Annotated in this window: 59 protein-coding genes (1 of these 59 only partly in view); 33 read left to right on the top strand and 26 right to left on the bottom strand. The window is 63.8% G+C overall.

The window, feature by feature from the left end; genetic code table 11:
* A partial coding sequence (locus AYB31_RS18960; protein ID WP_153020747.1) for a serine hydrolase occupies positions 1-350 on the bottom strand: 350 nt, incomplete at its 3' end.
* A gap of 324 nt (positions 351-674) precedes the next feature.
* Between AYB31_RS18960 and rimO the strand changes: the two genes are divergently transcribed.
* Positions 675-1,997 carry a 30S ribosomal protein S12 methylthiotransferase RimO gene (gene rimO / locus AYB31_RS18965; RefSeq protein WP_068830580.1) on the top strand — a complete coding sequence of 441 codons (1,323 nt, stop codon included), beginning with the start codon at positions 675-677 and terminating at the stop codon, positions 1,995-1,997.
* A 170-nt stretch (positions 1,998-2,167) separates the two neighbouring features.
* Here rimO and AYB31_RS18970 read toward each other — a convergent pair whose 3' ends face one another.
* Positions 2,168-2,530, bottom strand: a complete 363-nt coding sequence (locus AYB31_RS18970; protein WP_082805363.1) for a phage integrase N-terminal SAM-like domain-containing protein — start codon at positions 2,528-2,530, stop codon at positions 2,168-2,170.
* A gap of 156 nt (positions 2,531-2,686) precedes the next feature.
* On the opposite strand from AYB31_RS18970, the gene AYB31_RS21550 reads away from it, so the two are divergent.
* The 7 genes from AYB31_RS21550 to AYB31_RS19000 all read left to right on the top strand — a co-directional run bounded on the left by AYB31_RS21550 (position 2,687) and on the right by AYB31_RS19000 (position 7,630).
* Positions 2,687-3,595 carry a hypothetical protein gene (locus AYB31_RS21550; RefSeq protein ID WP_153020748.1) on the top strand — a complete coding sequence of 303 codons (909 nt, stop codon included), beginning with the start codon at positions 2,687-2,689 and terminating at the stop codon, positions 3,593-3,595.
* Positions 3,596-4,182: 587 nt separating this feature from the next.
* Positions 4,183-4,545, top strand: coding sequence for a hypothetical protein (locus AYB31_RS22080; RefSeq protein WP_236715584.1), 363 nt, complete (start codon positions 4,183-4,185; stop codon positions 4,543-4,545).
* A 145-nt stretch (positions 4,546-4,690) separates the two neighbouring features.
* Positions 4,691-5,113: a VOC family protein gene (locus AYB31_RS21240; RefSeq protein WP_082805364.1), complete on the top strand. Its 423-nt coding sequence runs from the start codon at positions 4,691-4,693 to the stop codon at positions 5,111-5,113.
* A gap of 98 nt (positions 5,114-5,211) precedes the next feature.
* Entirely contained in the window at positions 5,212-6,000 is a 789-nt protein-coding gene (locus tag AYB31_RS18985) for a helix-turn-helix domain-containing protein (protein WP_082805365.1), read from the top strand.
* A 20-nt stretch (positions 6,001-6,020) separates the two neighbouring features.
* Entirely contained in the window at positions 6,021-6,476 is a 456-nt protein-coding gene (locus AYB31_RS18990) for a VOC family protein (RefSeq protein WP_068830583.1), read from the top strand.
* Positions 6,477-6,639: 163 nt separating this feature from the next.
* Positions 6,640-7,044, top strand: coding sequence for a VOC family protein (locus tag AYB31_RS18995; protein ID WP_068830584.1), 405 nt, complete (start codon positions 6,640-6,642; stop codon positions 7,042-7,044).
* Positions 7,045-7,078: 34 nt separating this feature from the next.
* Positions 7,079-7,630 carry a YdeI/OmpD-associated family protein gene (locus AYB31_RS19000; protein ID WP_068830585.1) on the top strand — a complete coding sequence of 184 codons (552 nt, stop codon included), beginning with the start codon at positions 7,079-7,081 and terminating at the stop codon, positions 7,628-7,630.
* A gap of 13 nt (positions 7,631-7,643) precedes the next feature.
* On the opposite strand, the gene AYB31_RS19005 is transcribed toward AYB31_RS19000, so the two are convergent.
* Both AYB31_RS19005 and AYB31_RS19010 read right to left on the bottom strand, forming a co-directional pair.
* Positions 7,644-10,004 (bottom strand): DNA polymerase II, encoded by a 2,361-nt coding sequence (locus tag AYB31_RS19005; RefSeq protein WP_068830586.1) that lies wholly within the window; start codon positions 10,002-10,004, stop codon positions 7,644-7,646.
* A gap of 33 nt (positions 10,005-10,037) precedes the next feature.
* Positions 10,038-10,469: a MerR family transcriptional regulator gene (locus AYB31_RS19010; RefSeq protein ID WP_068830587.1), complete on the bottom strand. Its 432-nt coding sequence runs from the start codon at positions 10,467-10,469 to the stop codon at positions 10,038-10,040.
* Positions 10,470-10,572: 103 nt separating this feature from the next.
* On the opposite strand from AYB31_RS19010, the gene AYB31_RS19015 reads away from it, so the two are divergent.
* On the top strand, positions 10,573-11,802 hold the full coding sequence (locus tag AYB31_RS19015) for an NADH:flavin oxidoreductase/NADH oxidase family protein (RefSeq protein ID WP_068830588.1): 1,230 nt from the start codon (positions 10,573-10,575) through the stop codon (positions 11,800-11,802).
* Here AYB31_RS19015 and AYB31_RS19020 read toward each other — a convergent pair.
* The 3 genes from AYB31_RS19020 to AYB31_RS19030 are packed head-to-tail and all read right to left on the bottom strand — an operon-like array spanning position 11,799 to position 13,568.
* Positions 11,799-12,455, bottom strand: a complete 657-nt coding sequence (locus AYB31_RS19020; RefSeq protein ID WP_068830589.1) for a cupin domain-containing protein — start codon at positions 12,453-12,455, stop codon at positions 11,799-11,801. The genes AYB31_RS19015 and AYB31_RS19020 overlap by 4 nt on opposite strands.
* A 6-nt stretch (positions 12,456-12,461) precedes the next feature.
* Complete coding sequence (locus AYB31_RS19025; RefSeq protein WP_068830590.1) at positions 12,462-12,881, bottom strand: VOC family protein; 420 nt, start codon at positions 12,879-12,881, stop codon at positions 12,462-12,464.
* A gap of 3 nt (positions 12,882-12,884) precedes the next feature.
* A complete protein-coding gene (locus AYB31_RS19030) occupies positions 12,885-13,568 on the bottom strand; it encodes a type 1 glutamine amidotransferase domain-containing protein (RefSeq protein WP_068830591.1) in 684 nt (227 codons plus the stop codon).
* Positions 13,569-13,673: 105 nt separating this feature from the next.
* On the opposite strand from AYB31_RS19030, the gene AYB31_RS19035 reads away from it, so the two are divergent.
* Positions 13,674-14,597, top strand: coding sequence for a LysR family transcriptional regulator (locus tag AYB31_RS19035; protein WP_068830592.1), 924 nt, complete (start codon positions 13,674-13,676; stop codon positions 14,595-14,597).
* Here AYB31_RS19035 and AYB31_RS19040 read toward each other — a convergent pair.
* The gene (locus AYB31_RS19040) at positions 14,587-15,501 is read right to left on the bottom strand and encodes a LysR family transcriptional regulator (protein ID WP_068830646.1); all 915 of its coding nucleotides are present in this window, start codon (positions 15,499-15,501) and stop codon (positions 14,587-14,589) included. The two genes, AYB31_RS19035 and AYB31_RS19040, sit on opposite strands and share 11 nt — an antisense overlap.
* 113 nt (positions 15,502-15,614) lie before the next feature.
* Here AYB31_RS19040 and AYB31_RS19045 point away from each other — a divergent pair, with 113 nt between their 5' ends.
* The 3 genes from AYB31_RS19045 (at position 15,615) to AYB31_RS19055 (ending at position 17,039) form a co-directional block, all read left to right on the top strand.
* A complete protein-coding gene (locus AYB31_RS19045; protein ID WP_068830593.1) occupies positions 15,615-16,214 on the top strand; it encodes a short chain dehydrogenase in 600 nt (199 codons plus the stop codon).
* A gap of 70 nt (positions 16,215-16,284) precedes the next feature.
* Complete coding sequence (locus AYB31_RS19050) at positions 16,285-16,587, top strand: I78 family peptidase inhibitor (RefSeq protein WP_068830594.1); 303 nt, start codon at positions 16,285-16,287, stop codon at positions 16,585-16,587.
* A complete protein-coding gene (locus AYB31_RS19055; protein WP_068830595.1) occupies positions 16,587-17,039 on the top strand; it encodes a hypothetical protein in 453 nt (150 codons plus the stop codon). Before AYB31_RS19050 ends, AYB31_RS19055 begins: the two co-directional genes overlap by 1 nt.
* Here AYB31_RS19055 and AYB31_RS19060 read toward each other — a convergent pair.
* Entirely contained in the window at positions 17,015-17,323 is a 309-nt protein-coding gene (locus AYB31_RS19060) for a putative quinol monooxygenase (protein ID WP_068830596.1), read from the bottom strand. The genes AYB31_RS19055 and AYB31_RS19060 overlap by 25 nt on opposite strands.
* A gap of 310 nt (positions 17,324-17,633) precedes the next feature.
* Between AYB31_RS19060 and AYB31_RS19065 the strand changes: the two genes are divergently transcribed.
* The gene (locus AYB31_RS19065; protein ID WP_068830597.1) at positions 17,634-18,374 is read left to right on the top strand and encodes a substrate-binding periplasmic protein; all 741 of its coding nucleotides are present in this window, start codon (positions 17,634-17,636) and stop codon (positions 18,372-18,374) included.
* A gap of 112 nt (positions 18,375-18,486) precedes the next feature.
* Entirely contained in the window at positions 18,487-19,401 is a 915-nt protein-coding gene (locus tag AYB31_RS19070) for an AraC family transcriptional regulator (RefSeq protein WP_082805367.1), read from the top strand.
* On the opposite strand, the gene AYB31_RS19075 is transcribed toward AYB31_RS19070, so the two are convergent.
* Complete coding sequence (locus AYB31_RS19075; protein WP_068830599.1) at positions 19,402-20,286, bottom strand: pseudouridine synthase; 885 nt, start codon at positions 20,284-20,286, stop codon at positions 19,402-19,404.
* A gap of 167 nt (positions 20,287-20,453) precedes the next feature.
* Between AYB31_RS19075 and AYB31_RS19080 the strand changes: the two genes are divergently transcribed.
* Positions 20,454-21,146, top strand: a complete 693-nt coding sequence (locus AYB31_RS19080; RefSeq protein WP_068830600.1) for an aspartate/glutamate racemase family protein — start codon at positions 20,454-20,456, stop codon at positions 21,144-21,146.
* A 56-nt stretch (positions 21,147-21,202) separates the two neighbouring features.
* Here AYB31_RS19080 and AYB31_RS19085 read toward each other — a convergent pair whose 3' ends face one another.
* Both AYB31_RS19085 and chrA read right to left on the bottom strand, forming a co-directional pair.
* Positions 21,203-22,792 (bottom strand): sensor domain-containing diguanylate cyclase, encoded by a 1,590-nt coding sequence (locus AYB31_RS19085; protein WP_161489392.1) that lies wholly within the window; start codon positions 22,790-22,792, stop codon positions 21,203-21,205.
* A gap of 36 nt (positions 22,793-22,828) precedes the next feature.
* Complete coding sequence (gene chrA, locus AYB31_RS19090) at positions 22,829-24,190, bottom strand: chromate efflux transporter (RefSeq protein WP_068830601.1); 1,362 nt, start codon at positions 24,188-24,190, stop codon at positions 22,829-22,831.
* 133 nt (positions 24,191-24,323) lie between these two features.
* Here chrA and AYB31_RS19095 point away from each other — a divergent pair, with 133 nt between their 5' ends.
* Entirely contained in the window at positions 24,324-25,577 is a 1,254-nt protein-coding gene (locus AYB31_RS19095) for an NAD(P)/FAD-dependent oxidoreductase (RefSeq protein WP_068830602.1), read from the top strand.
* A 53-nt stretch (positions 25,578-25,630) separates the two neighbouring features.
* Here AYB31_RS19095 and AYB31_RS19100 read toward each other — a convergent pair whose 3' ends face one another.
* Positions 25,631-25,795: a rubredoxin gene (locus AYB31_RS19100; RefSeq protein ID WP_068830603.1), complete on the bottom strand. Its 165-nt coding sequence runs from the start codon at positions 25,793-25,795 to the stop codon at positions 25,631-25,633.
* A gap of 238 nt (positions 25,796-26,033) precedes the next feature.
* On the opposite strand from AYB31_RS19100, the gene AYB31_RS19105 reads away from it, so the two are divergent.
* Positions 26,034-26,228: a hypothetical protein gene (locus AYB31_RS19105; RefSeq protein ID WP_068830604.1), complete on the top strand. Its 195-nt coding sequence runs from the start codon at positions 26,034-26,036 to the stop codon at positions 26,226-26,228.
* A 9-nt stretch (positions 26,229-26,237) separates the two neighbouring features.
* On the opposite strand, the gene AYB31_RS19110 is transcribed toward AYB31_RS19105, so the two are convergent.
* Positions 26,238-27,722 carry a helicase HerA-like domain-containing protein gene (locus AYB31_RS19110; RefSeq protein ID WP_068830605.1) on the bottom strand — a complete coding sequence of 495 codons (1,485 nt, stop codon included), beginning with the start codon at positions 27,720-27,722 and terminating at the stop codon, positions 26,238-26,240.
* Between the two features lie 134 nt (positions 27,723-27,856).
* Here AYB31_RS19110 and AYB31_RS19115 point away from each other — a divergent pair, with 134 nt between their 5' ends.
* Entirely contained in the window at positions 27,857-29,734 is a 1,878-nt protein-coding gene (locus tag AYB31_RS19115; RefSeq protein ID WP_068830606.1) for a methyl-accepting chemotaxis protein, read from the top strand.
* Positions 29,735-29,740: 6 nt separating this feature from the next.
* Here AYB31_RS19115 and AYB31_RS19120 read toward each other — a convergent pair whose 3' ends face one another.
* Genes AYB31_RS19120 through purU form a run of 3 tightly spaced genes read right to left on the bottom strand, consistent with a single transcriptional unit; the run spans position 29,741 to position 31,226 of the window.
* Positions 29,741-29,920, bottom strand: coding sequence for a hypothetical protein (locus AYB31_RS19120; protein ID WP_068830607.1), 180 nt, complete (start codon positions 29,918-29,920; stop codon positions 29,741-29,743).
* Positions 29,921-29,922: 2 nt separating this feature from the next.
* Positions 29,923-30,348, bottom strand: a complete 426-nt coding sequence (locus tag AYB31_RS19125) for a CBS domain-containing protein (RefSeq protein WP_068830608.1) — start codon at positions 30,346-30,348, stop codon at positions 29,923-29,925.
* A gap of 26 nt (positions 30,349-30,374) precedes the next feature.
* The gene (purU, locus tag AYB31_RS19130; protein ID WP_068830609.1) at positions 30,375-31,226 is read right to left on the bottom strand and encodes a formyltetrahydrofolate deformylase; all 852 of its coding nucleotides are present in this window, start codon (positions 31,224-31,226) and stop codon (positions 30,375-30,377) included.
* A 294-nt stretch (positions 31,227-31,520) separates the two neighbouring features.
* Between purU and mvaT the strand changes: the two genes are divergently transcribed.
* Entirely contained in the window at positions 31,521-31,898 is a 378-nt protein-coding gene (gene mvaT, locus AYB31_RS19135; RefSeq protein WP_068830610.1) for a histone-like nucleoid-structuring protein MvaT, read from the top strand.
* Between the two features lie 69 nt (positions 31,899-31,967).
* Here mvaT and sbcB read toward each other — a convergent pair whose 3' ends face one another.
* Positions 31,968-33,401, bottom strand: a complete 1,434-nt coding sequence (sbcB, locus tag AYB31_RS19140; RefSeq protein ID WP_068830611.1) for an exodeoxyribonuclease I — start codon at positions 33,399-33,401, stop codon at positions 31,968-31,970.
* A 161-nt stretch (positions 33,402-33,562) separates the two neighbouring features.
* On the opposite strand from sbcB, the gene AYB31_RS19145 reads away from it, so the two are divergent.
* From AYB31_RS19145 to AYB31_RS19175, 7 genes are all read left to right on the top strand, one after another.
* A complete protein-coding gene (locus AYB31_RS19145; RefSeq protein ID WP_068830612.1) occupies positions 33,563-34,324 on the top strand; it encodes a hypothetical protein in 762 nt (253 codons plus the stop codon).
* 94 nt (positions 34,325-34,418) lie between these two features.
* Positions 34,419-35,144: an RDD family protein gene (locus AYB31_RS19150; RefSeq protein WP_068830613.1), complete on the top strand. Its 726-nt coding sequence runs from the start codon at positions 34,419-34,421 to the stop codon at positions 35,142-35,144.
* Positions 35,141-36,121, top strand: a complete 981-nt coding sequence (locus AYB31_RS19155) for a stage II sporulation protein M (RefSeq protein WP_068830648.1) — start codon at positions 35,141-35,143, stop codon at positions 36,119-36,121. The genes AYB31_RS19150 and AYB31_RS19155 overlap by 4 nt, the downstream gene beginning before the upstream one ends.
* Positions 36,108-37,694 (top strand): DUF4129 domain-containing protein, encoded by a 1,587-nt coding sequence (locus tag AYB31_RS19160; RefSeq protein WP_068830614.1) that lies wholly within the window; start codon positions 36,108-36,110, stop codon positions 37,692-37,694. The genes AYB31_RS19155 and AYB31_RS19160 overlap by 14 nt, the downstream gene beginning before the upstream one ends.
* Positions 37,691-38,944, top strand: a complete 1,254-nt coding sequence (locus AYB31_RS19165; RefSeq protein WP_068830615.1) for a DUF4350 domain-containing protein — start codon at positions 37,691-37,693, stop codon at positions 38,942-38,944. Before AYB31_RS19160 ends, AYB31_RS19165 begins: the two co-directional genes overlap by 4 nt.
* Positions 38,941-40,005, top strand: coding sequence for an AAA family ATPase (locus AYB31_RS19170; RefSeq protein ID WP_068830616.1), 1,065 nt, complete (start codon positions 38,941-38,943; stop codon positions 40,003-40,005). The genes AYB31_RS19165 and AYB31_RS19170 overlap by 4 nt, the downstream gene beginning before the upstream one ends.
* A gap of 16 nt (positions 40,006-40,021) precedes the next feature.
* A complete protein-coding gene (locus AYB31_RS19175) occupies positions 40,022-41,353 on the top strand; it encodes a DUF58 domain-containing protein (RefSeq protein WP_068830649.1) in 1,332 nt (443 codons plus the stop codon).
* Positions 41,354-41,383: 30 nt separating this feature from the next.
* Here the strand turns inward: AYB31_RS19175 and AYB31_RS19180 are convergent, their stop codons facing one another.
* Complete coding sequence (locus AYB31_RS19180; protein WP_177332314.1) at positions 41,384-41,755, bottom strand: diacylglycerol kinase; 372 nt, start codon at positions 41,753-41,755, stop codon at positions 41,384-41,386.
* A 64-nt stretch (positions 41,756-41,819) separates the two neighbouring features.
* Positions 41,820-42,470 (bottom strand): response regulator transcription factor ErdR, encoded by a 651-nt coding sequence (erdR, locus tag AYB31_RS19185; RefSeq protein ID WP_068830618.1) that lies wholly within the window; start codon positions 42,468-42,470, stop codon positions 41,820-41,822.
* Positions 42,471-42,594: 124 nt separating this feature from the next.
* Here erdR and AYB31_RS19190 point away from each other — a divergent pair, with 124 nt between their 5' ends.
* A complete protein-coding gene (locus AYB31_RS19190) occupies positions 42,595-43,476 on the top strand; it encodes a DMT family transporter (RefSeq protein ID WP_068830619.1) in 882 nt (293 codons plus the stop codon).
* Here AYB31_RS19190 and AYB31_RS19195 read toward each other — a convergent pair whose 3' ends face one another.
* Positions 43,477-44,190: a tRNA-uridine aminocarboxypropyltransferase gene (locus AYB31_RS19195; protein WP_068830620.1), complete on the bottom strand. Its 714-nt coding sequence runs from the start codon at positions 44,188-44,190 to the stop codon at positions 43,477-43,479.
* A 123-nt stretch (positions 44,191-44,313) separates the two neighbouring features.
* On the opposite strand from AYB31_RS19195, the gene AYB31_RS19200 reads away from it, so the two are divergent.
* Positions 44,314-44,715, top strand: a complete 402-nt coding sequence (locus AYB31_RS19200) for a quorum-sensing-regulated virulence factor family protein (RefSeq protein ID WP_068830621.1) — start codon at positions 44,314-44,316, stop codon at positions 44,713-44,715.
* A gap of 3 nt (positions 44,716-44,718) precedes the next feature.
* Here AYB31_RS19200 and AYB31_RS19205 read toward each other — a convergent pair whose 3' ends face one another.
* Entirely contained in the window at positions 44,719-44,913 is a 195-nt protein-coding gene (locus AYB31_RS19205) for a hypothetical protein (protein ID WP_068830622.1), read from the bottom strand.
* 227 nt (positions 44,914-45,140) lie between these two features.
* Between AYB31_RS19205 and AYB31_RS19210 the strand changes: the two genes are divergently transcribed.
* Both AYB31_RS19210 and AYB31_RS19215 read left to right on the top strand, forming a co-directional pair.
* On the top strand, positions 45,141-46,544 hold the full coding sequence (locus AYB31_RS19210; RefSeq protein ID WP_068830623.1) for an MBL fold metallo-hydrolase RNA specificity domain-containing protein: 1,404 nt from the start codon (positions 45,141-45,143) through the stop codon (positions 46,542-46,544).
* A 125-nt stretch (positions 46,545-46,669) separates the two neighbouring features.
* A complete protein-coding gene (locus AYB31_RS19215; RefSeq protein WP_068830624.1) occupies positions 46,670-47,749 on the top strand; it encodes an LOG family protein in 1,080 nt (359 codons plus the stop codon).
* Between the two features lie 99 nt (positions 47,750-47,848).
* Here AYB31_RS19215 and recX read toward each other — a convergent pair whose 3' ends face one another.
* The 3 genes from recX to AYB31_RS19230 form a co-directional block, all read right to left on the bottom strand.
* Positions 47,849-48,313 (bottom strand): recombination regulator RecX, encoded by a 465-nt coding sequence (gene recX, locus AYB31_RS19220; protein ID WP_068830625.1) that lies wholly within the window; start codon positions 48,311-48,313, stop codon positions 47,849-47,851.
* Positions 48,314-48,331: 18 nt separating this feature from the next.
* Positions 48,332-49,378 carry a recombinase RecA gene (gene recA / locus AYB31_RS19225; protein ID WP_068830626.1) on the bottom strand — a complete coding sequence of 349 codons (1,047 nt, stop codon included), beginning with the start codon at positions 49,376-49,378 and terminating at the stop codon, positions 48,332-48,334.
* 87 nt (positions 49,379-49,465) lie between these two features.
* On the bottom strand, positions 49,466-49,966 hold the full coding sequence (locus tag AYB31_RS19230; protein ID WP_068830627.1) for a CinA family protein: 501 nt from the start codon (positions 49,964-49,966) through the stop codon (positions 49,466-49,468).
* A gap of 76 nt (positions 49,967-50,042) precedes the next feature.
* On the opposite strand from AYB31_RS19230, the gene mutS reads away from it, so the two are divergent.
* Together mutS and fdxA are read left to right on the top strand one after the other, a co-directional pair.
* Positions 50,043-52,610, top strand: a complete 2,568-nt coding sequence (mutS, locus tag AYB31_RS19235; protein ID WP_082805369.1) for a DNA mismatch repair protein MutS — start codon at positions 50,043-50,045, stop codon at positions 52,608-52,610.
* 137 nt (positions 52,611-52,747) lie between these two features.
* Positions 52,748-53,071 (top strand): ferredoxin FdxA, encoded by a 324-nt coding sequence (gene fdxA / locus AYB31_RS19240; RefSeq protein WP_068830629.1) that lies wholly within the window; start codon positions 52,748-52,750, stop codon positions 53,069-53,071.
* Positions 53,072-53,501: 430 nt separating this feature from the next.
* Here the strand turns inward: fdxA and rpoS are convergent, their stop codons facing one another.
* Positions 53,502-54,426, bottom strand: the 3' portion of a protein-coding gene (gene rpoS / locus AYB31_RS19245; RefSeq protein WP_068830630.1) for an RNA polymerase sigma factor RpoS. 80 nt of this gene lie beyond the right edge of the window; the window shows 925 of its 1,005 coding nt (coding positions 81-1,005); its start codon lies beyond the right edge, outside the window; it ends in the stop codon at positions 53,502-53,504.

Here is a 54,426-nt window from a genome sequence, read left to right on the forward strand (position 1 = left end):
AGATAGCCCACATTGGAATAGCACCAGCCTTCGCCCGGCGGGTAGCGCAGCCGGGTGGCGTCGAGGCGCCGCAGCATCTCGTCGGCCGGCCAGGGCGCCGCGCCGGCGGCCACGGCGGCGTGGTACTCGGCCAGTTCGGCGTAGTCCGCCAGCCCGGCCTGGTGGCGCAGCAACTGCCGCAGGGTAAAGGGCCCCTCCGCCACCTCATCGTCGAGGCGAACCAAGCCATCGCGCACCAGCGTCAGCGCGGTGGCCGCCAGCACGGTCTTGGTGAAGCTCCACCAGGGCACCATTTCCTCGGCGTGCTCGGCTGCGGCCTGGACACCATCGACGGAAAGAAAGAAGGACATGGGAAAAACCGACTGGCAGACCAAAGCACGCAGCCTAGGCTTTCATTACCCCGCAGAACAACCCGGCAGCGGCTCGGCCAATCCGCTGCGCCGCCGGCAAAGGCAATGCCTGGTGCCGTCAGTGCAACTCTGCTTGAGGGGGAACGGTTGGGCGGCACCTCGCAGGAATAGGCCCGTCCCAAGGGCTTTTCGCGGCTAAAGCCGCTCCCACGGGGCGCGTCGTACACATCAACATCTACCGCTGGAAAAGCCCCGCAAGCGCCGCTAGAATTGCGCACTTTTTGATCAGAGGCGCCTCGTGAGCGCCCTTCGAGGTTAGCCGCCATGTCCACCGCCACACCGAAAGTCGGGTTCGTCTCCCTGGGTTGCCCCAAGGCCACCGTCGACTCCGAACGCATCCTCACCCAGCTGCGCATGGAGGGCTACGAAATCGTGCCCACCTATGAGGACGCCGACGTGGTGGTGGTCAACACCTGCGGCTTCATCGACAGCGCCAAGGCCGAGTCGCTGGACACCATCGGCGAAGCCATCGCCGAGAACGGCAAGGTGATCGTCACCGGCTGCATGGGCGTCTCCGAGAACGCCATCCGCGACGTGCACCCGAGTGTGCTGGCCGTCACCGGCCCGCAGCAGTACGAACAGGTGGTCAACGCCGTGCACGAGGTGATCCCGCCCAAGGCCGACCACAACCCCTATGTCGACCTGGTACCGCCGCAGGGCATCAAGCTCACCCCGCGCCACTACGCGTACCTGAAGATTTCCGAGGGCTGCAACCACAGCTGCGCCTTCTGCATCATCCCGTCCATGCGCGGCAAGCTGGTCAGCCGCCCGGTCGGTGACGTGCTCTCCGAGGCCCAGCGCCTGGTCAAGGCCGGCGTAAAAGAACTGCTGGTGATCAGCCAGGACACCAGCGCCTACGGTGTCGACCTCAAGTACAAGACCGACTTCTGGGAAGGCCAGCCGGTCAAGACACGCATGAAGGAACTGTGCGAAGCCCTCTCCAGCATGGGCGTGTGGGTGCGCCTGCACTACGTCTACCCCTACCCGAACGTGGACGACGTGATCCCGCTGATGGCCGCCGGCAAGCTGCTGCCCTACCTGGACATCCCCTTCCAGCACGCCAGCCCGAAAGTGCTCAAGGCCATGAAGCGCCCCGCCTTCGAGGATAAGACCCTGGCCCGTATCAAGTCCTGGCGCGAGATCTGCCCGGAGCTGACCATCCGCTCCACCTTCATCGTCGGCTTCCCCGGCGAGACCGAGGAAGACTTCCAGTACCTGCTCGACTGGCTGACCGAGGCCCAGCTCGACCGCGTCGGCTGCTTCCAATACAGCCCGGTGGACGGCGCCCCGGCCAACGACCTCGGCCTGGAGCCGGTGCCGGACGACGTGAAACAGGATCGCTGGGACCGCTTCATGGCCCACCAGCAAGCCATCAGCGCCGCGCGCCTGCAGCGCAAGGTCGGCACCGAGATCGAAGTGCTGGTCGATGAAGTCGACCACGAAGGCGCCGTCGCCCGCTCCTGGGCCGACGCCCCGGAAATCGACGGCAGCGTGTTCATCGACTCCACCGCCGTACAGCCCGGCGACAAGGTGCGCGTGCGCATCGTCGACGCCGACGAGTACGACCTCTGGGCCGAACTGGTCTAACCGCCGTCTTATATAAAGAAGCCCCGCACTTGCGGGGCTTTTTCATGCTGCAGCCAAACGTGAACACCACGCGTTCTTCGGGAGAATCACGCGCGCTCTCCGTAGGAGGGGCCTTGGCCGCGACAGCAATGCCCTGGGAACACCACCCCAACTAATCCCCACCGCCGGTCTTAGCCCCTACCCGGCACCCTGTGGGAGTAGTCCCGTGTCAGCACCACCAGTAAACGCTGCGGAAGGCGCGCCCTAATCACCCCGTCCATCCACGGCAGTTCGATCTGCAACACCTGCTTGTAGAGAAACAGAATCGCCGAAAGCGCCTGACTCTGCGTCGATGCCGCAACATCCCGCCGCACCGCCAAATGACTCAGGAAAGCCTCAACTTCCGCGGCCCCCATCTCCTGCGGATGGCGATACTTGTGGAAACGGATAAAGCGCTTCACCCACTCCAGATAGACAGTTTCGGTACGAATCGAATAGTGTCGAAGACGAATTTGCTCGCGCCCCCGATCGAGCAGCTTGGGCTTGTCATCCATGTCGCTATTGCTCCCTGACTGTTGTCGCATCTCCTGATGCGATTTGCAGGCTAGACAAGGACTTGCCGGACGACAAGGAACGTTATGCGACACAAGTGGCGTAATGAATTACGCCACTTGTGTCGTCTACTTATAGTTAGACTCACTTGGATACTTATGTCTCAGATTGAAAGAATTAACTTTTACAACACCTGGCCAAATGCTCAGCGCTTTGCTGCTGAGCAGCAGTTTGAAGAGCACTTGAAATCAGTAAGCGGCAATTTTTTTATTCCGATTGCATTGAACAACAGCCTAAGTGCTACTGGACACATATCTCTCTCTTACACCCTGGATTCTCTAGATAGTCTCCCCATGCGCCCCGATCATGCCTTTGACTGGATCTGGAAAGCATTCGAACATCTAACAAAAGCAGCAGCTCCAAATCTAAATATCACAGACTCTCTGCGCTCATTCGCAACACCAACAATCTGCAGCGTACTGGCGAATTATCCGCAAGCGTCTGCCAATTTTAACCAACTAGCTGAAAATATTCCCTTGCAGACCGCAAGGTTTCTCCTTAAGAAAATCATTGCATCTGGTCCTTACACAAATCCAACGACATCGTTCGCGAAGCGAATGCTTTATACGAACGGGAACGGCCCGATTACATCCCTCCCCCTCCAGGCTCTCTTGGATAAATTGTCTGGGTACAATTACGCAAACCCTCAAGATAGACGCGACGGAGCTTCATTAATTAGAAAAGCAATGTCCGGGCAATCACTTTCATATCCACTTGGCCAGCACTCGCTGACTCAAAACGATATTGTATTTTTCCTACTTAGCGGCCTCGGATATGGATTCCGAAATGATCGAGCCCACGCAAGTTCGATTTCGCCCTTCACAAGCAGCAAAGCTAGAATCAAAACATATTCCCACTGTTGGTTTAGCTTCTTAATAATTTATTACTTTCTTACCACTCTATGGGAGGCTAGCGGATTCATCGCAACGCCACAATCCATCGACCAAAACTACGCAGCTAACAACGGTGCTTTTTTCACCTTATTTTCAAGCGTCCTTAATAAGTAAGTCTAACAAGTGGTTCAAGCCGTTCGCTTCGCTCACTCGGGACCGGCTAAAGCCGGCCCCTTAACCAAACGTTAGGCAAATAATATGACAAGCGCCGACGAAGACTGTATTTCCTACTTCATCGTCGTGGATGGAATAGAGGAAAAGGCAAAAAGCCTTATACGAGAGTACTTTCCAAATGTAAGGAGCGGTGTTAGGCCTGACACCTTAACATCCTATCGCTCCATACCATGTGAGATAAACGAAATTGAAAAAACCTTAGTGTGGATCACCAAGAATCTAACGAATGCTCACTCGGAAACCTGTCTTATAATTAGCATTCAATCATTACGAAACTGGGCAAACTTCTACGTACCACATCGACTAATAGAGCTAGTTCAAAAATACCAAATCGATCTTAAAATTGCGTTTCTTTCGCCAGCGCAAAAGAGAAACAGCGATAGTCCGGGCTAGGCCTAACAAATGGTTCAAATCGATCGCTGCGCTCACTGGGACGGGCTAAAGCCCGCCCCTTAACCAAACGCTAGGTGAGTTATGGCCTTAAAAAGACATCATCCATAGGCCGCAAAACATGATGGAGCATACCTATGCTGGAAAAAATGCCGGATGGAACATGGGGAATATACTGCGACGAATGCGGAGCCTACCTCTCGGATCTATCAGAAGTAGAGGATGAAGATGAAGCGGAGGAAGAGGTCATTTGTCAGGAATGCTTGAACAAAGATGAAGACGATATTCCTGAAATTAGTGACTGGCGTCAGAAAGTAGCTAACTCCTTAGAGGACACATATGGGCCATGCCCATACGGCAGAAAGAAACTAATCCAGTGGATTGATGATGAGGTAATGCGCTTGAAGGGGCGCGGTGTACCTGCCGGTGAAGCAGCCACAATGGAAATGGCACTGAGTTACTGGGGATGGATTGGTGACGAATCGGTTGATCCTTTTTGATAATCGGTGTTGGCATCGGATCTAGTGTACGGCTTGGCAACCTAACAACTGGCTCAAGTCGTTCGCTTCGCTCACTCGGGACGTCCGCAAGCGGCCGCCCCTTAGCCAAACGTTAGGCGCTACACAGCCACCACAGGGAGCCCTCATGTATTCGCATGTATTTTTAGGTGTCAGTGACTTTGAGCGTGCTTTAATTTTCTATAACTCTTTAATGTCTTGCCTGGGTCTAGAAACTCGCTTCTGTGATCGAAATAGGCCTTGGGCCGGCTGGCATAGCGCTGGCGGCACTCAACCCCTCTTCCTCATAGGAAAACCATACAATGAACAACCGCATAGTTGTGGCAACGGCAGCATGGTGGCTTTTCAAGCAAAAAGCCGTGCAATAGTTGATGCCGCCCATAAAACAGCGCTAATCAACGGAGGTATTTGCGAGGGTAAGCCAGGCTTGCGCCCTGAGTATCATGAAAATTATTACGGCGCATACTTCAGAGATCCTGATGGCAACAAAATTTGCATTGCTTGTCACGCACCTGAAGGCGCAGCTAATGTCCTCGTAAACAGCGTCTAACAAGTGGCTCAACTGTCGCTCCCTCCGTTCGCAGAACAGGTAAAAGCTATGCTTTTGCCTGCCCCTTGGCTTGACCACCAGACCGCCGACCTCGCCACATGTACCTCTCCCATCCACCCGTTCTTGCTTCCCTGCCTGCAGCGCCCTTGCTGCCGTACATCAGTCAGTACTGGTTAAGTCGGGATAACAGGGATGAGCGCTACTCGATCACACCAGATGGTTCGGTAGATGTCGTTTTCGCGGTTGGTGCCGCCGCCTTCAGGACGGAGGCGTTTGGGACGACAACGAGAAGGGTCGACGTACAACTCGACGTGGGCCACCACTATTTCGGTATTCGTTTCAGGCCCGGACAAAGTCGCCACTTTGTGGATGCCAAAGCTGCCGAACTGACCAACACGGTGTGCTCTGTCGAGGGCGTCTTCTCGCTGAGCGCGTCTGTACTCGTCGAGTTTCTGTTTGACGATTCGTTGTTCACTCGCGTGGATGCCGCATTGCTGCAGCATCTCCAGCGGCGGCCTCCCCGTCACTCGCGGATCGATGATGTGCTGCGGCATATCGAAACTGCCCCTAGCGCATCACCTGTCTGCGATCTGGCGAGCATCTTCTGCAAGAGCCGGCGGCAGTTCGAGCGCGCCTTTGTCGAGGCCGTTGGCCTACCGCCCAAGCTGTTTACCGAGATCGTCCGCTTTCAGCGTGCCTCGGCGCTGCTGGCCAATCCCGCACTGTCGCTGACCAGCATCGCCGCTGCCCTGGGATATGCGGACCAGAGCCACTTCACCCACGAGTTCGTGCGTTTCCACGGCCAGCCGCCCTCGAAGGCTCGCCAACATGGCGCATTCTTACAAGCTCAGGATCTTCCTACCCGGAACAATGCCGGCTTCCTCTAGCGCAACAGCGGAGATTGCCGATGAAGATCAATAGCCTCTATCCGGTCCTGATGACCAAGAACGTAAGCGCGTCCAAAGCGTTCTGGACCACGCACTTCCCCTTCCAGGTGGTGTTCGATTCCGACTGGTATGTGAGCCTGCAGGCGCTGCAGCAGCCAGCCTTCGAGCTGGCGCTGTTGCAGCCCGATCACCCGACCGTACCCGACGCCTTTCGCAACACGTTGAATGGCGGGCTGATCATCAACCTCGAGGTAGACGACGTGGACGCCGAGTACGAACGCCTACTGCAAGCGGGGTTGCCGATGCATGTGCCGCTCCGCTCAGAGGACTTCGGCCAGCGGCACTTCATCACCTCCGATCCGAACGGTGTGCTTATCGACGTGATCAAGGTGATCCCGCCCTCGCAGGAATATGCCTCCCAATACAGTGAGGGGGCCTTGGGCGCAGTGGCTGACGCACCCGACGGCAAGCTCTGACTCGGCACTGTGCGGCCACAACGGACGCCCGCTGCCGCGCAGTGGGCCATGCTGTTGTTCGGCGCCGGCATCAAGCATCGCCCAGTCGACGGCTGACGCCACGACCAGCAGCCGTGCTACCGGTCTAACCTGTTGCCAGCACAGCAGCGCAGGAAACCCAGCCATGCAATTGCTCGTGAATATCGACGTGGACGATCTGGAGCGCGCCATCCACTTCTACACCTCAGCGTTCGACCTCGTGTGCCAACGCCGGCTGTTCGCGGGTTCGGTGGCGGAACTGGTCGGTGCCGGCTGCAGCCTCCACCTTCTGGCCAAACCTGCCGGCACGGCGGGCGCCCACGGCATAACCCAGGTTCGCCAGTACAACCGCCACTGGACACCGGTGCACCTGGATTTCACCGTGCCGGACATCGCCGCGGCGGTGCAGCGCGCTGTCGCGGCTGGCGCCGTGCTGGAGACGCAGATTCAGTCGTGCGACTGGGGGCGGCACGCGCAGCTGAGTGATCCGTTCGGCCACGGTTTCTGCCTGGTCGAGTTCAGCCCACAGGGCTATGCTGCGGCACCATGAACGCGTCGCCCCACCCATGGATGATGGAAAGGCCATGTCAGCTCAACCACCCCGCTCCACCTTCAGCGCCACACTGCGCCGCCCCGCCAGGACGGGCGATGGCGAGGCCTGGTACTTTGTCGTTCTGCCCAGGGAGGTGAGCGATACCCTGCCCAGGCGCGGCCGCACCTCGGTGGAGGGCCTGCTTAACGGTCAGCCGTTCCAGGCGACTCTTGAGCCAGACGGCCAGCTCAGCCATTGGCTGCCCTTGGGCGAGGCGCTCTGCGCGGCCGCAGGCGCACAAGCCGGTACCAGGGTGGTGCTGGAAATTGCCCCCGTACCGACGGAGCCTGAACCCGAGGTACCTGCCGACCTGCGCGAGGCGTTGCAGGCGGCGCCTGCAGCGCGCGCCACCTGGGAGGCGACCACCACCATCGCGCGACTGGACTGGATTCACTGGATCGAGTCGGCCAAGCAAGCCAAGACCCGCAGCAAAAGGGTCGGCGATGCCTGCGACATGCTGGCGTCGGGCAAGAAGCGGGTGTGCTGCTTTGATCCGTCCGGTTTCTACAGCAAGGCCTTGCGCGCGCCGGAGGCGGCCGACTGAGCCGCGCCAGGCGCTAGAACAACCCCAGCTGCCGATCCACCAGCGCGGCGAAGTCATCGCCCACGAACGGCAGGATCGCGTCTGCAATCGGCTGCAGCTGGCGGGTCAGGTAGTGCTCGTAGTCGATACGGGCGCTGCGGGTTTCCAGCGGTTCCGGGCCGGCGGTGGTGATGAGGTAGCTGATCCAGCCGCCGTTCTGGTACTGGCGAGGGCGACCCAGGCGCTGGTTGTGCTCGTCAGCCAGGCGCGCAGCGCGCACGTGCGGCGGTACGTTGCGTTCGTAGTCGCCGAGCTGGCGGCGCAGGCGCTTGCGGTACACCAGCAGCTCGTCCAGTTCACCGGCCAGGGTGCGACGCACGTAGTCGCGCACGTAGTCCTGGTGGGGCTGGCGATTGAAGATGCGTTCGTAGAGTTCCTGCTGGAAGCGTTGCGCCAGCGGCGACCAGTCGGTACGCACGGTTTCCAGGCCCTTGAAAACCATGTCGCGCCTGCCATCGGCGCGCTGCACCAGGCCGGCGTAGCGCTTCTTGCTGCCCTCCTCCGCGCCGCGGATGGTCGGCATCAGGAAGCGGCTGTAGTGGGTTTCGTACTGCAGTTCCAGGGCGCTGGTCAGGCCGTATTCGGTCTGCAGGTGTTCGCGCCACCAGTGGTTGACCTGCTGCACCAGCGTGCGGCCGATACGTGCCGCCTCTTCCTCGCCATGCGCGCTGTTGAGCCAGACGAAGGTGGAGTCGGTGTCGCCGTAGATCACCTGGTAGCCCTCGGCCTCGATCAGCTCGCGGGTGCGGCGCATGATGGCGTGGCCGCGCAGGGTGATGGATGAGGCCAGGCGCGTGTCGAAGAAGCGGCAGCCGCTGGAGCCGAGCACGCCGTAGAAGGCGTTCATGATGATCTTCAGCGCCTGCGACAGCGCCGCGTTGCCCTCGCGCTTGGCCGCCTCGCGGCCCTGCCACACGCGCTCGACGATGGCCGGCAGGCAGTGCTGGCTGCGCGAGAAGCGCGCCTCGCGAAAGCCTTCCACCGAGTGCTCGTCGTCCGGCTGCGCCAGCCCTTCGATCAGGCCCACCGGGTCGATCAGGAAGGTGCGGATGATCGACGGATAGAGGCTCTTGTAGTCCAGCACCAGCACCGACTCATACAGGCCCGGGCGCGAGCTCATGACAAAGCCGCCGGGGCTGGCCTGGGGCATCTTCTCGCCCAGATTGGGCGCGACATAGCCCATGCGATGCATGGGCGGCAGGTACAGGTGGGTGAAGGCCGCGACCGAACCGCCGCTGCGGTCGGCCGGCAGGCCGGTGGTGGCGGCGCGCTCCAGCAGGAAGTCGATCAGCCGGGTGTGCGCGAAAATGCGCGTGACCAGCTCGCAGTCCTTGAGGTTGTAGCGCGCCAGGGCGGGCTGATCCTCGGCGAACATGCGGTTGATCTCGTCCATGCGCTGGTACGGCGTGTCGATGGCCTTGCCTTCGCCGAGCAGGCTCTGCGCCACGCTCTCCAGGCTGAACGAGGGGAAGCTCCAGGTGGCCGAGCGCAGCGCTTCGATGCCGTCGATGATCAGGCGCCCGGCGGCAGCGGCGAAGAAGTGCTTCTGGCTGGCGTGCTCGCGCCACTCCATCGGCTCGCCATCGCGGCCCAGGCGCAGCGGCACCTGCAGCTGGCGGGCATGTTCGTGCAGCACGCGCAGGTCGAACTGCACCAGGTTCCAGCCGATGATGGCGTCCGGATCGTGCTCGGCCAGCCAGGCGTTGAGGCAGTGCAGCAACTCGGCGCGAGTGGCGCAGTAATGCAGATCGAAATCCACTTCGGCGGGCGCCTGCGGCGGCGTGCCGAGCATATACACCTGGCGCTGGCCACAACCCTCCAGGGCGATGGAATAGAGTTCGCCGCGCTCGCTGGTCTCGATATCGAGGGAAGCCAGGCGCAGCCGTGGGCGGTAGTCGGGGTCGGGTTTGAGCTGGGCATCGAGGAGTACGCCATCAGCATCCGCCGTGCCGGTGAACTTCACCGGCGCGGTGATGAAGCGCTCCATCAGGTAGCGCTCGGGTGGACGGATATCGGCCTCGTAGACGTCCACGCCGTTGCGCCGCAGGTGCTTGTCCAGCTTGATCAACTGGCGGTGCGAGCGGCAGTACAGGCCCAGCACCGGGCGCCGGCGAAAGTCGCGCAGCCCCAGCGGGCGTAGCTCCACCCCACGCTCGCCGTGCAGCAGGGCTTCGGCGCGCTCGCGCTGTACCTCGGGAATGAAGGCGACCGATGGCTGCAGCGGCAAGCGCACGCGTTGCGGGCCGCTATCCGTGGCCAGCCAGAATTCGACCTCGGTGCCCGCCGGCGTGTCGCGCCAGTGGCGGGTCAGGACGAAACCCCGTTGTAGATTCACCGCAGCATCCAGAGCCGAAAACAGCCGGCGATTCTAGCGACTACGCAACAGTGCGGCAGCCGGTTCATCCTGCAACGACGCCAGTACCCGTTCGGCATTGGCGCTACAGGCCATGCCCTCGGGCTTGCTCTCCACGCCCTCGATGATGGCCAGCAGGTGCGCCTTGCTCTGCGCCAGGCGTTGCTGCATGGCGTCTATGTCGGCGACCTTGCGCTTGAGGCTGTCCAGCAGCTCGTCGTGGCGCCAGCTCTGCGCCTTGGGGTCCGGCAGCAGGCTGCGGATCTCGTCCAAGCTGAAGCCAGCCTGCTGCGAGCAGATGATGATGCCCAGGGTCTGCAGGGTCTGCTCCGTGTACTCGCGATAGCCGTTGGCCTGGCGCTGCGCGCTGATCAGGCCGCTGGCCTCGTAGAAGCGGATGCGCGAGGCCGCCAGGCCGGAGCGCTTGGCCAGTTCACCGATTTTCATGCTCACTCCTCCCACAAAGCGGAAATATCTAATGAAACCCTATTGACCTTAAAGTTGACTTCAACATTAGGCTTATCCCACCTTCTACCGGGAGAACCGCCTCATGTCACCCTTCCAGCCCCTGCAACTGCCCAACGGCGCCACCCTTCCCAACCGCATCGGCAAGGCCTCGATGGAGGAAAACCTGGCCGATGCCAGCCAGGGCCCCTCGACCGAATTGCTGCGCCTGTACCGCGCATGGGCGGAGGGTGGCGCCGGATTGCTGCTGAGCGGCAACGTGATGATCGACCGCCGCGCCATGACCGGCCCCGGCGGCGTGGTGCTGGAAGACGACACGCAACTGGACAAGTTTCGCGAGTGGGCGCGCATCGGCCGGGCCAAGGGCGCGCAGTTCTGGCTGCAGATCAACCATCCCGGCCGGCAGATGCAGGCCAACCTCGGCCAGCCGACCGTGGCGCCCTCGGCCGTAGCCCTGGACATGGGCGGCCTGTCCAAGCTGTTCCCGATGCCCAAGGCGCTGGACGACGAAGAGATCGGCGCGCTGATCCAGCGCTTCGCCCGCACCGCCGAGCTGGCCGAGCAGGCCGGCTTCACCGGCGTGCAGATCCACGCGGCACACGGCTACCTGCTCAGCCAGTTCCTCTCGCCGCTGACCAACAAGCGTACGGACAGCTGGGGCGGCCCGCTGGAAAACCGTGCCCGCTTCCTGCTGGAAACGGTCAAGGCCGTGCGCGCCCGCGTCTCGCCGGGCTTCTGCGTGGCGGTGAAGATCAACTCGGCGGACTTCCAGCGCGGCGGCTTCGACGCTGCCGACGCCAAGCGTGTGGTCGAGATGCTCAACGCGCTGCCGGTCGACCTGGTCGAGCTGTCTGGCGGCAGCTACGAGGCACCGGCCATGCAGGGCGATGCCCGCGACGGTCGCACCCTGGCACGCGAAGCCTACTTCCTCGAATTCGCCGGGGAAATCGCCGCCGTGGCCAAGATGCCGCTGATGGTCACCGGCGGCATCCGTCGTCTACCGGTGGTCGAGCAGGTGCTGGACAGCGGCGTGGCCGTGGCCGGCATCGCCACCGCCCTGGCCATCGAACCGGCCCTGCCGCAGCGCTGGCAGGCTGGCGAGCAGCAGCTGAGCGCCGAGCTGCCGCCAATCACCTGGAAGAACAAGGGTCTGGCCGCGCTGGCCTACATGGCGGCGGTGAAATTCCAGATGCGCCGCCTGAGCCAGGGCCGCACGCCCAAACCGGACGTGTCGCCGCTGCGCGCCGTTATCTCCGAGCAACTGAAAACGGCGCGCCGCACGCGACTGTACAAGCGCCTGATGGCAGCCAGCTAAGCGGGCAGATGCCCGCTCTTCAACCAGACCCGGCAACCTTCTGCACTGAACGGGGTGTGCGCGAATCCCGGCGGGCAGCGCAGCCAGCTGCCGGCCGGATACTCGCCACGCTCGTCCTGCAAACTGCCCTCCAGCACCAGCCATTCAGCCCCACCGGGATATTGCTGGAGCGAACCCTGAGTGCCCGGCTGCCAGTGCTGCATCAGCACACGCTCGCTGCCGTGCTGGTGCAAGGCCAGCTCGCGCAGGCCGGATAGCTGCGCCGGCGGCCAGACGGCGGCACACGTGTCGATCACCACCTGCGCCTGATCCTGCGCAGCGAACTGCATCAGCTTGACGAAGATGGTGCAGCCCTCACGGCTGAACGGCGTATGGCGGCTGCCGATGGGATTGCGCACATAGGTGCCGGCCGGATAGTCGCCGCGCTCGTCGGAGAACACCCCGTCCAACACCAGAAACTCCTCGCCGCCGGGATGGCCGTGCGCGCTGAACTGCGAACCCGGCGCGTAGCGCACGATGGAGGTGGCCCGCGCCAGCTCGTCGCCGATGCGGTCGAGCATCTGCCGCTCCACCCCGGCCAGCGGCGACGGCACCCAGGGCACGTCGCCTGGGAGGATCACCACGGGCTGGCTGAAGTCGGCGTTCAGGCGCACGCGCTGTTACCAGCTGCCGACGTTGGGCATGGAGGTCCAGGGCTCGGCCGGGGCCAGCGGTTCGCCCTTCTGCAGCAGCTCGATGGAGATCAGGTCCGGCGAGCGGACGAACGCCATGTGGCCGTCGCGCGGCGGGCGGTTGATGGTCACGCCGTGCTCCTGCAGGCGCCGGCAGGCGGCGTAGATGTCGTCCACCAGATAGGCCAGGTGGCCGAAGTTGCGCGCGCCGCCGTAGTCCTCGGTGTCCCAGTTGTAGGTCAGCTCGACCTGGGCATCGTGGTCGCCCGGTGCGGCGAGGTAGACCAGGGTGAAACGGCCCTGGGGATACTCGCGCTGCTTGACCACTTCCAGGCCGAGGGCATCGCGGTAGAAACGCAGGGAGGCGTCGAGGTCGGCCACGCGGACCATGGTGTGCAGGTATTTCATCGATCAGTTCCGCTCGAGTAGGGCCAGCAGAGCCTCGGCGCTGGCATCCGAAGAGGCAGGATTCTGCCCGGTGACCAGCAGTCCGTCGACCTCGACATGGCTGCTCCAGTCCGCACCACGCCCATACTGCCCGCCATGGCCCTTGAGCATGTCCTCGACCAGGAAGGGCACCACATCGCTCAGCTGCACCGCGTCCTCCTCGCTGTTACTGAAGCCGGTGACCCGCTTGCCGCGCACCAGCGGCGTGCCATCCGCGGCCTTGACGTGGCGCAGCACGCCCGGTGCATGGCACACGGCGCCGACCGGCTTGCCAAGGGCGATGAAACGCTCGATCAGGGCGATGGAGGTGGCGTCTTCGGCCAGGTCCCAGAGCGGGCCGTGGCCACCGGGGTAGAACAGCGCATCGAAGTCCTCGGCGCGCACCTGGGCCAGCGGCAGCGTGCTGGCCAGTGCCTGCTGCGCCTCGGCATCGTCGGCAAAGCGCCGGGTGGCGTCGGTTTGCGCGTCCGGGGCATCGCTCTTCGGGTCGATCGGCGGCTGGCCGCCCTTGGGCGAGGCCAGGGTGAGCTGCGCCCCGGCGTCCTTGAACACGTAATAGGGCGAGGCGAATTCCTCCAGCCAGAAACCGGTCTTGTGGCCGGTGTTGCCGAGTTGGTCGTGGGAAGTGAGTACCAGCAGAATCTTCATGAACAGCTCCTCGGGGCCTGGCCCGTTGCAGTGACGATGCGGCGAATCTTAGGCGGCCGGTTATGATTCGATAATTCGAAAGGCTCTATTTCTGGTATCCAAATAGTGAATATCGCCAACAAGGACCTCAACCTGCTGCTGGTCTTCCACGTGGTCTACCAGGAGCGCAACGCCTCCCTGGCCGCCACGCGCATGGCGCTCAGCCAGCCGGCTCTGAGCCACAAGCTGAACAAGCTGCGCCACGCCTTCGGCGACCCGCTGTTCGTGCGCGCGCCACGCGGCCTGACACCCACGCCGCGCGCCCACGAGCTGGCTCCCGAAGTGCAGCGCCTGGTCGGTGAGCTGGAGGCCTTCTACGACCAGTGCGAGGGGCGCGACTACCTGCAGCGGGCCGAGCGCATCCACCTCTACACCACCGACTACATGGAGCAGACCCTGCTCCCCAGCCTGCTGCCGCGCCTGCGCGAACAGGCGCCGAACCTCGTGCTGATCACCCACAACACCCGTGGACTGCTGCCGCGTGAGGAGCTGGAGAAAGGCACCTGCGACCTGGCCATCGCCGGCTTCTACGACAACCTGCCGGATACCTTTCACCAGCAGCGCCTGCTCTCCGAGGACTTCGTGGTGCTGGCGGCACGGGATAACCCACACCTGGCAAACGGCCTCGACCTGGACGCCTTTCTCGCCTGCGAACACCTGCTGACCACCCTGACCGGCGACCTCAACGGCATCGTCGATCGGGCCCTGCAGGAGCAGGGCCGAACGCGCCGAGTGGCGGCCGGGCTGTCCAGCTTCATCGCCCCGAGCCGGCTGATCCGCGGCTCGCAGATGCTGCTGACCTGCCTGCGCTCGGTGGCCGAGGAAGCCGTGGCGCGCGACAGCCAGTTGTGCCTGCTACCGCTGCCGGCCGGGCTCGACCTGCCTCAGGTGGAGGTGATGCAGATCTGGCACGAACGCACCGAAGCCGACCGCCTGCGCCGCTGGTTGCGCCAGCAGATCCAGCAGGTGGCGAGCGAACTCAGACGCTGAGGCCGTCGAGTACCTGCCGGCTGCGCTCGAACCAGCCGAGCAGATAGTCGGCTAGCGCCTGGGTACGGCGTGGCAGGCTGCCCTGCCAGGGGTGGACGAGGAACACCGGGGTGCTGCGGGTCTGGTAGTCGCTGAGCAGCCAGCGCAGACGGCCATCACGCAGCTCCTCCTGCACCATGTAGGACGGCAGGCGGGCGATGCCGGCGCCGTTCAAGGCCGCCTTCTTCAGCAGGCTGTAATGGTTGCTGGCCAGTTGCCCGGCCACCTGCACCCGCTCCAGCTGATGCTGGCGGTGGTAGAGCCATTCGGCGAAGCCGCTGTAGTGGGTATTGAGCAGGCACTGGTGCGCGGCCAGTTGCGCCGGCACCTGCGGCGTACCGCAACGGGCCAGGTATTCGGGCGTGGCGCAGGTGATCTCCTGCAGGGCGAATAGCGGCTTGGCCACCAGACGCTCGTCCAGCTGCTGGCCGGAGCGGATGCCCAGGTCGAAGCCTTCGGCAATCAGGTCGCGGTAGCTGTTGGCCAGGTCCAGCTCGATGCGCACCTGGGGGTACTGGCGGGCGAAGTCCAGCAGCAGCGCATCGAAGAAGGTCTCGCCAAGGGACACCGGCACGGTCAGGCGCACGCTGCCGGCCACCTCTTCCTGCAGGCCCTGCACCACCTGCAGGGCGCGCTGGGCCTGAGCCTGCAAGGCCTGGGCCTCGGGCAGCAACGCGGCACCGGCGGCCGTCAGATGCAGGCGTCGGGTGGTGCGGTGCAGCAGCACGCTGCCCAGCCGGCGCTCCAGGCCACTGATGCGCTTGGACAGCTGCCCCTTGCTACAGCCCAGACGCTCGGCAGCGGCGGTGAAACTGCCCAACTCGATCAACTGGGCAAAGGCGGCAAGGTCTTCGAGATCGCTCATGGCGGCGCTCATTGTTTCCATACGAAAACCAAAGGTTTCACATTGACTGGATTATTGGCAACAGAAGTCTCCCTAGACTGGCCCCATCAACCACAGCAAACGGGAGTCACCTCATGAAAATCATCCTCGTCGGCGCCAGCGGCACCATCGGCCAGGCCATCGAACGCGAACTGGGCGAGCGTCACGACATCGTCCGCGTCGGCCGCAGCAGCGGCGACTTTCAGGTCGACATCGCCGACCCGGCCTCCATCCGCCGCCTGTTCGAGCAGGTCGGCCCGTTCGATGCGCTGATCAGCGCGGCCGGCAACGCCCACTTCGGCGCCCTGGAAGAGCTGGGTGCGAAGGAGTTCGCCGTGGGCCTGGACGACAAGCTGATGGGCCAGATCAACCTGGTGCTGATCGGTCGCGAGTTCGCCAACGACGGCGCCTCCTTCACCCTCACCTCCGGCATTCTCAGCGAGGACCCGATCCGCTATGGCGCGGCCGTGAGCACGGTCAACGCCGGCATCGACGCCTTCGCCCGTGCCGCCGCCATCGAGTTGCCGCGCAGCATGCGCATCAACGCGGTGAGCCCGACCATCCTCGAGGAGTCGCTGCCAGCCTACGGCCCTTACTTCCGCGGCTTCAAGCCGGTCGCGGCCGCTACCGTGGCCCTGGCCTACGCCAAGAGCGCCGAGGGCCTGCAGAACGGCCAGGTATACCGGGTACTGTGAAGCCGGTGGTTGCCTGAGCGCAGAGGCAGTGGCACCGTGGGGGCGTGTTTCAGACAAGGAAGCCCCACTCATGAATCGCCTACTGCCCCTCGCCACCCTGTGCGCCTGCACCCTGCTGGCCGCCTGCGCCTCCAGCCCGCAAGAGACAACGCCCGCCGTCCAGAACGACGGGCGTTGCGACGCCGAAGCGGTGCAGCATCTGGTAGACCAGCGCATCACCACCGAAATGGCCGAAGAGGCCCGCGTGCAAGCCGGCGCCAAGTACCTGCGGGTCACCCAGCCCAACCAGCCGGTGACCATGGACTACAACCCGCAACGCCTGAATATCGATATCGACGACGCCGACACCATCGTGCGCCTGAGCTGCGGCTGATGCGCGCCCCGCTCTGCGGCCTGCTGCTCGCCAGCCTGGCCGGGCAGAGCCTGGCATTGGGTCGCGAAGTGCCCTATGCGGAAGCGCGCGAGCAATTCGCCAGCCTGCGCCAGATACTCGACTGCGGCACCTGGCGCCTGCAGACGGCCAGCGGCGATCTGCGCCTGTTGCGCTATTCCCTGTATGGCCAGGACCTGTTGTTCGTCGACCGCATCGGCCCTGCAGGGGCCGGCGAGCGCTGGCAGGTGGAGCGCGGCTATGGCTTCGCCGAAATCAACAACGACCATGCCGAGTGGCAATTCGAACAGTTGCGCTGCAGCAGCGACGGCCAGGCCGGCCTGGAGCTAGAGGGGCTGGCGGAAAGAGGCCATGACCAGAGCCGCTGGAATATCCACATTCACCTCGACCTCAGCGATGGCCACTACCGCTACGAGGCCAACCCCAGCGAGTAGGCCTGCACCTGCAGCTCCATGTGGCGAATCAGACCGTTCTCCACTAGGCGCCCCAGCAATTGCATGTGCGGCAACTGCAGATGCGCCTGCAGATCCTCTTCACTGTGCCAGTGGCCGCGCAGCAGCCAGCGCGTTTCCTGCTGCGGGTCGCGCTGCAACTCGCAGCCCAGGCAGGCCGCATCGCGCTGCGCGCGCAACAGCAACTCGCACAGGCGCAGACCGAGCGCCTCGCCAGCGCCATCGCGGGCCTGGAAACTGGCCAGGCTGGTGATTGCTCGATTCATTCCCTCGTCCTCCCGCAAGGTGAAATGCCACCCCGAAGGTGGCCATGGCTCAACAAACACTGGCCTCGCCGATGCCGCGACAGGCACTGGTGATAAGCCTTCTGCAATCTGCGGCATGCATGATTCCTCTACGAATGGCGCCCGGAGTGACGCCGCATGCCGCAGAGATTGCACCCGCAGGCCCTGGGAGCGTTAGCCGGATGCTGCCGACGGCTTGCACGATTCTGTCGATTGCAGCTGAATGACAATTAGTTGCACGAGTGGCCAGGAAATTGCACTCTGCGCCTCATCCACCTGACCGAGTCTCCCCTTGAGAAAGCTGCTGTTGGCCCTGCTGTTTGCCACGCTTCCTTGCCACGGCGCGGACTGGCAGGTCTATACCCATAGCCTGGGCAACCAGGCCAGCATGCAGGGCAGCACGCTGCGCGGACACCCGCATGGCGGCAAGCGCGCCTTCTACGTCGAGCTGGTACATGAGCTGCTGAACGAACTGCAGCAACCCGCAGATATTCTCGAAGTGCCCCTGGCGCGCGGCCTGAAACTGGTGCAGTCACGCTCCCATGTGGTGCTGTTCAACCTCAGTCGTACCGACGAGCGCGAGCATCTGATGTATTGGGTCGGCCCCACGCTGCAGGAGACCGACTACCTCTACGAACTCAAGGCCCGGCCCACCGGCATTCACGTTATCGAGGACGCCGCCACCCTGCCGGTCTGCGTGCTCAACGGCAGCTCCCACGACAGCCTGCTGCTTGCCCATTCCTTTACCCATATCCAGCGCGCCAACTCCTATGCCGGCTGCTTCCGCATGCTGGCAGCCGGGCGCGTGCAACTGGTCGCCTCGGCCGACAGCGACCTGCAACGCAAGCTGGCAGAGGCCGAAGTGCCGGCCGCGAACATCGTGCCGAGCGCCGTCTCGCTGGGGCAGGATCGCGGCTATATCGCGCTGTCCCTGGACACCCCGGTGGCGGAAGTGAAGCGCTGGCGCCAGGCACTGGCACAGTTGACCCGCGATGGCCGTTACCAGCGCCTGCAGGCGCAATTCGCCCACTGAGCCGGCTGCACGATACTGCCGAGCACTTGCCTGATCCTGCCGATATTCTCGTAACGCCAGGACTTCTCCCCAACCCCTGGCTATGCTGCGGAGCATTCAGGAGGAGCCCCCCATGACTGCTGTGCCCATCGATCTCGAACTGGAGCCGCAACGCCAGGAACTGGCTCGCCTGATCGCCCGCATGGCCCCGGAAGACGGTATCCATGAGAGCGCCATCGACGAGCTGGTACTGTTCCGCGCCAGCGAGCCCTCGCCCATCACCCACACCCTGTACCGCCCGGCCCTGTGCATCATGGCCCAGGGCCAGAAGGTGGTGCGCCTGGAGGACGAGAGCTATTGCTACGACCCGCTCAACTACCTGGTGGCCTCGGTGACCCTGCCGGTCACCGGCGAGGTCACCCAGGCCGCCAATGACGCGCCCTACCTGAGCCTGCGCCTGGACCTCGACCCGGCCGAACTGGGCGAACTGATCTCCAGCGCCGGCCCAATTGCCGTGACCAACCGCAGCAGCGGGCGCGGCCTGCATGTGGATCGCATGGACCTGCCGCTGCTGGATGCCGTGCTGCGCCTGCTGCGCCTGCTGGAAACGCCGCGCGACATCGCCATGCTGGCGCCGCTGATTCGCCGCGAAATCCTCTACCGCCTGCTGTGCAGCCCGCAGGGGCAACTGCTGCGCGACATCGCCACGACCGACAGCCAGGCGCACCGGGTCAACCGCGCCATCGAATGGCTCAACCTCAACTATCACAAGCCGCTGCGCATCGAGGAACTGGCCCGCGAGGCCAACCTCAGCACCTCCACCCTGCACCACCGCTTCAAGGCGCTGACCGCCATGAGCCCGCTGCAGTACCAGAAGCAACTGCGCCTGCAGGAGGCGCGACGGCTGATGCTGTGCGAGCGCCTGGACGTTTCCAGCGCCGGCTACAAGGTCGGCTACGAGAGCCCGTCGCAGTTCAGCCGCGAGTACAGCCGCCTGTTCGGCGCCCCACCGGTCCGCGACCTGGCCCGCTTGCGCGCGGCGGGCTGATTACCACTCCAGCACCAGCTCGCTGCTGAACTGGCGCGGCTCGCCGGTCAGCGGGTCGGCGAAGCTTAGCTCCTGAGCCAGCAGCTTGAGCGGGCGGGTGAAGTCGTCCACGCCTTTTTCGTCGGTCAGCACCGGATAGAAGCTGTCGTTGCAGATCGCCGCGCCGAGGGCGGCCATATGCACGCGCAGCTGGTGCTGCTTGCCGGTGATCGGCCAGAGCCGGTAGCGCCACAGCTCGCCATGGCGCTCCATGACCTCCAGCAGGGTCTCGCTGTTGGCCTCGCCGGGCACCTCGTGCATGCGAAAGAACGGCTCGCCCTTCTCCAGACGCGAGTGCCGGCGCAGAGGAAATTCATGCTGCGGCAACGCCGGGGCGATGGCCTGGTAGACCTTGTCGATGCGCCGCTCGCGAAACAGCGCCTGGTAGGCGCCGCGGGTCTGCGGGTTGCTGGAGAACAGCACCAGCCCGGCGGTGTGCCGGTCGATGCGGTGCAGCGGCGCCAGGTGCGGATTGCCGGTCTCGCGCACCAGGCGTGTGAGCAGGGTCTGCTCGGCATAGTCGCCGGCCGGCATCACCGGCAGGAAGTGCGGCTTGTCGGCGATCAGGATGTGTTCGTCCTGGTACAACACCCGCGCGGCAAAGGGGATCTCCCGCTCGTTGGCGATCTCGCGGAAGTACTGCACCCGCAGTGCCTCGCGATAGGGCGCGTCCGGCCCCAGCGGGCGATCCTCGGCGTCCAGCACCAGACCGCGAGCCATGCGTTGCAACCAGGTATCGCGGGATATCTGCGGAAAACGCGCGCACAGGCAGTCGAGCACCGTGGCCCAGTCACCGGCGGGCAGGTGCAGATAGCTGGGGCGAACATGCAGAGGGCGGGAAGACATCGATGATCCTGGCTGGCGCGAAAGCCGTGCATTATTCCTCAGCCGGCGGCAAAGCGCTGCCCGGAGCGACAACCGCACAGTCGGCCGGGGATTTTGCCGGCGACTGTAGCTGCCCCCAGCCGGCCATCCCGTGCAGCATCGGGGTTTGACCCATCAAGGAGCGAACGATGCAGACCATAGGCCTGATTGGCGGCATGAGCTGGGAGTCCACCCTGCCCTACTACCGGCAGATCAACGAGACGGTGCGCGAGCGCCTGGGCGGACTGCACTCGGCACGCCTGGTGCTGTACAGCGTGGACTTCCACGAGATCGAACGCCTGCAGCACAAAGGCGACTGGACTGCCGCCGGCGCCCTGCTTGCCGAGGCGGCGCAGGCCCTGCAACGGGCCGGGGCGGACTTCCTGGTATTGGCCACCAACACCATGCACAAAGTGGCGGATGCCATCGACAGCGCGGTGGAGATTCCCTTGCTGCATATCGCCGACCCCACCGCCAGCGCCATTCGCGCCGCCGGCCTGCAGCGCATCGGTTTTCTCGGTACCCGTTTCACCATGGAGCAGCCCTTCTACCGTGAACGCCTGGAGCAGCTGCATGGCATCGAGGTGCTGGTACCGGACGCCGCGCAGCGCGAGTTGGTGCATCGGGTGATCTACGAGGAGCTGTGCCTGGGCCGCGTGCTGGATGAGTCGCGCCAGGCCTACCGCCAGGTGATTGCCAATCTGGTCGAACGTGGAGCGCAGGCGGTGATTCTCGGTTGTACCGAGATCGGCCTGCTGGTGGGCGCAGAAGATGCGAGCGTGCCGCTGTTCGACACCACCGTCCTGCATGCCCAGGCCGCGGCCGAGCGGGCGCTCGCTTAGAACCTGATCACAATCTGCTGCGCGCCGAAAAAGCGGCGTTGAAGGGGAACAGGCTCTTAGCCGGGCGCTCGCTCAAACGCCTCGGCGAACAGCATGACCCGGTCGCGCCCGGCAGCCTTGGCCGCATACAGGGCCTGGTCGGCGCCCTGGATCAGCGCGGATGGCCCCGCGTCGTGTATGGCCCCCGGTTGCGGCAGGCAGACATTGACCCCGGCACTCAGGCTCAGGCGTAACCAGGGGGCTCCGGCATGTGGCAGAGCCTGAGCCTCCAGGGCCGCGCGGATCTGCTCGGCCACCCGTAACGCTCCTGCGCCATCGGTTTCCGGCAGTAGCAGGCAGAACTCTTCGCCACCGTAGCGTGCGGCCAGATCGGCCGGGCGCTTCTGCCCACCGCGAATGACTTCGGCCACCGCGCGCAGGCACTCATCGCCGGCCGAGTGGCCATAGATGTCGTTGTACTGTTTGAAGTAATCGACATCGAACAGAATCAATGCCAGTGGCCGCTGGTAGCGACTGGCGCGGGCAAACTCGTCATCCAGTGCGCGCATGAGGCGGCGGCGGTTGGCCAGGCAGGTCAGTTCATCTTCCAGGGCCTGGGTCTCCAGCCGCTGGTTGAACGCACGCAAGGCATCGCGGGTCGCCAGCAGCTCGACCTGGGTCTTCTGCCCCTGCTTGATCAAGCTCAGCAGATAGAAACCGAACAGGCCCAGCAGCCCGGCCATGAACCCCACCACCACCAGCTGGCGCACGGAGTCGGCGAGCCAGCCGGCGAGGATGTCATCCTTGGCCATGCCGGTGACCACCACCAGCGGATAACCGTTGACCGGGCGATAACTGAACAGGCGCTGCACGCCATCGGTAACCGAGGGAAGCATGGCAGTACCGACGGGATGGCTTTCCAGCAAGCGGCTGAATATTTCCCCCTTGGCCACGCTGCTGCCCAGCGCGCTTTCGCTGTAGGGCGTTCGCAATAGTACGGTGCCATCGTTGTGCACTAGGTCGATCAGACCGTTGGTGTCGATATCGAAGGTGGCATAGAAGCCGCGCAGGAACTCCACCGACAGGGTCGCCAGAGCCACGCCCAGGAAACGTCCCTGAGCGTCTTCCACGCGCCGCGAAAGCGGGATGATCCAGTCGCCGGTGGTACGGCTGCGAATCGGCGCACCGATGTACAGGTCGTTACTGAACGGGGGGGCAGTGTGATGAGTGAAGTACTCGCGGTCGGAACTGTTGATCTCCCGCGGTGGCTGGCCGAAGGAGCTGACCAGCCAGCTGCCGTCGGTACCGTAGACGAACAGCCCGTGCAGCTCGGGTTGCTCCAGCACCTGACGGCGCATCAGCGTCTGCAGACGTTGCATCTGCTCGGGGCCGGTGCCATCCACCTGCAGGCGCTCGATCAGGTCGGCCAGCACGATATCGGCCTTTTTCAGCATGTCGGCGGTCTGCCGAGCCAGCGCCTGGGCCAGGTTGGAGGTATCCGCCGCCGCGGCATGCAGTTGTATCTGCCGCGCCTTCCAGATCAGCCAGCCATCGGTAAGCACCAGCGACAGGCAGACCAGCACCACGAAAGTACGCGCCAACGGCAGCACCGTGGGGCGTTGCCACCAGCGCCGTACCTTCACGTCCATCTCTGCACTATTGCCCATGCACTGCCGCCTACTGCCTGCTCCCTGTTGCATCCACTATAGAAAAACCGTGCCGCTTCGCCCCAGCTGCAGCCCAAGGCCCACAACCGCGCTGGTCAGCAGCACCTCAATCATCCCGCGCTTGAACTTCAGCAGCGCCAGGGCGGCACCGAGGGCAAGCAGCGCCGAGTAGCCGTCGAAAGCACCGGCAAAACCTTGCGGCCAGAGTACGTGGTAAGCGAAGAACAATGCCAGGTTGAGGATCACCCCCACCACCGCTGCCGTGATGGCGGTGAGCGGCGCGGTGAACTTCAGCTCACCGTGGGTCGACTCGACCAAGGGCCCTCCGATGAGAATGAACAGAAAGGACGGCAGGAAGGTAAACCAGGTCACCAGGCAGGCCGCCAGCGCACCGCTGGCAAAGGCCGAGTCGCCGCCGAACAGCGGCTGCACATAGGCGCCGACGAACGCGACGAAGGCCACCACCATGATCAGCGGCCCCGGCGTGGTCTCGCCCAGGGCCAGGCCGTCGATCATCTGCGTCGGCGTCAGCCAGCCGTAGTGCGCGACTGCGCCCTGGTAGACATAGGGCAGCACCGCATAGGCGCCACCGAAGGTCAGTAGCGCCGCCTTGGTGAAGAACCAGCCCATCTGGGTCAGCGTACCCTGCCAGCCGAACAGCAACGTCAGCAGTCCCATCGGCAGCATCCACAGCACCGCCCCCAGCGCCAGCAACAGGACCAGGCGCCACCAGCGAAAACGCGTGTGCGCAGCCGGCGGCGTGTGATCATCGATCAGTGCCGGGGCGTGAGCCTTGTCGGCCACGGCATGCCCTCCGCCGAGAGCAAAACACTGCGGCGCCAGGCGCCCACCCAGGTAACCCACCACGGCCGCGCCCAGCACGATCAGCGGAAATGGCAGCTGCAGGGCGAAGATGGCCACGAAGGCCGCCGCCGCGATGCCCCACAACCAGCCATTGCGCAGCGCCCGCGAGCCAATGCGCAGCGCGGCCTGCACGACGATGGCGGTCACCGCCGGCTTGATGCCGTAGAAGATCCCAGCCACCAGCGGCAGATCGCCAAAGGCGATATAGACCCAGGACAGCAGGATCAGAATCAGCAGCGAAGGCAGCACGAACAACGCCCCGGCGATCACCCCACCCCAACTGCGGTGAATCAGCCAGCCGATGTAGGTGGCGAGTTGCTGGGCCTCGGGCCCGGGCAACAACATGCAGTAGTTCAGCGCATGCAGGAAACGCCGCTCGGACAGCCAGCGGCGCCGCTCGACAAGCTCCTGATGAATGATCGCGATCTGCCCGGCCGGCCCGCCAAAACTGATGAAGCCGAGCCGCAGCCAGAACAGCACGGCCGCACGCCAACTGAGCGGAATGGGGCGAGCGGCTTCGTCCATCTGCTGCATGAGTTCCCTCCCGAAATTTCGCGCATGCTGCCACAGCCCGGTGAATGGGGCATGACGAATGGCATCTTCGGCCGGGACTTGAACCCCTAGGCTGCATACACTAGCGCGCAGTTTTCCCTGACCGAGGCACGTCATGACTGAAGCATCCTCCACCGCCATCATCATCGGTGCCGGCCATGCCGGCGGCGAACTGGCCATCGCCCTGCGCAACGAGGGCTGGGCCGGGCGCATCCTGCTGCTCGGCGAGGAAGCCCACCTGCCCTACCACCGCCCACCGCTGTCCAAGGCCTACCTGGCCGGCAGCGTGGAAAAGAGCAGCCTGTCGATTCGCCCCCAGGCCGCCTACGACAAAGCCAATGTAGAGTTCCTCGCAGGCGTGCGGGTCACCCGTATCGACCGCGCCAACCAGCGCCTGGAGCTGGCCGACGGCCAGCAACTGGCCTATGACAGGCTGGCCATCGCCACCGGCGGCCGCCCGCGCCCCCTAGCCGTGCCGCAGGCCGCGGCCGCCGAGCGCTGCACCAACTTTCACTACCTGCGCACCCTCGACGATGTCGAGCGCATCCGCGAGCAGATGAGCGCCGGCAAGCGCCTGACCATAGTCGGCGGCGGCTACATCGGCCTGGAAGTGGCGGCCTCGGCCATCGCCCAGGGCCTGCAGGTCACCGTACTGGAAGCCCTGCCGCGCGTGCTGCAGCGGGTAACCGCCGCCGAGCTGTCGGCTTACTACGAACGCAAGCATCGTGAAGCCGGCGTGGACCTGCGCACCAATGTGCAGGTGGCTGATCTCGAAGTCACTGGCGAGACCGTGACCGCCGTACTCTGCGCCGATGGCAGCCGCCTGGAGACCGAGCTGGTAGTGGTTGGCATCGGTCTGATCGCCAACACCGAACTGGCCGCCGAAGCAGGGCTGGAGGTGGACAACGGCATTCTGGTCGACGAGCACGCCCGCACCAGCGACCCGCACATCTTCGCCGCCGGCGACTGCACCAACCACCCGAACGGCCTGCTCGGCCGCCGCCTGCGCCTGGAGTCGGTGCCCAACGCTCTGGAGCAGTCGCGAGTGGCCGCCGCCAACATGGCCGGCAAGGACAAGGTCTATGCCTCGGTACCCTGGTTCTGGTCCGACCAGTACGAGCTGAAACTGAAGATGGTCGGTCTGTCCGAGGGCTTCGAGCGCCTGGTGCTGCGCGGCGACCCGGCCAGCGACAGTTTCAGCGCCCTCTACCTCAAGGGAGACAAACTGCTGGCCGCCGACACGGTCAACCGCCCGCAGGACTTCATCGCGGCCAAACGCCTGGTGGCCGAAGGCATCGCCGTGAGCGCCGAGCAACTGGCCGACGACAGCAAGCCGCTCAAGGAACTGCTGCCGCCAGTTCAGGCCTGATCGACAAGCTCAGCACCAGCAAAGGGGCCGGCACTGGCCGCGCCCCTTTTTATTCACAACTCGATCATCTCGAAATCGGCCTTGGACGCCCCGCAGTCCGGGCACAGCCAATCCGCCGGAACATCCTCCCAGCGGGTGCCTGCGGCGATGCCTTCATCCGGCCAGCCCAGTGCCTCGTCGTATATGAAGCCGCAAATCACACATTGCCACTTCTTCATATGCACTCTCCTGCCCCCGCACTTAGCATAGAAAGTTGTCGCTAATACGCGGCCCCAATAACGGTCAATAAACCTGCCAACCCCATCAACTTTGCGCCAATGCCCATGATTACGGGATCGCGAAGCTGGTATTGATAATGCCAACAGCTATAATCAAACTCGTTATTAGCTATCCAAGTTTGATAGTGATGACAAACTCTTCCATCTGCCGATTACGGCCCATCTATCTGGTGAACATGTGACGAAAGACGAACTGCGCGCTGAACTGGAGCGCCAGGCGCAACGTTACAAGGATGTATATGGCGGCGAGGTGGTCACCTACGCAGCCCAGCCCGACCCCGACCGCAAGCCCTGGCGCAAGCGCCCGACCGTACAGGATCAGGCCTTCCAGCAAGAACTGCAGAAAATCGAGCAGGCCCGCAACGCGGAATAACGCGCCGCCTCAGCGGCGCTTGCTACTGCCCAGCAGCGAGCCCATCAACCCGCGTACCAGTTGCCGGCCGATCTGATTGGCGGCCTGGCGTACTGCGGTTTTCAGCGCCTGGCCGAACAGCTCACTGGCCATCTCGCCAAACCCATCCGTTTCGGCCTGCTTGCCTTTGCCCGATTTACTGGGCGCCTGCTCGACCGGTACCTGAGCCTTGCGCGCCATGAGCAGCTCGTAGGCGGACTCGCGGTCCACCGGCTTGTCGTAACGACCGGCCTGCGGCGAGCTGCGCAGCAATGCCGCGCGCTCCGCCTCGTTCAGCGGCCCGATCCGCGACTGCGGCGGGGCGATGGCCACGCGCTGCACCATGGCCGGAGTGCCCTTCTCTTCGAGCGTGCCGACCAGCGCTTCGCCGATGCCCAGTTCGGTCAACACGCTCAGGGTGTCGATCTCGGGATTGGGGCGAAAACCATCGGCCACCGCACGCAGCGACTTCTGTTCCTTGGCGGTGAAAGCGCGCAGGCCATGCTGGATGCGCAGGCCGAGCTGAGCCAGCACGTCGTCCGGCAGGTCGCTCGGCGACTGGGTCACGAAGTACACCCCGACGCCCTTGGAGCGAATCAGCCGCACCACCTGCTCCAGGCGCTCCTGCAACGCCTTGGGCGTGTCGGTGAAGAGCAGGTGCGCCTCGTCGAAGAACAGCGCCAACACCGGCTTCTCGGCATCGCCACGCTCGGGCAGCTGCTCGAACAGCTCGGCCAGCAACCAGAGCAGGAAGGTCGCGTACACCTTCGGCGCCTCGTGCACCAGACGGCTGGCATCGAGCAGATGGATGCGACCGCGCCCATCGCGATCGGGATGAAGAATATCTTCCAGCTGCAATGCGGGCTCGCCGAACAAGGCCTCCGCGCCCTGCTGCTCCAGGGTCGCCAGACGCCGTAGCAAGGCCTGAGCCGATGCGCCGGCAAACAGCGCACTATCCTCGCTGAGCAGCTCGGGATGTTCCTTGAGATGGTTGAGCAGCGCCTTGAGGTCTTTCAGGTCGAGCAGCAGCAAACCTTCGCGGTCGGCCACCTGGAAAGCCGCATAGAGCGCGGCCTGCTGGCTGTCGGTCAGTTCGAGCAGGTTGCTCAGCAGCAACGGGCCCATTTCGCTGAGGGTGGTGCGCAGGGGGTGGCCGCTCTTGCCGGCCACATCCCACAGGGTCACCGGATAGGCCTGCGGACTGTGCTGCAGCCAGGGCATGCTGGCGATCCGCTCGGCCACTTTACCCTGGGGGTTGCCGGCCGCGCCGAGGCCGCACAAATCGCCCTTGATGTCGGCAGCGAATACCGCCACCCCGGCATCGCTGAACAACTCGGCCAGGCGCTGCAAGGTCACCGTCTTACCGGTACCGGTGGCCCCCGCGACCAGGCCATGCCGATTGGTCAGGCGCAATGCCTGTGCGACGGGCTGGCCCTGCGGGTCGGCCCCCAGAATGAAATTATCGGCTAGCGGCATCTTGCCATCCCTCGGGCTAAAGCTTTACTGCATTTATGTCGTTATAGGTGTTGTTAGCACGCAGTCCATCGCTAAAACACCAAACGGTGAATACCAAGAAGACTGCTGCCAGAACTTACCGGACGCAAGTGACCATGACCCAGAATCTGAAGTTCAGCCACAAGATCCTGCTCGCAGCCTCGCTGGTTGTAATAGCTGCCTTCTCGCTGTTCACCCTGTACAACGACTATTTGCAACGCAACGCCATCCGCACCGACATCGAAGATGAATTGAAAAGCCTCGGGACCGTCACCGCCAGCAATATCCAGAACTGGCTGTCGGGGCGCATCCTGCTGGCGGAAAGCGTGGCCCAGTCGATCGACGCCGACACCACGCCGGACTCACTGTCCAAACTGCTGGAACGCCGCGTCCTGGCCAACACCTTTGTGTTCACCTACCTCGGCTCGGCGGAAGGCGTGATGACCATGCGCCCGGACGACGCGTTACCCGAGGGCTACGATCCGCGCACCCGTCCCTGGTACAAGGACGCCATGGCCGCGGGCGGCTCGACCCTGACCGAGCCCTATCTGGATGCCGCCACCGGGGCGCTGATCATGACCATCGCCACCCCCGCCGGTAGCAATGGAGTAGTCGGTGGTGACCTGAGCCTGGAAACCCTGGTGCAGATCATCAACTCGCTGGATTTCGGTGGCCTGGGCTATGCCTTCCTGGCCAGTGCCGACGGCAAGATTCTGGTTCACCCGAACAAGGACCTGGTGATGAAGACCCTGCGCGATGTCTATCCGCAGAACACTCCGAAGGTCAGCACCGAAATCGTCGAGGCCGAACTGGACGGTGTCACCCGCATCCTTGCCTTCACCCCGGTCAAGGGCCTGCCCTCGGTCAACTGGTACATCGGCCTGTCCATCGACAAGGACAAGGCCTACGCCACGCTGCGTGAGTTCCGTGCCTCGGCCATAGTCGCCACCATCATCGCCGTGGTCATCATCATGATCCTGCTCGGCATGCTGATTCGCGTCCTGATGCAGCCGCTGCTGGTGATGGGCAAGGCCATGAGCGACATCGCCCAGGGTGAAGGCGACCTGACCAAGCGCCTGAACGTGCAAAGCCGCGACGAATTCGGCGAGCTGGCCAGCTCCTTCAACCAGTTCGTCGAGCGCATCCATGCCTCGATTCGCGAAGTGTCGTCCTCCACGCAACAACTCAACGAAGTCGCCAAGCTGGTGGTCAACGCCTCCAACTCTTCGATGATCAACTCCGATGAGCAGGCCAACCGCACCAATAGTGTGGCGGCAGCCATCAACGAGCTGGGCGCCGCCGCTCAGGAAATCGCGCGCAACGCTGCCGACGCCTCGCACCAGGCCTCCGACGCTCGCCAGCTGGCGGAGGACGGCAGTCAGGTCCTGCACAAGACCATTCAGGCGATGAACCTGCTGTCGAGCAAGATCAGCGCTTCCAGCACCAATATCGAGGCACTCAACAGCAAGACCGTGAACATCGGCCAGATCCTCGAAGTGATCAAGAGCATCTCCGAACAGACCAACCTGCTGGCGCTCAACGCCGCCATCGAAGCGGCACGCGCCGGTGAAGCCGGGCGTGGTTTTGCCGTAGTGGCCGATGAAGTACGCAACCTGGCCCATCGCACCCAGGAGTCGGCGCAGGAAATCCAGAAAATGATCGAAGAGCTGCAGGTAGATGCTCGCGAGTCGGTCAGCACCATGACCGAGAGCCAGCGCTACAGCGAGGAAAGCGTCGCCATTGCCAACCAGGCCGGCGAGCGTCTGGGCAGCGTGACCCAGCGCATCGGCGAGATCGACGGCATGAACCAGTCGGTCGCCACCGCCACCGAGGAGCAGACCTCGGTAGTGGAAGCGCTGAACATGGACATCACCGAGATCAACACCCTCAACCAGGAAGGCGTGGAAAACCTGCAGGCCACCTTGCGCGCCTGCGGCGATCTGGAGCAGCAGGCCACCCGCCTCAAGCAACTGGTGGACAGCTTCCGCATCTGACCGCCATCACTCGGGCGCAGGCGGCTCCTGCGTCCGCTCTGCTTCCTCTTCCTGCAAGCGACGCCACAGCTCCGCCGCCTCGGCGAACTCGGTGCCGTCGTTTTCGCTCAGTGCATCAGGGTCGTAACGGCGTACGCACCCCTCACCCAGAGTTGGCGGCGGCGTAGCGGTGCCAGGTTTCTTCATGGCTATTCGCCCTGAGCGTGACGGCGCTCGTGCTGAGCGAACTCCTTGACCGCCAGCAGTACGTCGTGACAGCTGATCTGACCGAGCAGCCGCCCTTCCTCGACCACCGGCAAGCGCCGATGCCCGCCGTGCAGGAAGCGCTCGGCCACCTCGATCACACTGCTTTCCGGTGAGACGGTTTCCACCTTGGCGTTCATGCAGGAACCGACCAGGCCACCGGTTTCCTCGAAATAGGCGCCGGAAAGGATGCCGCGCAGGCAGTCGGTCTCGGCCAGCAGGCCGATCAGGTTGCCCAGATCATCCACCACGGGCGCGCCGGAAATGCGGTGCTCAAGCAACAGGCCGATGGCGCTGTACAGGTCCGTGTCAGCCTTGAACGTCACCAGGTGCGTGGTCATGTAGTCGCGCACCTTGATAGATCTGAGCATAAAGTCCTCCTGCCGCGCAGCGACGGTCAGTCGAACACCACCGTCTTGTTGTCGTGGACCAATACGCGGTCTTCCAAGTGATAGCGTAGCCCACGGGCCAGCGCCATCTTCTCCACGTCCCGACCGAGCCGCACCATGTCTTCGATGCTGTCGCGATGGGTCACCCGCACCACGTCCTGCTCGATGATGGGGCCGGCATCCAGCTCCTCGGTCACATAGTGGCAGGTCGCACCGATCAGCTTGACCCCGCGCAGCGACGCCTGATGGTAGGGCTTGGCACCGACGAAGGACGGCAGGAAGCTGTGATGGATGTTGATCACCCGCCCGGCATACTCCTGGCACAGCTGCGGCGGCAGAATCTGCATGTAGCGCGCCAGCACCACGGCGTCGGCCTGGCACTCACTCACCAGGCGAGCCACCTCGGCAAAGGCCGGGGCCTTGTTCTGCGGGTCGACCGGTACGTGATGGAAGGGGATGCCATGCCACTCGACCATGCTGCGCAGGTCGTCGTGGTTGGAGATCACGCAGGGAATCTCGCAGTCTAGCTCGTCGCTGTGCCAGCGATGCAACAGGTCCGCCAGACAATGCGATTCACGGCTGGCCATCAGCACCACACGCTTCTGCTGCGCAGAATCGGTGACGCGCCACTCCATGGAGAACTCCCGGGCAATCGGCCCGAAAGCCTGGCGGAAACCATCCAGGTCAAAGGGCAGCGAATCCGCACGAATCTCGTGACGCATGAAGAACCAGCCGGTTTGAGTATCCGAATGGTGGCTGGCCTCGGTAATCCAACCGTTGTAAGTAGCCAGGAAATTACTGACCTTGGCGACAATGCCAACGCGGTCCGGGCAGGCGATCACCAGCCGAAAAGTGCGCATGAGGGGAACTCCAGAAACTTCGCGGGGCGCCATTCTAGCCAGAGCCTGGAAAAACGTCAGTATTAATGAGAGTGGCGCACCCCTGAAAACTTCGCTGCGCCACATGCGGAGTTACCCTTTAGAGACGGGCCACGAGAAACTGCGCAACAATTGGACAAACCCATGACATATATTGAAAGCGCAGCCCCGATGAATAATCCTGGCAAAAGTTATCACTGTTATTTACTTGAGCAATTCGTCTGTCTATTATCAGGATACTTTACGTCTGCAACTGACCACTCAAGGTAGAAAAACATGTCGCTGATCAACGAATACCGCGCCACCGAAGAAGCCATCAAAGAACTTCAGGAGCGCCTGAAGAACCTGTCCCAAGACGACAAGCTGAAAAAAGAACTGGAATTCGAAGGCAAACTGCGCACCCTGATGGGCGAATATCAGAAATCCCTGCGTGACATCACCGCCCTGCTCGACCCGGAAGCCGCCAAAGCCGGCAAGACTGCCCGCGTCGCCAAACCAGCCAGCGGCAAGCGCGCGCGCAAGGTCAAGCAATACAAGAACCCGAACACCGGTGAAGTCATCGAAACCAAAGGCGGCAATCACAAGACTCTGAAAGAGTGGAAAGCCAAGTGGGGCGCCGCCACCGTAGAAAGCTGGGCCACTCTGCTCGGCTAAGTTCCAGCAGTAGCACACCCATAAAAAAGCCGGCGCACGCCGGCTTTTTTGTTTCCCGCCCTGGCGACACTAGCCGGCATAGCGCTGGCGAATATTCTGCAGATACTCCTGCCACGCCAGTAATACCGCCTGCTGCGCGGGCGAGGCCTGTTGCCACTGCTCGGGAAAGGCTGCCATGAAACTCTCCAGAGTATTAGGCGCGCCCAGAGCCGCATCATTCAAACGCGCTCGACAGAATGCCTGCCAATGTTGCTGCTCTGTTGCATTCAACGACTGCGGAAAGTTCCGCGCGCGATAGCGAAACAGCAGTTCCGGCAAACGCGCGTCGCTGAACATCCAGTTCTCCCGTGCCAGTTCTTCAGCCGAAGCCTGACGCACCTGCTCACACAAGCGCCGGTCGCGATCACCAATAAAGCCCGAATAGAGTTGCTGCTCGGGATCATCCAGCGGCTCGAAATCCTCACTGGCGTAAATATCCGTCAGCTTGGCTTGCCACAACGGCAGTTTTTCCCTGAGCAATGCAGCCCGAGCCTCGCACTCGCCCATATCCAATTGCAGTCGCGTTATATCCTCAGCGCGCAACACCTTTAGCGGCGCCACTACCGGACAACGATTGATATGCAGGAGTTTGAGCGGTACCGGCAGCTCACCCTCGGCCAAGTCGTCACGACGGGTATAGAGACGCTTGCGCAGGCTCTCCGCGTCCAGTTCCAGCAAGGGCTGCGGATCACTCTGTAAATCGCAGACGATCAGGGCATTGCGGTTGCGCGGATGCCAGGCCAGCGGCAACACCAGCGCCAGATAATGGCGGCTGCCCGCGAAACGCCCGGACACGTGCACCAACGGCTGCAACAGACGAATCTGCTCGGCCACCCGTGCCTTGCTGCGCAACTGGTAAAGATAATCGTAGAGGCGCGGCTGACTGGCTTTGAGCAGGCGCGCCAGGCCGATGGTGGCGCGCACGTCGGACAGCGCATCATGCGCCTGACCGTGGTCGATGCCATTGACCTCGGTGAGCCGTTCGAGCTTGAGCGAGACACGCCCATCCTCATCCTGCGGCCACTCGATACCCTCCGGACGCAGGGCATAGGCGGCACGAACCAGGTCGATCAGGTCCCAGCGGCTGTTGCCACCCTGCCACTCGCGGGCATAGGGGTCATAGAAGTTGCGATAGAGGCTGTAGCGAGTCACCTCGTCGTCGAAACGCAGGCTGTTGTAGCCAGCGCCACAGGTACCCGGCAGAGCCAGTTCGGCATGCACCCGCGCCATGAACTCGGCCTCCACCAGCCCCTTCTCGGCCAGCACCTGCGGCGTGATTCCGGTGATACGGCAAGCCGCCGGGTGAGGCAGGATGTCGTCGCTGGGTCGGCAGTAGAGATTGATCGGCTCGCCAATCTCGTTGAGCTGCTCGTCGGTACGAATGCCGGCCACCTGCAACGGCCGATCACAGCGCGGATTGATGCCGGTGGTTTCGTAGTCGTGCCAGAAGATGCTTGCGGACACGTAGACTCCTCCAGGGTCATGAGCGGCGGGAGTCTAGCACCTCACTAATAGAGCCCAGGCAAAAGCATGATGCTGCTCACGCCGGCGCGCTTGTTCACAACAGCCTGCATGCCATAGCATGCGCCATCTGGAAGTTCATTACCCACAAGGACAGTCACGCAATGAATGAGCCCATCGTTCAGAATCCCTACGCAGCGCCAAACAGCGAGCTGCAAGAAGCCACGTCCCACAACGCCGTGAGCGTAACCGAGGCACTGGGCCGCGGTTATGACTTCAGCATTGGCGGGGTCATCAGCGAGGCCTGGCAACGCGTCAAGGGCACCAAAGGCATTATCTTCGGTGGCCTGGTCATCTTCTACGTGGTGATGTTCGTCGCCACCAGCCTGCTCGGTTTTGTACTGGGTGCACTCGGCATCCTCGGCGAGGCCAGCTTAACTGCCATCATTGTCGGCCAGTTGATTGTATCCGTGCTGGCATCCGCGTTGGCCTACCCATTCCTCGCAGGCATCAACATGGTCGGCATTCGCCGCGCCGCCGATCAGCCGGTCAGTTTCAATGAAGTGTTCAGCGGCCTGGGGCTGTTCGTACCGCTGCTGATTACCGCTCTGCTGATGACACTGCTGGTCTACATCGGCAGCCTGCTGTTGCTCATCCCCGGCATATATCTGGGCGTCGCCTATATGCTGGCCATGCCCCTGGTCATCGAGCGCGGCCTTTCTCCCTGGCAAGCGCTGGAGGCTTCGCGCAAAGCCATCACCCAACATTGGTTCAAGGTGTTCGGCCTGTTTCTGCTGCTCGGCCTGATCATGGCTGTCAGCATGATTCCCCTGGGCATTGGCCTGATCTGGACCATGCCGCTGTTCATCATCAGCATGGGCGTGCTGTATCGCACAATCTTCGGTGTACTGCCGCCCAATAACTGATCACTCCCGAGCTCCCTGGGCCGCTCCATGGCGGCCCGTTTGCTTTGCCCCCTGCTGCTGGCTAGCATCAGGCTTTCTTCGATGCAGTAGACCGATGCCGTCCAACCCGCCTCAGTTCTCGTCAGCGCCCATTGCCGCATTGCTGGATACGCGCCATCAGGTGGAAACGCCAGAAGGTATCGATCTGGTGCTGCGCCCGGCAGGCCTGATGCCCCGCAGCCTGGCCTTCGCCATCGACCTGCTGATTCGCGGTGGCATCCTGCTGGCTGCCTTCATGCTGCTGGCCCTGCTCGGCCAGTTCGGCGCCGGTCTCGGCACCCTCATCTACTTCCTGGTCAACTGGTGGTACCCGGTGCTGTTCGAGGTGCTCTACCAGGGTCGTACCCCCGGCAAGAAGGCCATGGGCCTGCGCGTGGTGCATGACGATGGCACCCCGGTCGGTTGGGCCTCGTCACTGACTCGCAATCTGCTGCGCTTCGTCGACATGCTGCCGTTCGCCTACTGCCTCGGTGCCATCAGTTGCCTGAGCCACCCCGCCTTCAAACGCCTCGGTGACCTGGCCGCCGGCACCCTGGTGGTGTATCGCGACGAGGCGCCCAAGCGACCACAGCTGCCGGAGGCCGAGGCCGAACGCGCGCCCTTCTCGCTCAACCTCGCCGAGCAACGCGCCGTTCTCGACTTCGCCGAACGCGGCAGCAGCCTCTCCGGGGCACGCCGCGCCGAGCTGGCCGGCATCCTCGCCGAACCGCTGGAAAGCCTGCCGGAGCACGCCGAGGCCCGCCTGCACGGAATCGCCCGCGGCCTGTTGGGGTCGGCATGAAACAGCACCTGTTCGAACAACGACATAGCGCCGACTGGCAAGACTTCGCCAAGCGCCTCGACCAGCTGGAACAGGGCAAGGTCGAACGCGAAGACAGCGCGAGCTTCGCCAGCGACTACCGCCACATCTGCCAGCACCTGGCCCTGGCTGGCGAGCGCGGCTACAGCAGCCACCTGATCGACCAACTGCAGCAGCTGGCCATGCGCGGCCATCAGCAGTTCTACCGCCATCGCAGCCACCTGGGCGCACAGATCATCCGCTTCGTGATCGCCGGCTTCCCACGCCTGGTGCGTCGCGAATGGCGTGTGGTGCTGGCCGGCAGTCTGCTGTTCTTCGGCAGCCTGCTCGGCATGGGCCTGCTCACCTGGCTGTTCCCCGACCTGATCTACTCTCTGATGGCACCGGACCAGGTGCGCGACATGGAGCAGATGTATGATCCCGCCGCCCGCCGCATCGGCCGTTTTGCCGAGCGTGACTCCGGCGACGATTGGGTGATGTTCGGTTTCTACGTGATGAACAACATCGGCATCGCCTTCCAGACCTTCGCCAGCGGTCTGTTGCTCGGCCTCGGCAGCCTGTTCTTCCTGCTCTACAACGGCCTGGTGATCGGCGCGGTCGCCGGCCACCTGACGCGCATCGGCTACAGCGAGACATTCTGGTCCTTCGTCATCGGCCACGGCGCGTTCGAGCTCACCGCCATCGCCTTCGCCGGTGCCGCCGGGCTCAAACTCGGCTGGGCATTGCTGGCACCGGGGCGCCTGCGTCGCAGCCAGGCCTTGCGCCAGGCTGCCGGGCAAAGCATCCAGCTGGTGGCCGGCGTCATCCTGTTCCTGCTGATCGCCGCCTTCATCGAGGCCTACTGGTCCTCCATGACCTACGCCGAGCCGAGCATCAAGTACTGGGTCGGTGGCGGCCTGTGGCTGCTGGTGCTCGCCTATTTCCTGTTCGCCGGACGCGACCGCCATGCGCCTGACTGACGCCAGCGTGGCCATCCGCCCGCGCACGGCCTGGGAGGCGATCGATCTCGGCGTGCTCCTGGCGCGCCGTCATCTCGGCCTGCTGCTGACCAGCTGGCTGCTGGTCACCCTGCCGCTGTTCGCCCTGCTCAGTGCCCTGCTCTGGCAGTACCCGAGCATCGCCGTACTGCTGTTCTGGTGGCTCAAACCGGCCTGGGAACGACTGCCGCTGCATATTCTTTCCCGCGCCCTGTTCGGCGACACACCGACCCTCAAGGAAGCACTCAAGGCCCTGCCGCGCCTGCTCAAGCCGCAGCTGCTGGCCAGCCTGACCTGGCGCCGCCTGAGCCCCACCCGCAGCTTCGACCTGCCGGTCCTGCAACTCGAAGGCCTGGCCGGCGAAGCGCGCAGCAAGCGTCTGGTGGTACTCGGCCAGCGCCATGCCGGCAGCGCGGCCTGGCTCACCGTCCTCGGCCTGCTGCTGGAAATGCTGCTGTGGGCGGGCCTGGTCACCCTGGGCTATCTACTGGTGCCGCAACAGCTGCAGATTGAATGGAGCTGGCAGGCGCTGATTGATGCCGGCAGCGGCGAACAGCTGTGGCTGGAACACCTGTCCAACCTGGCCTACGTGCTGGTACTGGCCTTCTGGGAACCCATCTACGTCGCCTGCGGTTTTACCCTCTACCTCAACCGCCGCACCGACCTGGAAGCCTGGGACGTCGAGCTGACCTTCCGCCGCCTGCGCCAACGCCTGCTGGGCAGCGCCTACGCCCTGCTCCTCGCCTGCGCCACGCTGACCCTGTTGCTACCGGGCAGCAACGCGCTGGCCGCCGAGACGCCCAGCAGTTGCCCCCTGCCCTTCGATGACCCCATGGGCCCACAGACAGCCCGCCTGCTCAACCAGCCCCTGACCAGCCAGCAGGCCCAGGACGGCATCGAGAAACTGCTCGATTCACCGCCCTTCGCCAACCGCGAAACGGTGACCGGCTGGCGTTTTGGTGAAGAAAAGAAGAGCGAAGAGCCCAGCGAGGAGGACATCAAGAGCTTCATCGACATGCTGGAGCACGTAGCCAAGCTGTTCGGCCTGTGGAGCAAGCTGGATGTACTGGCGCTGATCCTCGAAGTCCTGCTCTGGGCCGGCCTGGCGCTGCTCCTGGCCTTGCTGATCTGGCGCTACCGTGACTGGCTGAGCACCTTCGCCGGGCGCCTCGGCCTGCCGCAGCGTCGCGTACGCGAGATGCCGAGCCAGCTGTTCGGCCTGGAGATCGCCCCCGAGAGCCTGCCCGATGACATCGCCGGGGAAGCCGAGCGACTCTGGAACGAGCACCCGCGCGAGGCGCTCGGCCTGCTCTACCGCGCCCTGCTCAGCCGCCTGTTGCACGACTTCCGCTTGCCGCTCAAGGGCTCGCATACCGAAGGCGAAGTGCTGCGTCTGGTCGAACAGCTGCAACGTGACGAGCTGAGCCGCTTCAGCCACGCCCTGACCGGACACTGGCAGAACCTCGCCTACGGCCACCGCCTGCCGCCGGAAAGCCTCAAGCGTGGTCTTTGTGAAGGCTGGCGGCGCCTGTTCGCCCAGGGGGCCAGCGCATGAGCCGCCCGCTTAAGCTTGCCCTGGCCGGCCTGCTGCTGATCATCCTCACCTGGCTCGGCCTGCACGCCCTGCAACGCCTGCAACCCTATGAGGAAGTGATCAACCACGGGCCTGCACCGGAGGCCCGCGCCAACGACTATCTGGCCGCCGAGCTGTTCCTGCGCCAGCAAAAGCTGCAGGTCAATCGCGCTGCCGGCCTGGAAGTACTGAAGACCCTGCCCAGCGCCGGCCAGACCCTGATGCTGCTGGCCCCGCGCCACAACATGACGCCCCGTCAGAGCCAGCTGGTACTGGATTGGGCGGCCAAGGGCGGCCACCTGGTGTTCGTCGCCGAGGAAGTCTGGGACGAGGAGAAAGGCAGCAGCGGTGACCTGCTGCTCGACAGCCTGGGTATCCAGCAATACAGCACCTACGACATGGAAGAAGACGACGAGGGCGCGGCGAGCGACGAGGACGCCGCGCAGGAGGCCGACGAGCAGATCGACAACCAGCCCGAGACCTCCGACACGGACGCAGCCGCAGACGACGAAGAGGAAGATCGCTACCCCGAGCTGACCAAGATCTACCTGGAGAACGAAGAAGCGCCGGCCTACGTCGAGTTCGACACCTCCTACCACCTGCTCGACGCCCAGAACCGTGCCTACGCCTGGGCCAACAGCGGCGAGGCCACGCACATGCTGCAACTGGAGCAGGGTGATGGCCTGATAACCGTGCTGACCGATGCCTGGCTGTGGGAAAACGACAGCATCGGCGACTACGACAACGCCTGGCTGCTCTGGTATCTGGGCCAGGACAGCGCCATCACCATGATCTACGACGCACAGCGCGACGACCTGTTTACCCAGTTGCTGCACCACTACCCAGCCGCCCTCGCGGCCCTGGCCCTGCTGGTCGGTCTGCTGCTCTGGCACGTCGGCCTGCGCCACGGCCCCTCGCAGGAACAGCCCGTCGTCGCCCGCCGGCAACTGGAAGAGCACCTGCGTGCCAGCGCCGATTTCCTCCTGCGCCGTGCCGGCCAGCAGCACCTGCTGAACAACCTGCAGCGCGATATCCAGCGACGCGCCCGTCATCGCCACCCCGGTTTCGAACGCCTGCCGGTGGCCGAACAATGGCAGGTGATCGGCCGCCTTACCCGACTGCCCAGCAGCGCCGTCAGCCAGGCCATGCGCCCATTGCCGACGCAGCGTCTGTCTGCCGCCGACTTCACCCGCCAGGTCGCCAACCTGCAAACCCTCAGGAATGCCCTATGACGAGCGAACAAACGCCGGACCAACCCAGCACCAGCCCCGAAGCTCCCGTAGCCCAGGCCACTCCCGCAGCGCCGACCGCAGCACCCGCCAACCCGGCCGGCCAGCAGCGTCAGCGCGCTAGCCAGATGCTGCAGGCCCTGCGCCTGGAGCTGCAGAAGGCCGTGGTCGGCCAGCGCGAGGTGGTCGACGACGTGCTCACCGCCCTGGTCGCTGGCGGCCACGTGCTGGTCGAGGGCGTCCCCGGCCTGGGCAAGACCCTGCTGGTACGCGCCCTGGCCAAGTGCTTCGGCGGCGAATTCGCGCGCATCCAGTTCACTCCGGACCTGATGCCCAGCGACGTTACCGGCCATGCCGTGTACGACCTGCAGACCGAGCAGTTCAAGCTACGCAAGGGCCCAGCCTTCACCAACCTGCTGCTGGCCGACGAGATCAACCGCGCCCCGGCCAAGACCCAGGCCGCCCTGCTGGAGGTGATGCAGGAACGCCAGATCACCCTGGAAGGCCGCGCCCTGCCGGTGCCGCAGCCGTTCCTGGTGCTGGCCACGCAGAACCCCATCGAGCAGGAAGGCACCTACCCGCTGCCGGAAGCCGAGCTGGATCGCTTCATGCTCAAGCTGCGCATGGACTACCCGCAGGCCGACGAGGAGCTGACCCTGGTGCGCCAGGTAACCCGCTCGGCCAAGGCCGACATGCTCGAAGTGGCGCCACTGCGCACCCTGCTACAGGCCAAGGACGTGCTGGCCCTGCAGAAGATCGCCAGCGAACTGGCCATCGACGACCAGGTACTCGACTACGCGGTGCGCCTGGCACGCGCGACCCGCAGCTGGCCAGGCCTGGCCATGGGCGCCGGACCGCGCGCCTCCATCGCCCTGGTGCGCGGCGGCCGTGCCCGTGCCCTGCTGCGTGGTGGCGACTTCGTGGTGCCGGACGACATCAAGGGCTGCGCCCTGGCCGTGCTGCGCCACCGCGTGCGCCTGGCGCCGGAGCTGGATATCGAAGGGCTGTCGGTCGACCAGGTGCTGCAGCAACTGCTCGACCAGGTTCCGGCGCCGCGCCTGTGACGATATCGCGCCCATGCTGAAGCCATCCCGCCTGCTTCTCGGCCTGCTCGGCGGTCTGCTGGCCCTGGCCATTGTCCTCGGCAGCCTGCCATTGCTCGGCGTCCGTCTGGCGCCGACCCTGCAGCCGCTGTGGTGGGGCCTGCTCCTGGCCCTGCTGCTGCTCGCGGCGCTGGATGCCCTGTGGCTGCGCCACCAACCGACGCCGCGCCTGCAGCGCCAGCTACCCGGCAACCTGCCGCTGGGACGCTGGAGCGAGGTGCGCATGAGCCTGCACCATGACCTGCGCCACGCCATCAGCGTGGACGTGTTCGATCACCTGCCGGCGCACATGGATTTCGAGTTCCTACCGCGGTCGGTCGAGTTGCATCCGGGCACCCAGACCGAATTCGGCTACCGGGTGCGCCCCCTCAAGCGCGGGCATTTCCGTTTTTCCCGCTGCGAGCTGCTGCTGCCCAGCCCGCTGCGCCTATGGCAGGCCCGACGCTTCATTGATCAGGCCAGCGAGACCCGCGTCTACCCCGACTTCGCCCGCCTCTACGGCGCCCAACTGATGGCCGTGGACGACTGGCTCAGCCAGCTCGGCGTACGCCAGCGGCAGCGTCGCGGCCTGGGCCTGGAGTTTCACCAGCTGCGCGATTTCCGCGATGGCGACACCCTGCGCCAGATCGACTGGAAGGCCACCGCCCGCAAGCGCACGCCGATCGCCCGCGAGTACCAGGACGAGCGCGACCAGCAGATCGTCTTCCTGATCGACTGCGGCCGGCGCATGCGCAGCCAGGACGACGACCTCAGCCACTTCGACCACGCCCTCAACGCCTGCCTGCTGCTCAGCTACGTGGCCCTGCGCCAGGGCGATGCGGTGGGCCTGGCGACCTTCGCCGGCGATCAGGACCAGTACCTCGCGCCAATCAAAGGCCCAGCCCATATCAACAGCCTGCTCAACGCCGTGTACGCGCTCGACAGCACCCGCCGCCCGGCCGACTACGCCGCCGCGATCAACCAGCTGCTGGCGCGCCAGCGCCGCCGCGCCCTGGTGGTGCTGGTCACCAACCTGCGCGACGAGGACGACGAAGAGCTGCTCGGTGCGGTCAAGCGCCTGGGCCGCCAGCACCGCGTGCTGATCGCCAGCCTGCGCGAGGAAGTGCTCGATCGCCTGCGCCATACCCAGGTACAGGACTACGAGCAGGCGCTGGCCTACTGCGGCACCCTGGATTACCTGAACGCCCGCGCCGGCCTGCACGAGCGCCTGCTCGCCCACGGCGTCCCGGTACTGGACGCACGCCCGGCGGAGCTGGGCCCGGAGCTGGTCAGCCGTTACCTGGCATGGAAAAAGGCTGGCGTGTTGTAGCCAGCGCGCATCCGGCCCCTGACTCGCGGATCAGCCAAGCAGAATGATCGCCCAGACCAGGGTGATCACCGCCAGCGAGGTGAGCTGCGCCGCGCTGCCCATGTCCTTGGCGTTCTTCGACAGCGGGTGGCGCTCCAGGGAGATGCGGTCGATGGCCGCCTCCACCGCCGAGTTGAGCAACTCGACGATCAGCGACAGCAGGCTCACCGCAACCATCAGCGCCCGCTCCACGGGGCTGACATCCAGCCAGAAGGCCAGCGGCAGCAGCAGCGCATTGAGCAGCACCAGCTGGCGGAAGGCGGCTTCGCCGACAAAGGCCGCGCGCAGACCATCGAAGGAATAGCCGGCGGCGTTGAGGATGCGTCTGAGGCCGGTCTGGCCCTTGAATGGCGACATGAGAATCACAGTCCTGAATGAAAACGGCGCGACTCTATAGGCCGCGCCGTCAAAAGTGCGTGAAGCGCCGTTACTGCCCGGGCACGGACTCCATCTGTTGCAGCAGCAGCGCGGCCTGAGTGCGGGTACGTACGCCCAACTTGCGGAAGATGGCAGTGACATGGGCCTTGATGGTGGCCTCGGAAACACTCAGCTCGAAAGCAATCTGCTTGTTCAGCAGGCCATCGCAGACCATGGTCAGCACGCGAAACTGCTGCGGCGTCAGGCTGGCCAGGCCGGCGCTGGCGGCCTTGGCCTCGGCCGACACACTGACCGCCTCGAACGCCTGCGGCGGCCACCAGACCTCACCATCGAGTACCTGACGCACGGCCTGCTGGATGGTTTCCAGCGGGCTGGACTTGGGGATGAAGCCGCTGGCGCCGAACTCGCGAGCCCGCGCCACCACTGCCGCTTCCTCCTGAGCCGAGATCATCACCACCGGCACTTGCGGGTACTGGCCGCGCAACAGCACCAGGCCGGAGAAGCCATAGGCGCCGGGCATATTGAGGTCGAGCAACACCAGGTCCCAGTCGCCCTTCTCGCCGAGCCGCGCCTCCAGTTCGGCGATGCTGGAGGCCTCCACCAGGCGCACATCCGGGCCCAGGCCAAGGGTCAGCGCCTGCTGCAAGGCACTGCGAAACAACGGGTGGTCGTCAGCGATGAGAATTTCGTATGCGGCCATGGGCGTTCCCTGTTGTTGTTGTGGGCCGGTCGACAGGCGGCGCCAAGCATGCCCAGCCGTGACGGGGTGGTCAAGTTCCGCACTTTACGGCAAAGTCGCCTGCTTTTTCCTGCCGAGATCCGCCATGCGAAGCCAAGCCCTGCGCGCCGACCTGTTGATGCTGCTGACCGCGATGATCTGGGGCTCAGCCTTCGTTGCCCAGCGCCTGGGCATGGACGCCATTGGCCCCTTCCTCTATACCGGCCTGCGTTTCACCCTGGCCAGCCTGGCGTTGTTGCCACTGGTGTACTGGCTGGGCCGCCGCGAAGGTGAGCACAAGCCGGTGCCGCTCAATCGTGGCTTGCTGTTCGGTGGCCTGGCCATGGGCCTGGCGCTGTCACTGGGCATCAACCTGCAGCAGGTCGGCCTGCTGTTCACCAGCGTGACCAACTCCGGTTTCATTACCGGCCTGTATGTCATCGTAGTCCCGCTGCTCGGCTTGGCCATCGGCCAACGCACCGGCCTGGGCACCTGGCTGGGCGCCTCGCTGGCGGTAGTCGGCATGTTCCTGCTCAGCGTCGGTGAAGGCTTCCATGTTGCCTCCGGTGACTGGCTGCAACTGGCCGGTGCCTTCGTCTGGGGCGTGCATGTGCTGTTGGTGAGTTTCTTCGCCAGCCGCCACGACCCGCTACGCCTGGCCCTGTTGCAGTTCATCACCTGTGCCGTGCTGAGCCTGGTGCTGGCCGTGATCTTCGAAGAGATCCACCTGGACGCCATCCTCGCCGCCGGCCCGGCCATTCTCTACGGCGGCCTGTTCGGCGTGGCCGTGGGCTTCACCCTGCAGGTGGTGGCGCAAAAACATGCGATCGCCTCCCACGCCGCCATCATCCTCTCCCTGGAAGCCGTGTTCGCCGCCATCGCCGGCGCCCTGCTGCTGGGCGAAGCGCTGGCACTGAAGGGCTACGTGGGTTGCGCGCTGATGTTTGCCGGCATGCTGCTGGCGCAGCTGTGGCCGAAGAGAAGCTGATCAGAGGAAAGGCTTGAGCGCCTGGTGCGCCGCGCTGTTCTCATCCATCACACGGCGGTGCTTGGCACCCAGGTAGTGCTCGGTGAACAGGTCCAGCCAGGCATCCAGGGCAGCGCCTGCACGCTCCTCACCGGCCAGTTCCAGGCACAGTGCGGCGACTTCGGCGGTGCACAGGTGCTCGTCGCGCTTGGAGCGACGCAGACGGTAGCGCGACAGTTGCTCGGGCTTGAGACTGAGCACCGGGAAGCGATTCAGGTAGGGACTCTTGCGGAACATCTTGCGCGCCTCGGTCCAGGTGGCGTCGAGCAGGATGAACAGCGGCCGCTTGCCCGCCGCCAGTGGCGGCAACTCCTCGATCACTCGCTCGGGCTCGGTGTACTCGCCCGGGAACACCACGCAAGGTGCGTACTGCGGGTCGTCGAGCAAGGCGAGCAGGCGCGGGTCGACCGCAGTACGCTGCCAGCCGAAGGCATGCGTGTCGGCCACCAGGTCGGCGATCAGCCAGCCGGTATTGCTCGGTTTCAACGCCTCCACGTCGTACATCAACAGGCAGACACCGGCCTGCACCTCAACCTTGGGCCGCCAGGCACATAGACAGTAGCTGGGGATGACCCGGCATTCGGGGCAGCGCGCCGAGCGCGAGCCACGCGCGACGAAAGGTTTGAGGCTGCGCGCCAGGCGTTCGGTACGCAGGCGGGCGACGGCATGGCTCATGACGGACTCCGACGAGAAGGGCGCGCAGTCTACCGCCAGCAGGCTCAGGGGTTAAGATGACGTCGATCGAACCCGACCGACGATTGCCGGTCGAAAGCCGCACAATCGCTTACGGAGAGTTCCATGCAACGCCTCGCCGCACTCATCAGCCTTGCCCTGCTGCTACCCGGCGCCCACGCCGCCTCGCTCAAGGAGCAGGAGCTGAGTCGTCTGCTGCAGCAGGTCGCCCAGCAAAGCAGCATCGGCACGCCGCGGGCGATCAACGCCGACATTCTTGACCAGGGCTACACCGTGGAAGGCACCGAACTGATCAACCATCTCAGCGTGCGCCCGGCCCACGCCGAACAGATGCGCGCCAATCCGGACACGGTACGCAGCCAGCTTGCGAGCAGCGTGTGCAGCAATGCGGGTTACCGCCAACTGCTGGTGCAGGGCGCCGTGCTGCGCTACCAGTTCAGCGAATTCAAGAGCAATCGACCGGTCGCCAGCGAGCGTTTCAGCGCCGCCGACTGCCAGGCGCAGTAGCCCTCAGCCCTTGTTCGCCTTGTGCTGCTCATCGTCGGCCCGAATCTCGGCCAGCAGCGCCTCCATGTAGCGCGAGCGCCGCACACCACCCTCCAGGCGGCGCAGGCACTCGTCCTCCAGACTCAAACCATTGCTGCGTGCAGCCTGCACCAGCAAACGATACAGCTCCAGATTCAGCTCCAGCGTCAGCTTGGGCATACCTGCCCCTCCCTTCCTGCCGCGGGCAACGAGCCCGCGGGTCGTGAACAGCTGCCCAGCGACGAGGCGGCTCCCCTGACAAGTAAATCAGATGTATCCAGTCCTTCCGCTGTCGCAGACGAGCGGTGCGGCCCCACCCGCAGCACAGAACCATACTGATCCGAGTCAAGACACTCGCAAGGCAAACGCAGCAGACTGAAGTTCCAATCCCAAGTCAGGAGTCAAGCATGGCTCTGCTCAGCTTCCTCGGTGCCATCCAGCAGGTGACTGGCTCCTGCTACCTGATCGAGAGCCGCGACGGCGCTCGCGTGCTGCTCGAATGCGGCATGCGTCAGGGTCGTCGCGAGGAAGAGGAAGGCAACCGCGCGCCCTTCGCATTCGATCCGCGCACACTGGATGCGGTGATCATTTCCCACGCCCACCTCGACCACAGCGGCCTGCTACCGAAACTGGTCGCCGAAGGTTATCGCGGCCCGATCTTCGCCAGCGAGGCCAGCTGCGCGCTCCTGGAGCTGATGCTGCTGGATGCCGCGCACCTTCAGGAGAAGGACGCCGAGTGGGAGAACAAATGGCGCGCGCGCCAGGCCAAACCTGCCATCAGTCCGCTATACACCAGCCGCGATACCGAACAGGCACTGAAGCAACGGCGCCCGATCGCGTACGGGCAACGCTGCGAGGTGGCCAAGGGGGTCTGGCTGACCCTGCACGATGCCGGCCACATCCTCGGCTCGGCCATCGTCGAGATCGAGGTCGAGGATCACCACCTGCATCGCCACCTGGTTTTCTCCGGCGACCTGGGCAACAGCTGTTCGCCACTGATGCACGACCCGGCGACCCTGCAGCGCGCCGATGTGGTGCTCATGGAGTCGACCTACGGGGACCGCGACCATCGCTGCAACGACGACACCCTGGAAGAGCTGGCCGATATTCTCCAGCAAGCCTATCGCGACGGCGGTAATGTACTGATCCCGTCCTTTGCCGTCGGCCGCACCCAGGACCTGATCTACCACCTAGGGCGCTTCCATCAGCAGGGGCGCCTACCCCAGCAGGCGGTGTTCCTCGACAGCCCCATGGCCATCCGCGCGAACGCCATCTACAGCCGCTTCCACGACCAGATCGCAGAGCATATTGACGCCCGGCCGGGCAAACGGCACGTCGGGCGAGTAGAGGACTGGCTGCCGGTGCTGCGCTGCACCGAGACGCCGGAGCAGTCGATGGCCATCAACCGGATAAAGAGTGGCGCCATCATCATCGCCGGCAGCGGCATGTGTACCGGCGGGCGCATCGTCCACCACTTCAAACACAACCTCTGGCGCAGCGAGTGTCATCTGGTGTTTCCCGGCTTCCAGGCCAAGGGCACGCTTGGGCGCGCCATCGTCGACGGCGCCGAGACGGTCAAACTGTTGCACCAGCGCATTGCGGTCAAGGCCAAGGTACACACCCTCGGCGGTTTCTCGGCCCATGCCGGGCAATCGCAACTGCTGGAGTGGGTCAGCCATTTCGAGCATCACCCGGAGCTGTACCTGGTGCATGGTGAAATCGAGAAGATGCAGGCGCTGCAAAGTGCCTTGCACGAACGCCTGAACTGGATCGCCAACATCCCAGAACCCGGCGAGCAGATCGCGCTCTGACCCTGCACTGAAGCATCCACATGTGTTTTGCACCGCCATAGCGTCACGGCGCGAGCCATACTCTCCTACAGAGCCCGGCGCCACAGGAGTGGCTGCGAGCGGGCCCGCAACAGAAGGAGAAGTCCATGCCTTATGAACCGGACGACTATCTGTCCCGCCACTTCCAGACCAGCGGAATCGACCTGAGCAGCCATATCGACGAACTCACTGCACTCGTCGTCCCGCCCACCAGCCCAAACCTGCCGCTGTACCGCGAGATGTTCACCACGCTGATCCGCATGGCCCAGGCCGACCGCAATCGCTGGGACGCCAAGATCATGCTGCAGACCCTGCGCGAAATGGAGTCCGCCTTCAGTACCCTCGAGCTGTTCAAACGGCGGCGCAAGGTGACGGTCTTCGGCTCGGCACGCACACCAGCCGACCACCCCGTCTACCAACTGGCCCGCGAGCTCGGCCAGACCCTGGCACGCCTCGACCTCATGGTGATCACCGGTGCCGGCGGTGGCGTGATGGCCGCGGCACATGAAGGTGCCGGTCTGGAAAACAGCCTGGGTTTCAACATCACCCTGCCCTTCGAGCAGAACGCCAACACCACGGTTGCCGGCAGCTCGCACCTGCTGTCCTTCCATTTCTTCTTCCTGCGCAAGCTGTTCTTCGTCAAGGAAGCCGACGCCCTGGTGCTCTGCCCGGGCGGTTTCGGCACTCTGGACGAGGCCCTGGAAGTCATGACCCTGGTACAGACCGGCAAGAGCCCGTTGGTGCCAATCGTCCTGCTCGACGAGCCCGGTAGTGACTACTGGGACGCGGCCCTGCGCTTTCTGCGTGAACAGTTGCAGGAGCGCCACTACATCCTGCCCAGCGATATGCAGCTGGTGCGCCTGGTACACAGCGCCGAGGAGGCTGGTCAGGAAATCGCCCGTTTCTACCGCAACTTCCACTCTTCGCGTTGGCTCAAGGACAACTTCGTGATCCGTATGAACCATCCGCTCAATGAGGCAGCGCTATGCACCCTGAACAAGGAGTTCACCGACCTCTGCCTCGGCGGAGGCTACCAGCAACAACCCTACTGCGAGACGGAGATCGACGAGCCTGAACTGTGCGAGCTGACACGCCTGGCATTTCGCTTCAACGCCCGCAACCATGGGCGCCTGCGCGAGTTGGTGGACTACCTCAACCTGCCACAGAACTGGACGCAGAACGGTTGATGAACGACGCACACAAAAAAGCCCGCAGGATTTCCTGCAGGCTTTTTTGCATGAATAAAACGGAGCCCGAAGAGGGGAGGCTTCGGGCTCGAAGGGGAATCAATCCAGACTGGCCCCACGTAACAGGCGGCCAATCTGTTCCTGGGCAAAACCTCGGTAGGCGAGAAAACGCATCTGCTTGGCCTTGTCGCGCATCTCCTGCGGTATCTGCCCAGCAAACTTGCGTTGCCACAGCTCACGCAGCTGCTCGCCCCAATCGATTTCGGCCTCGTTCAGCGCCTGCTCGATAGCGTCGCGCGGCAAGCCGCGCTGGGCCAGCTCCTCACGAATCCTGAGCGGCCCATAACCGCCTCGTGCCCGACTGGCCACGAAGCTCTCCAGATAACGCGTCTCCGAGAGCAGCCCCTCCTCCGCAAGGCGGTCGAGGGCCGGATCGATCAACTCATCCGCAGCACCGCGCTGGCGCAGCTTACGGGTCAGCTCCACCCGGCCATGTTCGCGGCGGGCCAGTAAATCCATGGCCGCGCGACGCACTGCCACGGGCGTATCCAGCATGCTGCTCATGCCCGCTACTCAGCCGTCTCAGGCGTCCAGGTCAGCCGTCTCGTCGACATCAGCCTCGACCGCACCACGCCCGTTGGACGCAACCAGCAACTTCTCGCGGATGATCTTCTCGATGGCATTGCCGACTTCCGCGTTGTCTTCCAGGTACTTGGCGGCATTGGCCTTGCCCTGGCCGATCTTGCTGCCCTGGTAGCTGTACCAGGCACCGGATTTCTCCACGAGACCGAGCTGCACGCCCAGGTCGATGATCTCGCCAGTACGGTAGATACCCTTGCCATACATGATCTGGAATTCGGCCTGACGAAACGGCGGCGCCACCTTGTTCTTCACCACTTTCACGCGGGTCTCGCTGCCGACCACTTCGTCGCCTTCCTTCACTGCGCCGGTACGGCGGATATCCAGACGTACCGAAGCGTAGAACTTGAGGGCGTTACCACCGGTAGTGGTTTCCGGGTTGCCGAACATGACGCCGATCTTCATGCGGATCTGGTTGATGAAGATGACCAGGCAGTTGGCGTTCTTGATGTTACCGGTGATCTTACGCAGCGCCTGGCTCATCAGGCGGGCCTGCAGGCCGACATGGGTATCGCCCATTTCGCCTTCGATCTCGGCCTTGGGTACCAGTGCCGCCACGGAGTCGACGATGATCACGTCCACTGCATTGGAACGCACCAGCATGTCGGTGATTTCCAGAGCCTGCTCGCCGGTATCCGGCTGGGAAACCAGCAGGTCGTCGACATTGACACCCAGCTTGCCGGCGTAGTCGGGATCGAGGGCATGTTCGGCGTCGACGAAGGCGCAGGTAGCGCCCAGTTTCTGCGCTTCGGCAATTACCGAGAGGGTCAGAGTGGTCTTACCCGAGGACTCCGGGCCGTAGATCTCGACAATACGGCCCTTGGGCAGGCCGCCAATGCCGAGTGCGATGTCGAGGCCAAGGGAGCCGGTGGAGATGGCCGGAATGGCCTGGCGGTCGTGGTCGCCCATGCGCATCACGGCACCCTTGCCGAACTGCTTCTCGATCTGACCCAGGGCTGCCGCCAAGGCGCGCTTCTTGTTCTCGTCCATTGCCATCCTCACATGATCAAAGGGAGCCGTTCGCTCGCCAACAACTGTATAAGTAGACAGTAGTATTTCATAAGGCAAGTCGCCCGCCTACCCCTGCAACGGATTTTCTCCTGCCGCCAGTCGGAGCAGCCCCTGTAGCGCGCGCTCGACCGTTCGTCGACGCACCTCGCCGCGATCACCCGCGAACAGGCAGCGCTCGGTCCACAGCTGCTCACCACCGGCCCAGGCCAGCCAGACCGTGCCAACCGGTTTTTCTGCCGAGCCACCATCCGGCCCGGCGATCCCGCTGACCGCCACTGCGAAATCTGCCCCGCTGCGCGCCTGAGCCCCGCGCGCCATGGCCTCAACCACTTCCCGACTGACCGCCCCCACCTCGGCAAAGAGCCCGGCAGGCACCCCAAGCTGGGCAGTTTTCTGCGTATTGGAATAGGTGACGTAGCCCGCCTCGTACCAGGCCGAGCTGCCGGCAATGCGGGTAATGGCCTCGGCAATGCCGCCGCCGGTACAGGACTCGGCGGTGCAAACCTGGGCATTGTGCGCCTTGAGCCGAGTGCCGAGCCGCTCGGCCAGGTCGGTAATGAGATCCATGTGCTCTCCAAGATGAAACGGGTGCGGGGGATACCCTACACTAGGCGCTTTTGCGAATTCAGCCGGACCGTAGAGCATGAGCGATTTGTCAGCCCACACCCCCATGATGCAGCAGTACTGGAAGCTGAAGAACCAGCATCCGGACCTGATGATGTTCTACCGCATGGGCGACTTCTACGAGCTGTTCTACGAGGACGCCAAGAAAGCTGCTGCACTGCTGGAGATCACCCTCACCGCTCGCGGCCAGTCCGCCGGGCAGGCCATCCCCATGGCCGGCATCCCGTTCCACTCGGCCGAGGGCTACCTGGCTCGGCTGGTCAAGTTCGGCGAATCGGTGGCCATCTGCGAACAGATCGGCGACCCGGCCACCAGCAAGGGGCCGGTGGAGCGCCAGGTGGTACGCATCATCACCCCCGGCACCATCAGTGACGAGGCGCTGCTCGACGAGCGCCGCGACAACCTGGTCGGCGCCGTATTGGGCGACGAAAAACTGTTCGGCCTGGCCACACTCGACATCACCAGCGGCCGCTTCAGCGTGCAGGAGCTGAAAGGTTGGGAGAACCTGCTGGCCGAACTGGAGCGCCTGAACCCGGCCGAACTGCTGATCCCCGACGACTGGCCACAGGGCCTGCCTGCCGAGAAGCGACGCGGCTCGCGCCGTCGCGCGCCCTGGGACTTCGAGCTGGACAGTGCGCGCAAGAGCCTGTGCCAGCAGTTCTCCGTACAGGATCTCAAGGGCTTCGGCTGCGAGGGGCTGAGCCTGGCCATCGGCGCCGCCGGCTGCCTGCTGGCCTACGCCAAGGAAACCCAGCGCACCGCCCTGCCGCACCTGCGCAGCCTGCGCCATGAGCGCCTGGACGACACGGTCATCCTCGACGGTGCCAGTCGCCGCAATCTTGAACTGGACACCAACCTGGCCGGCGGTCGCGACAACACCCTGCAGTCGGTGGTCGACCGCTGCCAGACTGCCATGGGCTCGCGCCTGCTGACCCGCTGGCTGAACCGCCCCCTGCGCGACCGCAGCGTGCTGGAGGCGCGCCAGGAAGCCATCGCCTGCCTGCTCGAGCGCTACCGCTTCGAACTGCTGCAGCCGCAGCTCAAGAACATCGGCGACGTCGAGCGCATTCTCGCGCGTATCGGCCTGCGCAACGCCCGTCCGCGCGACCTGGCGCGCCTGCGCGATGCCCTCGCCGCGTTACCGCAACTGCAAGCCGGCATGGCCGAGCTGGACGCGGCACACCTCACTGAGCTGGCAGTCAACATCCGTACCTATCCTGAGCTGGCCGATCTGCTGGCCCGCGCCATCATCGACAACCCACCCGCGGTGATCCGCGACGGCGGCGTGCTGAAGACCGGCTACGATGCCGAGCTGGACGAACTGCAGTCGATCAGCGAGAACGCCGGCCAGTACCTGATGGACCTGGAAACCCGCGAGAAGGAACGCACCGGCCTGGCCAACCTCAAGGTCGGCTACAACCGGGTGCACGGTTACTTCATCGAACTGCCCAGCAAACAGGCCGAGTCGGCGCCGGCCGACTACATCCGCCGGCAGACCCTGAAGGGCGCCGAACGCTTCATTACCCCGGAGCTGAAGACCTTCGAGGACAAGGCTCTGTCGGCCAAGAGCCGCGCCCTGGCACGTGAGAAACAGCTGTATGAAGAGCTGCTGGAGCTGCTCATCGCCCAGTTGGCGCCACTGCAGGACACCGCCGCAGCCCTGGCCGAGCTGGATGTACTGAGCAACCTGGCCGAGCGAGCGCTGAACCTCGATCTCAATCGCCCGCGCTTCGTCGAGGAGCCCTGTCTGCGCATCGAGCAAGGCCGGCATCCGGTGGTCGAACAGGTGCTGGACACGCCTTTTGTGGCCAATGACCTGAGCCTGGACGACAGCACCCGCATGCTGATCATTACCGGCCCGAACATGGGCGGTAAATCCACCTACATGCGCCAGACCGCACTGATCGTGCTGCTGGCCCATATCGGCAGCTTCGTCCCTGCGGCGGCGTGCGAGCTGTCGCTGGTCGACCGTATATTCACCCGTATCGGCTCGTCCGATGACCTGGCCGGTGGACGCTCCACCTTCATGGTGGAAATGAGCGAGACCGCCAACATCCTGCACAACGCCAGCGACCGCAGCCTGGTGCTGATGGACGAAGTAGGTCGCGGCACCAGTACCTTCGACGGTTTGTCGCTGGCCTGGTCGGCCGCCGAGCACCTGGCCAAGCTGCGCGCCTGGACGCTGTTCGCTACCCACTATTTCGAGCTGACCGTACTCCCGGAAAGCGAGCCGGTGGTGGCCAACGTGCACCTGAACGCCACAGAGCACAACGAGCGCATCGTCTTCCTGCACCATGTATTGCCCGGCCCTGCTAGCCAAAGCTACGGCCTCGCCGTTGCGCAACTGGCCGGCGTACCAGCCCCCGTGATCAGCCGTGCCCGCGAGCATCTGGCGCGCCTGGAAACCACCAGCCTGCCCCACGAAATGCCGCGTAACGAACCCGGCCAGCCGGCCGCACCGCTGCAGAACGATCTGTTCGCCAGCCTGCCACACCCGCTGCTTGAAGAATTGGCCAAGATCAATCCCGATGATCTGACCCCGCGCGGCGCTCTGGAGCTGTTATATACATGGAAGACGCGCATCTAACGCAGACTCGCTCAAACTGCTAGAATCGCGCGCATTTTTACGATTGCCCGGTTTACAGCCTGAGCCGCGGCCAATACCGAGCGCCTGCAAACCCACACAGATAGGGATCAGGCTGCCGCCTGAGGAGAGAATCAGAAATGACCTTCGTCGTTACCGACAACTGCATCAAGTGCAAATACACCGACTGCGTGGAAGTCTGCCCGGTCGACTGCTTCTATGAAGGCCCGAACTTTCTGGTGATCCACCCGGACGAGTGCATCGACTGCGCCCTGTGCGAGCCGGAATGCCCAGCTCAGGCCATCTTCTCCGAAGATGAAGTGCCGGAGGATATGCAGGAGTTCATCGAGCTGAACGCCGACCTGGCGGAAGTCTGGCCGAACATCACCGAGAAGAAGGAAGCGCTGGCCGACGCCGAGGAATGGGATGGCGTCAAGGACAAGCTGCAGCATCTGGAGCGCTAAGCCCGGAAACGCAAAGGCCCGCAAACGCGGGCCTTTTGCTTTTCTGCAGGCAAAAAAAGGGGCGGTATTACCCGCCCACTCTTTCTTCCCTGCTCCCTGAGAATCCTTTCATCTTCCTGATGAACCGCATCCTGCGGTAGTTCCCTGGTCACCATCCTGGCAATCGCGCCACGTCCCTAGGCACGACTTCATCTTAGCCGCTCAGCCTACTCGAGCAAGCCCCTGAAAATGCCTCAAAGACGGCTACAGGGCGGCACCATTTATAATAAAATCGATAAAAATCAAATAGTTAAACAAACAACAAGGATAAGAATGGATCTCAACCAACGCATTTAGACCGAAAACACTTACAGCCCGTGTAAGCAATAACCTACACCGGACTTAATAAAAAACCCGGCATAGGCCGGGTTTTGTTGGAGAACGGGACACCCTATTGAAATAGAGCGTCGCTGGACAAGCCGTTCTTCTCGAGAATTTCCCGCAAGCGCTTGAGCGCCTCGACCTGGATTTGCCGCACCCGCTCGCGGGTCAGACCGATTTCCTGGCCAACTTCCTCCAGCGTACAACTCTCATGACCGCGCAGACCGAAGCGGCGCACCACCACCTCACGCTGCTTGTCGGTCAGCTCCGATAGCCATTGGTCAATGCTTTCCGAAAGATCGTCGTCCTGCAACAGATCGCAGGGATCGCTAGGGCGATCATCCGTGAGGGTATCGAGCAGGGTCTTGTCCGAGTCTGGCCCAAGCGATACATCCACCGAAGTGACCCGCTCATTGAGACCGAGCATCCGCTTGACCTCACCGACCGGCTTCTCCAGCAGGTTGGCGATTTCCTCAGCCGACGGCTCATGGTCGAGCTTCTGGGTCAGTTCACGAGCCGCTCGCAGATAGACGTTGAGCTCCTTCACCACGTGGATAGGCAGGCGGATCGTTCGGGTCTGATTCATGATCGCCCGTTCGATGGTTTGACGAATCCACCAGGTCGCATAAGTGGAGAAACGGAAGCCGCGCTCCGGATCGAACTTCTCCACAGCCCGGATCAGGCCGAGATTGCCTTCTTCGATCAGGTCCAGCAGCGACAGGCCGCGATTGACATAACGCCGTGCGATCTTCACCACCAGACGCAGGTTGCTTTCGATCATGCGCTTGCGCCCGGCAGGATCGCCCTTCTGCGCCAGTCGCGCGAAGTGCACTTCTTCCTGAGGGGTGAGCAAGGGGGAAAAGCCGATTTCGTTGAGGTACAGCTGAGTGGCGTCTAGCGCCCGGGTGTAGTCGATGTATTTGTGCTGTTTGAGACTGTTGGTCGAATTTTTGGATTTGGCGCTGGAAGTCGGCAGCTCGGTTTCTTCTGCCCGC

The organism is Pseudomonas sp. BMS12, assembly GCF_001592875.1.
Lineage (GTDB): Bacteria > Pseudomonadota > Gammaproteobacteria > Pseudomonadales > Pseudomonadaceae > Aquipseudomonas.

Bases quoted from the DNA above. Each gene is read 5' to 3' on its own strand.
- AYB31_RS19075 (WP_068830599.1), bottom strand. From the start codon at position 20,286: ATGTCTTCCCGCCCTCTGCATGTTCGCCCCAGCTATCTGCACCTGCCC.
- AYB31_RS22080 (WP_236715584.1), top strand. From the start codon at position 4,183: ATGCTGGAAAAAATGCCGGATGGAACATGGGGAATATACTGCGACGAA.
- AYB31_RS19095 (WP_068830602.1), top strand. From the start codon at position 24,324: ATGACTGAAGCATCCTCCACCGCCATCATCATCGGTGCCGGCCATGCC.
- AYB31_RS19055 (WP_068830595.1), top strand. From the start codon at position 16,587: ATGCGCGCCCCGCTCTGCGGCCTGCTGCTCGCCAGCCTGGCCGGGCAG.
- recX (WP_068830625.1), bottom strand. From the start codon at position 48,313: ATGAGCAGCATGCTGGATACGCCCGTGGCAGTGCGTCGCGCGGCCATG.
- AYB31_RS19040 (WP_068830646.1), bottom strand. From the start codon at position 15,501: ATGAGCGATCTCGAAGACCTTGCCGCCTTTGCCCAGTTGATCGAGTTG.
- AYB31_RS19200 (WP_068830621.1), top strand. From the start codon at position 44,314: ATGCAACGCCTCGCCGCACTCATCAGCCTTGCCCTGCTGCTACCCGGC.
- AYB31_RS18995 (WP_068830584.1), top strand. From the start codon at position 6,640: ATGCAATTGCTCGTGAATATCGACGTGGACGATCTGGAGCGCGCCATC.
- chrA (WP_068830601.1), bottom strand. From the start codon at position 24,190: ATGCAGCAGATGGACGAAGCCGCTCGCCCCATTCCGCTCAGTTGGCGT.
- recA (WP_068830626.1), bottom strand. From the start codon at position 49,378: ATGGACGAGAACAAGAAGCGCGCCTTGGCGGCAGCCCTGGGTCAGATC.
- AYB31_RS19030 (WP_068830591.1), bottom strand. From the start codon at position 13,568: ATGAAGATTCTGCTGGTACTCACTTCCCACGACCAACTCGGCAACACC.
- AYB31_RS19060 (WP_068830596.1), bottom strand. From the start codon at position 17,323: ATGAATCGAGCAATCACCAGCCTGGCCAGTTTCCAGGCCCGCGATGGC.
- AYB31_RS19120 (WP_068830607.1), bottom strand. From the start codon at position 29,920: ATGAAGAAACCTGGCACCGCTACGCCGCCGCCAACTCTGGGTGAGGGG.
- AYB31_RS19070 (WP_082805367.1), top strand. From the start codon at position 18,487: ATGACTGCTGTGCCCATCGATCTCGAACTGGAGCCGCAACGCCAGGAA.
- AYB31_RS19160 (WP_068830614.1), top strand. From the start codon at position 36,108: ATGCGCCTGACTGACGCCAGCGTGGCCATCCGCCCGCGCACGGCCTGG.
- AYB31_RS19100 (WP_068830603.1), bottom strand. From the start codon at position 25,795: ATGAAGAAGTGGCAATGTGTGATTTGCGGCTTCATATACGACGAGGCA.
- AYB31_RS19215 (WP_068830624.1), top strand. From the start codon at position 46,670: ATGCCTTATGAACCGGACGACTATCTGTCCCGCCACTTCCAGACCAGC.
- AYB31_RS19190 (WP_068830619.1), top strand. From the start codon at position 42,595: ATGCGAAGCCAAGCCCTGCGCGCCGACCTGTTGATGCTGCTGACCGCG.
- AYB31_RS19045 (WP_068830593.1), top strand. From the start codon at position 15,615: ATGAAAATCATCCTCGTCGGCGCCAGCGGCACCATCGGCCAGGCCATC.
- AYB31_RS19145 (WP_068830612.1), top strand. From the start codon at position 33,563: ATGAATGAGCCCATCGTTCAGAATCCCTACGCAGCGCCAAACAGCGAG.
- AYB31_RS19195 (WP_068830620.1), bottom strand. From the start codon at position 44,190: ATGAGCCATGCCGTCGCCCGCCTGCGTACCGAACGCCTGGCGCGCAGC.
- AYB31_RS19010 (WP_068830587.1), bottom strand. From the start codon at position 10,469: ATGAAAATCGGTGAACTGGCCAAGCGCTCCGGCCTGGCGGCCTCGCGC.
- AYB31_RS19085 (WP_161489392.1), bottom strand. From the start codon at position 22,792: ATGGGCAATAGTGCAGAGATGGACGTGAAGGTACGGCGCTGGTGGCAA.
- AYB31_RS21550 (WP_153020748.1), top strand. From the start codon at position 2,687: ATGTCTCAGATTGAAAGAATTAACTTTTACAACACCTGGCCAAATGCT.
- AYB31_RS19150 (WP_068830613.1), top strand. From the start codon at position 34,419: ATGCCGTCCAACCCGCCTCAGTTCTCGTCAGCGCCCATTGCCGCATTG.
- purU (WP_068830609.1), bottom strand. From the start codon at position 31,226: ATGCGCACTTTTCGGCTGGTGATCGCCTGCCCGGACCGCGTTGGCATT.
- AYB31_RS19115 (WP_068830606.1), top strand. From the start codon at position 27,857: ATGACCCAGAATCTGAAGTTCAGCCACAAGATCCTGCTCGCAGCCTCG.
- AYB31_RS19155 (WP_068830648.1), top strand. From the start codon at position 35,141: ATGAAACAGCACCTGTTCGAACAACGACATAGCGCCGACTGGCAAGAC.
- AYB31_RS19015 (WP_068830588.1), top strand. From the start codon at position 10,573: ATGTCACCCTTCCAGCCCCTGCAACTGCCCAACGGCGCCACCCTTCCC.
- fdxA (WP_068830629.1), top strand. From the start codon at position 52,748: ATGACCTTCGTCGTTACCGACAACTGCATCAAGTGCAAATACACCGAC.
- AYB31_RS19125 (WP_068830608.1), bottom strand. From the start codon at position 30,348: ATGCTCAGATCTATCAAGGTGCGCGACTACATGACCACGCACCTGGTG.
- AYB31_RS19000 (WP_068830585.1), top strand. From the start codon at position 7,079: ATGTCAGCTCAACCACCCCGCTCCACCTTCAGCGCCACACTGCGCCGC.
- AYB31_RS19210 (WP_068830623.1), top strand. From the start codon at position 45,141: ATGGCTCTGCTCAGCTTCCTCGGTGCCATCCAGCAGGTGACTGGCTCC.
- AYB31_RS18970 (WP_082805363.1), bottom strand. From the start codon at position 2,530: ATGGATGACAAGCCCAAGCTGCTCGATCGGGGGCGCGAGCAAATTCGT.
- AYB31_RS18990 (WP_068830583.1), top strand. From the start codon at position 6,021: ATGAAGATCAATAGCCTCTATCCGGTCCTGATGACCAAGAACGTAAGC.
- rimO (WP_068830580.1), top strand. From the start codon at position 675: ATGTCCACCGCCACACCGAAAGTCGGGTTCGTCTCCCTGGGTTGCCCC.
- AYB31_RS19050 (WP_068830594.1), top strand. From the start codon at position 16,285: ATGAATCGCCTACTGCCCCTCGCCACCCTGTGCGCCTGCACCCTGCTG.
- AYB31_RS21240 (WP_082805364.1), top strand. From the start codon at position 4,691: ATGTATTCGCATGTATTTTTAGGTGTCAGTGACTTTGAGCGTGCTTTA.
- mvaT (WP_068830610.1), top strand. From the start codon at position 31,521: ATGTCGCTGATCAACGAATACCGCGCCACCGAAGAAGCCATCAAAGAA.
- AYB31_RS19205 (WP_068830622.1), bottom strand. From the start codon at position 44,913: ATGCCCAAGCTGACGCTGGAGCTGAATCTGGAGCTGTATCGTTTGCTG.
- AYB31_RS19165 (WP_068830615.1), top strand. From the start codon at position 37,691: ATGAGCCGCCCGCTTAAGCTTGCCCTGGCCGGCCTGCTGCTGATCATC.
- AYB31_RS19170 (WP_068830616.1), top strand. From the start codon at position 38,941: ATGACGAGCGAACAAACGCCGGACCAACCCAGCACCAGCCCCGAAGCT.
- erdR (WP_068830618.1), bottom strand. From the start codon at position 42,470: ATGGCCGCATACGAAATTCTCATCGCTGACGACCACCCGTTGTTTCGC.
- AYB31_RS19080 (WP_068830600.1), top strand. From the start codon at position 20,454: ATGCAGACCATAGGCCTGATTGGCGGCATGAGCTGGGAGTCCACCCTG.
- AYB31_RS19230 (WP_068830627.1), bottom strand. From the start codon at position 49,966: ATGGATCTCATTACCGACCTGGCCGAGCGGCTCGGCACTCGGCTCAAG.
- mutS (WP_082805369.1), top strand. From the start codon at position 50,043: ATGAGCGATTTGTCAGCCCACACCCCCATGATGCAGCAGTACTGGAAG.
- AYB31_RS19110 (WP_068830605.1), bottom strand. From the start codon at position 27,722: ATGCCGCTAGCCGATAATTTCATTCTGGGGGCCGACCCGCAGGGCCAG.
- AYB31_RS18985 (WP_082805365.1), top strand. From the start codon at position 5,212: ATGTACCTCTCCCATCCACCCGTTCTTGCTTCCCTGCCTGCAGCGCCC.
- AYB31_RS19025 (WP_068830590.1), bottom strand. From the start codon at position 12,881: ATGAAATACCTGCACACCATGGTCCGCGTGGCCGACCTCGACGCCTCC.